Annotated in this window: 48 protein-coding genes and 1 other annotated feature (2 of these 49 only partly in view); of the genes, 38 read left to right on the top strand and 10 right to left on the bottom strand. The window is 46.7% G+C overall.

Going from position 1 to position 57,671, the window contains the following annotated elements:
• From OCV68_RS03430 to OCV68_RS03410, 5 genes are all read right to left on the bottom strand, one after another.
• A protein-coding gene (locus OCV68_RS03430; protein WP_262570749.1) for a UvrD-helicase domain-containing protein crosses the window boundary here: on the bottom strand, nt 1-110 show its 5' end (the start). The gene continues 3,517 nt to the left of window position 1, outside the view; 110 of the gene's 3,627 nt are visible here — the first part of the coding sequence; its start codon is at nt 108-110; its stop codon lies off the left edge, out of view.
• A gap of 4 nt (nt 111-114) precedes the next feature.
• Nucleotides 115-3,429 (bottom strand): PD-(D/E)XK nuclease family protein, encoded by a 3,315-nt coding sequence (locus OCV68_RS03425; protein ID WP_262570747.1) that lies wholly within the window; start codon nt 3,427-3,429, stop codon nt 115-117.
• Nucleotides 3,430-3,516: 87 nt separating this feature from the next.
• Nucleotides 3,517-5,184, bottom strand: coding sequence for a MutS-related protein (locus OCV68_RS03420; protein ID WP_262570745.1), 1,668 nt, complete (start codon nt 5,182-5,184; stop codon nt 3,517-3,519).
• A gap of 18 nt (nt 5,185-5,202) precedes the next feature.
• Entirely contained in the window at nt 5,203-5,745 is a 543-nt protein-coding gene (locus OCV68_RS03415) for a DNA-3-methyladenine glycosylase (RefSeq protein WP_262570744.1), read from the bottom strand.
• Entirely contained in the window at nt 5,735-6,439 is a 705-nt protein-coding gene (locus tag OCV68_RS03410) for a hypothetical protein (RefSeq protein ID WP_262570741.1), read from the bottom strand. Before OCV68_RS03410 ends, OCV68_RS03415 begins: the two co-directional genes overlap by 11 nt.
• A 177-nt stretch (nt 6,440-6,616) precedes the next feature.
• Here OCV68_RS03410 and OCV68_RS03405 point away from each other — a divergent pair, with 177 nt between their 5' ends.
• The 8 genes from OCV68_RS03405 (at nt 6,617) to OCV68_RS03370 (ending at nt 13,846) form a co-directional block, all read left to right on the top strand.
• Complete coding sequence (locus OCV68_RS03405) at nt 6,617-6,826, top strand: DUF1858 domain-containing protein (protein WP_022474296.1); 210 nt, start codon at nt 6,617-6,619, stop codon at nt 6,824-6,826.
• A gap of 106 nt (nt 6,827-6,932) precedes the next feature.
• On the top strand, nt 6,933-7,598 hold the full coding sequence (locus OCV68_RS03400; protein ID WP_262570737.1) for a class I SAM-dependent methyltransferase: 666 nt from the start codon (nt 6,933-6,935) through the stop codon (nt 7,596-7,598).
• The gene (locus OCV68_RS03395) at nt 7,595-8,377 is read left to right on the top strand and encodes a Nif3-like dinuclear metal center hexameric protein (RefSeq protein WP_262570735.1); all 783 of its coding nucleotides are present in this window, start codon (nt 7,595-7,597) and stop codon (nt 8,375-8,377) included. The genes OCV68_RS03400 and OCV68_RS03395 overlap by 4 nt, the downstream gene beginning before the upstream one ends.
• Nucleotides 8,378-8,393: 16 nt before the next feature.
• Entirely contained in the window at nt 8,394-9,221 is an 828-nt protein-coding gene (locus OCV68_RS03390) for a putative RNA methyltransferase (protein WP_022474299.1), read from the top strand.
• Between the two features lie 72 nt (nt 9,222-9,293).
• Entirely contained in the window at nt 9,294-11,036 is a 1,743-nt protein-coding gene (locus tag OCV68_RS03385; protein WP_262570732.1) for an Rqc2 family fibronectin-binding protein, read from the top strand.
• A 20-nt stretch (nt 11,037-11,056) separates the two neighbouring features.
• Complete coding sequence (locus OCV68_RS03380; protein ID WP_262570729.1) at nt 11,057-11,734, top strand: IseA DL-endopeptidase inhibitor family protein; 678 nt, start codon at nt 11,057-11,059, stop codon at nt 11,732-11,734.
• 103 nt (nt 11,735-11,837) lie between these two features.
• Nucleotides 11,838-12,971: an exonuclease SbcCD subunit D gene (locus OCV68_RS03375; protein ID WP_262570727.1), complete on the top strand. Its 1,134-nt coding sequence runs from the start codon at nt 11,838-11,840 to the stop codon at nt 12,969-12,971.
• 83 nt (nt 12,972-13,054) lie between these two features.
• Nucleotides 13,055-13,846 carry a helix-turn-helix domain-containing protein gene (locus tag OCV68_RS03370; protein ID WP_262570725.1) on the top strand — a complete coding sequence of 264 codons (792 nt, stop codon included), beginning with the start codon at nt 13,055-13,057 and terminating at the stop codon, nt 13,844-13,846.
• A gap of 49 nt (nt 13,847-13,895) precedes the next feature.
• Here the strand turns inward: OCV68_RS03370 and OCV68_RS03365 are convergent, their stop codons facing one another.
• The 4 genes from OCV68_RS03365 to OCV68_RS03350 all read right to left on the bottom strand — a co-directional run bounded on the left by OCV68_RS03365 (nt 13,896) and on the right by OCV68_RS03350 (nt 18,357).
• Nucleotides 13,896-15,047, bottom strand: coding sequence for a cellulase family glycosylhydrolase (locus OCV68_RS03365; protein WP_262570722.1), 1,152 nt, complete (start codon nt 15,045-15,047; stop codon nt 13,896-13,898).
• 18 nt (nt 15,048-15,065) lie between these two features.
• The gene (locus OCV68_RS03360) at nt 15,066-15,983 is read right to left on the bottom strand and encodes a SufB/SufD family protein (protein ID WP_262570721.1); all 918 of its coding nucleotides are present in this window, start codon (nt 15,981-15,983) and stop codon (nt 15,066-15,068) included.
• A complete protein-coding gene (locus tag OCV68_RS03355) occupies nt 15,980-16,717 on the bottom strand; it encodes an ABC transporter ATP-binding protein (RefSeq protein WP_262570718.1) in 738 nt (245 codons plus the stop codon). Before OCV68_RS03355 ends, OCV68_RS03360 begins: the two co-directional genes overlap by 4 nt.
• A 371-nt stretch (nt 16,718-17,088) precedes the next feature.
• A complete protein-coding gene (locus tag OCV68_RS03350; RefSeq protein ID WP_262570717.1) occupies nt 17,089-18,357 on the bottom strand; it encodes a hypothetical protein in 1,269 nt (422 codons plus the stop codon).
• A 351-nt stretch (nt 18,358-18,708) separates the two neighbouring features.
• Between OCV68_RS03350 and rplU the strand changes: the two genes are divergently transcribed.
• The 12 genes from rplU (at nt 18,709) to pflA (ending at nt 33,723) form a co-directional block, all read left to right on the top strand.
• Nucleotides 18,709-19,023 carry a 50S ribosomal protein L21 gene (gene rplU / locus OCV68_RS03345; RefSeq protein ID WP_022474803.1) on the top strand — a complete coding sequence of 105 codons (315 nt, stop codon included), beginning with the start codon at nt 18,709-18,711 and terminating at the stop codon, nt 19,021-19,023.
• Complete coding sequence (locus OCV68_RS03340) at nt 19,020-19,349, top strand: ribosomal-processing cysteine protease Prp (protein WP_022474802.1); 330 nt, start codon at nt 19,020-19,022, stop codon at nt 19,347-19,349. The genes rplU and OCV68_RS03340 overlap by 4 nt, the downstream gene beginning before the upstream one ends.
• Nucleotides 19,342-19,623 (top strand): 50S ribosomal protein L27, encoded by a 282-nt coding sequence (gene rpmA, locus OCV68_RS03335; protein ID WP_022474801.1) that lies wholly within the window; start codon nt 19,342-19,344, stop codon nt 19,621-19,623. The genes OCV68_RS03340 and rpmA overlap by 8 nt, the downstream gene beginning before the upstream one ends.
• A gap of 77 nt (nt 19,624-19,700) precedes the next feature.
• A complete protein-coding gene (locus OCV68_RS03330) occupies nt 19,701-20,270 on the top strand; it encodes a rhomboid family intramembrane serine protease (RefSeq protein WP_147621173.1) in 570 nt (189 codons plus the stop codon).
• 209 nt (nt 20,271-20,479) lie between these two features.
• On the top strand, nt 20,480-21,877 hold the full coding sequence (locus tag OCV68_RS03325) for a hypothetical protein (RefSeq protein ID WP_262570711.1): 1,398 nt from the start codon (nt 20,480-20,482) through the stop codon (nt 21,875-21,877).
• A 133-nt stretch (nt 21,878-22,010) separates the two neighbouring features.
• Nucleotides 22,011-23,669, top strand: a complete 1,659-nt coding sequence (locus OCV68_RS03320; RefSeq protein WP_262570708.1) for an alpha/beta hydrolase — start codon at nt 22,011-22,013, stop codon at nt 23,667-23,669.
• Nucleotides 23,670-23,753: 84 nt separating this feature from the next.
• On the top strand, nt 23,754-24,422 hold the full coding sequence (locus OCV68_RS03315; protein WP_262570706.1) for a DUF2461 domain-containing protein: 669 nt from the start codon (nt 23,754-23,756) through the stop codon (nt 24,420-24,422).
• A 231-nt stretch (nt 24,423-24,653) separates the two neighbouring features.
• Nucleotides 24,654-29,459, top strand: a complete 4,806-nt coding sequence (locus tag OCV68_RS03310; RefSeq protein ID WP_262570703.1) for a hypothetical protein — start codon at nt 24,654-24,656, stop codon at nt 29,457-29,459.
• A 60-nt stretch (nt 29,460-29,519) separates the two neighbouring features.
• Nucleotides 29,520-30,059: a GtrA family protein gene (locus tag OCV68_RS03305; protein WP_147621177.1), complete on the top strand. Its 540-nt coding sequence runs from the start codon at nt 29,520-29,522 to the stop codon at nt 30,057-30,059.
• A gap of 406 nt (nt 30,060-30,465) precedes the next feature.
• Nucleotides 30,466-32,547 carry a formate C-acetyltransferase gene (gene pflB, locus OCV68_RS03300; RefSeq protein WP_147621816.1) on the top strand — a complete coding sequence of 694 codons (2,082 nt, stop codon included), beginning with the start codon at nt 30,466-30,468 and terminating at the stop codon, nt 32,545-32,547.
• Between the two features lie 145 nt (nt 32,548-32,692).
• Nucleotides 32,693-32,935 carry an autonomous glycyl radical cofactor GrcA3 gene (gene grcA3, locus OCV68_RS03295; RefSeq protein ID WP_022475350.1) on the top strand — a complete coding sequence of 81 codons (243 nt, stop codon included), beginning with the start codon at nt 32,693-32,695 and terminating at the stop codon, nt 32,933-32,935.
• A gap of 17 nt (nt 32,936-32,952) precedes the next feature.
• Entirely contained in the window at nt 32,953-33,723 is a 771-nt protein-coding gene (gene pflA / locus OCV68_RS03290; protein ID WP_147621178.1) for a pyruvate formate-lyase-activating protein, read from the top strand.
• A gap of 44 nt (nt 33,724-33,767) precedes the next feature.
• On the opposite strand, the gene OCV68_RS03285 is transcribed toward pflA, so the two are convergent.
• Nucleotides 33,768-34,943, bottom strand: coding sequence for an NAD(P)-dependent malic enzyme (locus tag OCV68_RS03285; RefSeq protein ID WP_262570700.1), 1,176 nt, complete (start codon nt 34,941-34,943; stop codon nt 33,768-33,770).
• Between the two features lie 182 nt (nt 34,944-35,125).
• On the opposite strand from OCV68_RS03285, the gene OCV68_RS03280 reads away from it, so the two are divergent.
• The 18 genes from OCV68_RS03280 to OCV68_RS03195 all read left to right on the top strand — a co-directional run.
• Complete coding sequence (locus tag OCV68_RS03280; RefSeq protein ID WP_262570697.1) at nt 35,126-35,959, top strand: metallophosphoesterase; 834 nt, start codon at nt 35,126-35,128, stop codon at nt 35,957-35,959.
• Nucleotides 35,956-36,966, top strand: a complete 1,011-nt coding sequence (locus OCV68_RS03275; RefSeq protein ID WP_262570696.1) for an aromatic acid exporter family protein — start codon at nt 35,956-35,958, stop codon at nt 36,964-36,966. The genes OCV68_RS03280 and OCV68_RS03275 overlap by 4 nt, the downstream gene beginning before the upstream one ends.
• Nucleotides 36,967-37,040: 74 nt before the next feature.
• Nucleotides 37,041-37,185 (top strand) — a sequence feature (ribosomal protein L10 leader region).
• A 42-nt stretch (nt 37,186-37,227) separates the two neighbouring features.
• Nucleotides 37,228-37,740, top strand: coding sequence for a 50S ribosomal protein L10 (gene rplJ, locus OCV68_RS03270; RefSeq protein WP_022475344.1), 513 nt, complete (start codon nt 37,228-37,230; stop codon nt 37,738-37,740).
• A gap of 60 nt (nt 37,741-37,800) precedes the next feature.
• A complete protein-coding gene (gene rplL, locus OCV68_RS03265) occupies nt 37,801-38,175 on the top strand; it encodes a 50S ribosomal protein L7/L12 (RefSeq protein ID WP_147621182.1) in 375 nt (124 codons plus the stop codon).
• A gap of 454 nt (nt 38,176-38,629) precedes the next feature.
• Nucleotides 38,630-39,643 (top strand): hypothetical protein, encoded by a 1,014-nt coding sequence (locus OCV68_RS03260; RefSeq protein WP_262570694.1) that lies wholly within the window; start codon nt 38,630-38,632, stop codon nt 39,641-39,643.
• Nucleotides 39,644-39,788: 145 nt separating this feature from the next.
• On the top strand, nt 39,789-40,565 hold the full coding sequence (locus OCV68_RS03255; protein WP_262570692.1) for an EAL domain-containing protein: 777 nt from the start codon (nt 39,789-39,791) through the stop codon (nt 40,563-40,565).
• 68 nt (nt 40,566-40,633) lie between these two features.
• Nucleotides 40,634-41,419: a hypothetical protein gene (locus OCV68_RS03250; RefSeq protein ID WP_262570690.1), complete on the top strand. Its 786-nt coding sequence runs from the start codon at nt 40,634-40,636 to the stop codon at nt 41,417-41,419.
• A gap of 50 nt (nt 41,420-41,469) precedes the next feature.
• A complete protein-coding gene (locus OCV68_RS03245) occupies nt 41,470-42,123 on the top strand; it encodes a signal peptidase I (RefSeq protein WP_147621185.1) in 654 nt (217 codons plus the stop codon).
• Between the two features lie 92 nt (nt 42,124-42,215).
• Entirely contained in the window at nt 42,216-43,742 is a 1,527-nt protein-coding gene (locus OCV68_RS03240) for a hypothetical protein (RefSeq protein WP_262570686.1), read from the top strand.
• Between the two features lie 56 nt (nt 43,743-43,798).
• Nucleotides 43,799-45,778, top strand: coding sequence for a DUF2357 domain-containing protein (locus tag OCV68_RS03235; protein ID WP_262570684.1), 1,980 nt, complete (start codon nt 43,799-43,801; stop codon nt 45,776-45,778).
• Between the two features lie 15 nt (nt 45,779-45,793).
• The gene (locus OCV68_RS03230) at nt 45,794-46,450 is read left to right on the top strand and encodes a signal peptidase I (protein WP_262570681.1); all 657 of its coding nucleotides are present in this window, start codon (nt 45,794-45,796) and stop codon (nt 46,448-46,450) included.
• 24 nt (nt 46,451-46,474) lie between these two features.
• Nucleotides 46,475-46,909: a hypothetical protein gene (locus OCV68_RS03225; protein ID WP_022474811.1), complete on the top strand. Its 435-nt coding sequence runs from the start codon at nt 46,475-46,477 to the stop codon at nt 46,907-46,909.
• A gap of 20 nt (nt 46,910-46,929) precedes the next feature.
• Nucleotides 46,930-47,190, top strand: coding sequence for a hypothetical protein (locus tag OCV68_RS03220; protein ID WP_147621190.1), 261 nt, complete (start codon nt 46,930-46,932; stop codon nt 47,188-47,190).
• Nucleotides 47,191-47,226: 36 nt separating this feature from the next.
• Nucleotides 47,227-48,213, top strand: a complete 987-nt coding sequence (locus tag OCV68_RS03215) for a hypothetical protein (RefSeq protein ID WP_262570677.1) — start codon at nt 47,227-47,229, stop codon at nt 48,211-48,213.
• Between the two features lie 16 nt (nt 48,214-48,229).
• Complete coding sequence (locus tag OCV68_RS03210; RefSeq protein ID WP_262570675.1) at nt 48,230-48,889, top strand: hypothetical protein; 660 nt, start codon at nt 48,230-48,232, stop codon at nt 48,887-48,889.
• A 192-nt stretch (nt 48,890-49,081) separates the two neighbouring features.
• Nucleotides 49,082-50,035 carry a hypothetical protein gene (locus OCV68_RS03205; protein WP_262570673.1) on the top strand — a complete coding sequence of 318 codons (954 nt, stop codon included), beginning with the start codon at nt 49,082-49,084 and terminating at the stop codon, nt 50,033-50,035.
• Nucleotides 50,036-50,065: 30 nt separating this feature from the next.
• A complete protein-coding gene (locus OCV68_RS03200) occupies nt 50,066-54,898 on the top strand; it encodes a hypothetical protein (protein ID WP_262570671.1) in 4,833 nt (1,610 codons plus the stop codon).
• On the top strand, nt 54,840-57,671 hold the 5' portion of the coding sequence (locus OCV68_RS03195; protein WP_262570670.1) for a hypothetical protein. Its footprint extends 2,091 nt past the window's final position; the window shows 2,832 of its 4,923 coding nt (coding positions 1-2,832); it begins with the start codon at nt 54,840-54,842; its stop codon lies off the right edge, out of view. Before OCV68_RS03200 ends, OCV68_RS03195 begins: the two co-directional genes overlap by 59 nt.

Genomic DNA, 57,671 nt, shown 5'->3' with positions numbered 1-57,671 from the left:
TCTACCAGTACGGCAGTCTTTCCGCTTCCTGCCGCCGCCGATACAACTATCGCCCTGTCCTTTGCTTCAATAGCGTCAAGCTGTTCCTTTGTCCATGTTACTGACGGCATATTCTCACTCCTTTTCACCGTTTATTTCAAAGTCGATATCGGAAATATCCCTGGGTACGGGATCGGGATAATTGCCGCATATCTCCCTGTAGTCGCAGAAGCCGCAGGGTATGGTGCATTTGTACTTCTTGCTTTCCAGAGGGCTTGCGGGGAAATCTCCGCTGTAAACCGCCCTGCCCATGTCCTCTATCTGTTTTATGGCAAGCGCCTTTATCTTTTCCATGGTATCGCTGTTGATAACACTGCTCTTTGCGCTTACGGTTCCGTCCTTCTTGAATGTCACGGGAATGAACCTGCCCCGGCAGTCCTCCTCCATGGCGTTGATGATAAGGGGACTGTCAAGCACAGCTCCCTGCATTTTCATGGTGTCGTCGATGCACTTGGCGGCGCTCGCTTCGTCTGCCATGCGGTCATCTGCGGACTTGGGATATTTTACCGGAATGTACAGCGCACCTGCGGGAACACAGCCTCCGTATCTGCCGCCCTTTTCATCGGTGAGGGCAAAGAGATAGAAGAACATCTGCATATTTATTCCCAGTGCCAGCTGCTCTTTCATAAAGTCCTTTACGCCTGTTTTGTAGTCAAGGATACGAATGTATATAATGCCGTTTTCGTCCGTAAATTCATCAACACGGTCGGCAGTTCCCGTGAAATTTACTTTCAGCCCCTCGCCGCATTCGATGATAACGGGTGTGACCGTAGAATTTTTTACACTGCCCTTTACGCCTACGGGATATTCAAAATCAGAGGGTACAAAGCGTGATACCCTCTGCTCCTCCTGCATATGGGTAAGGGCGGTGAGCAGGGTGTCGTTCATGATGTCAAGGTAAAATCCGAAGCTTTTTTTCTTGGCAAATTTTCCGCTGAGATTTTTTGCAATGTAGCCGTCAACCGATTTTTTAATGCTGGCGGTGAGGTCATCGGTTGTCATGTTCAGAAATTTTTCCCCACGGTTTTCCTCAAAAATATCCTTCATGCACATGTGCATTATATTTCCCTGATTTATGGGGTTAAGGTCCATTTTCGGCAGGGGATAGAGCTTCAGTCCCGTTTTGCAGAAGTACATGAACGGGCATTTGCTGAAATCCTCAAACCGTGATGCCGAAAGCTCCAGCGTGTCGCCGTACAGCTTTTTCATAAGCTTTTTATCTGCGATCTTATGAGCCGTGGTAAGGTCTATCCTGTCTATGTAGCTGAATTTTTTTGCATAAAGTGGATCCTTGCAAAGCTCGGTCTTTACAGTGATGAAATCCGGGTCTGACGGGTCAAAATTCTGGGAAGCCGCCGCATATGCCGATTGTGGAGTGCGGCAGAAATACAGCATATCCAGGTCGGAAGTATTTATCCTTTGACAGTTCGGTATGCAGGCGGATATCTTTTCGATATACGGCGAGGGATACACGGAAGCACCCGAAATATCCGCCTCGGAGTATGATACAAAAAGCCTGTGAGACGGTGAGCAAAGCGCCTTGAATGCGTTGAAGCGTTCCTCTGCAAGGCGCTTTTTCATGCTGCCCGAAAGGTCATAGTCTGATTTTTTAAAGAACTCTCTTTCACGTTCGGAGAAAGTGGAGCTTTCCCCTGTGATAAAGGGGAAAATTCCGTCATTTGCGTGCATTACAAAAACTATCTTGGGGTTTGTGAGACGGGCAAGGTCTGACTGCTGTGCGATAACTCCGTCCAGTGCGTCGGGGGGAGCGGCAAGGGTTATTTTCTCGGCGGAGAGCATGAAAATATCACGGAAATCATTGAGAGATATTTTTTCCGTCAGCGCCTGTTCAAGGCTTGCAAATATCTCGTCCAGCTGGCTGCACAGCCACTGGTTCTCACGTATCTGAGCCGCAGACTCCGCTTCCGTTATGTACTTGCCTTCAAAGGAAAGCAGCTTTTCTTCTGCGCCTGTTTCGCCTATGAAGCTGCGGAGAGCGTCGCATATCTGCGCACCTGTTTTTCCCGAGCAGGCTTTTTTCAGGCTGTTTATGGGGGAAAGCAGGCGGAGCCTTATGTCTTCTGCCTTTTCATCGGGAAATTCGCTCTGCCACATGGAACCGTCAATGTCCCATGTGTAGCAGTAGTTTTCAATGTAGGCAATATCTTCTTCCGAAACCTGAGTAAGCCCTGTCTTTGCATATCTGAGCAGCACCTCGGTGGAGGGCTTTTTCTCCGCTGCCAGCTCCAGCGCCGCCGTTACCATAAGCATAAGGGGCTTGTGACCTGCGGGGCGCTTCTTGTCCGAATAATAGGGGATATTGTACCGTTCAAAATGAGGAGCCAGCACGGAAATATCGTCGTTCATGGCACGGCTGAGAACGGCGATATCGCTGTATCTGAGAGATCTGTCCGCAGCGGTCAGCTCACATATAGCGGCGCATATGTAGTCGCACTCGCCGTAGATATCGGGAGCAGTCACAAGAGTGATATTGCCGCCGTCACCGTTATAAGCCTTTGAGGGCAGCCGCAGAAGATTTTTTGAAAGCTCAAAAAGCTCTTCCGATTTGTATCGCCTGTTATCATCAAACTTTACCTTGTTTATCTTTTTGCCAAGTTCAGCGGCTATGGAGGAAAGTCCTGCACAGGTCTCGTTCACCGCTGTAAATGGGCCAAAACCGCCTTTGCCAATGTCGTCGGAAGTCATGCAGACAGTAAGCTCTGCACACTGGGAGAGCATTACACGTATCATGTTGTACTGGTCGCCTGTGAAGCTTTTGAACTCGTCCATAAACAGGCACATATCATTAAAATAGCCGTTCTGCTCCGCCATATCGGCAGCAAGTCGGGCATCAAGGAGAATATCCCTCATGCCGAGAGCTGCAAGCTCCGATGAATATTCCGAGTAGATGAGAAAAAGGTCGGTGAGTTTGTCACGCATATTGTCGGGAGCGGTTTTAAGTATCTCGCCCAGAACTTCGGGAGTAACGCCGCTGTGGATAAGCTCGCTGAGCATGGTAAGGGCGGTGTTTGCAAAGGAAGCCCTTTTTGCCTGCTTGTCAAAGAAAAGAAGTCCCTCACGCTCCGATATAAGGCGTATCACCTTGTACATAACGGCGGTTTTTACGGTGGAATCCGCACCCATGCCCTCGGGAGCCTTTGTGCAGCGGAAGATATCCGCAGCAAGGCGTGAGAACGACCACACCTCGGTGTTGCCTTTGTTGAACAGCGCACAGCCCAGATGATTGTAGAGCATATGCTCATATTCAAAGGTGAACTGATCGGGGACTATTACGCAGACCTTTCTGTCGTTCTCGGCGGCCTGCTTTATTTTGTCCATCATGGCATAGGATTTGCCTGTTCCCGTTCCACCATAAAAAAATGTCAGCATATTATACCTCGTTTCTGTCCGAATAATTCTATCCTATTATACCAAATTACCTGTCCGCATTTACGGACAGGTAATTGAAAATTGCTTTTATCTGCGGACTCTTTTTCTTACATTTTCAGCATTTATACCGAAAGAGCGGAAGATGTCAGCCGCATAGCTTTGTTTCAGGGGCATACCCTTTCTTATCCTGTACAGCCGCTTTCCGCTGGTCTCGTCAACATCTGCAACAATGCTCTGGGGAATGCTCCTGCAATCGGGGTCGGAGGATATCTCACCGCACTTGCCCGCAAGCTCGGTGATATGTGTGGCAAAAACGCCCCTTACGCCGATAATGCAGAATATCCTTACCAGTTCTTCGGCTATTTCAGCACATTCCTTGGGTGTGGTGCTCTGGATAGACTCGTTCATCAGCAGCAGGCTGTTTTCTTCCGCAAGGTCGCTGATTATTTTCAGATCCTTTATCTCTGTGGTAAATCGGCTGGCGTTTATGCCCGTTTCTTCTTCTTTGGGGAAGTGGGTGAATATAAAGTCGGCAGTGCTTATGACACATTCCTCCGCAGGCACGTAAAAGCCTGTCTGAGCAAGCAGGAAGCACAGTCCCAGACCACGTACAAAGGTGGTCTTTCCGCCGTTGTTTGCGCCTGTTAAAATGTAAAATCTGCCCTCGTCGTCCATGGTGATGCTGTTGCGCACAACAAGGTCGTCGCCCATGGCTTCGGTGTTGGCGGCAGCCGCCTTGAAGTAGAAACAGGGGTCAAAGAGATTTTTGATATCCGCATATCTTGCCTTGTCCGTAAACTTGGGACGGCACATTTTTATGCCTCTTGCATTGCAGGCTTCGATGACCCTTGCCATGCCATCGTATATCTCCAGCTGGTCTTCGAGCATGGAAACGTGCTCAAATGCAAGCCTGTCATATGACTTCAAAGCGGCGGACAGCCTGTTCATATATGCGCCAGTTATTTTTTCCATGGCGGCAAAAAGGGCCTTGTCGGCCTCGTTCACATAGCCGTCCTCATTGGGCTGATTTGTCCTCAGCTTGCCCATGATGTGGGTCTCGGAAAAGGCGCTGCTTTTGTAGAAAAGCCTGTCGAAAACGTTGGGCTTTTCGCCTGCGGGCTTGTCCGACCAGCCTGTTATCCCTGCGGATATGGGCTTCATTTCCTCATTGAAGTTGATGGCGATGTTAACGGAGCGTATTTTCTTTGAAAAGGCTTCTTTCAGCTCTGCAATGTCCTTTTTCATGCTGTTGTAGTCATTGGAAGCGTATCGTTCTTCCAGTGAATCAAACAGTCCCCTGAAAGCGGCTGAATGAATGTTTGAGCCTATCTCGCCGTAAAGAGCGTGAAGCTCCTCCATGCAGTCTATGTAACTGTCCAGCGCCTCGACACAGCTTCCCAGAGCGGAAAAGCTGTCGGGGGTGGAAGCGGAAATATTCTTGTGCTCACTGTCCAGCAGTGTGCGGATTATTCTGTGTACCGATGGGGAGAGCTTGGGATTGCCCATAACGTCTTCCAGAGCGTCAAGGCGGTAGTTCATGACTTCGGTATCGGTGCAAAGCTCCCTGAAAAGCTTCAGCACGTTCTGGGGATTTCTGCGGCTGATTATGCCCGCAACATTGTCCGTCATAAGGTCGTTCATATATGTGCAGGGGTATTTGTCGTTAAGCATTATCCTGCGGTTGTTAAGTTCCCTGCGCCTTGCAGCGTCGGGATAAAGCAGGTCGGGTATCTCTCTGAGTTCCTTGTTTTCCATACTGCCGCTTCCTTTCATTTATTTCTTTGATTTGACAGCCGATGTGTCGGCAAATCTCCATAAAATATCCCTGTATTCGGGGGTGGCATAGTCGATGCCCACACGTTTTAGCCTGATTATTTCGGGGCGGTATCCGTCATCTGCAATGCAGATCTTCGGGTTGCCGATAAACGATCCGCCGTTGAAGCTCTTGTCTATCTTCAGCGCCTTTGTGAGCTTTCCGGGGCCTGCATAGTCAAGGCACGCACGGAAAAGCACGCCCTGGGGCTGCTCCTTTTCGCCTGTGATAACGTTCATCAGCCAGTGGCAGCCGTAGCAAAGATATACGTATATAACTCCCGCTTCACGGTAAAGCAGCTCAGTTCTGGGAGTGCGGCCCTTTGATGCGTGACAGGCGGTGTCCTCTTCTCCACGGTATGACTCCGTTTCAGTGATGCGCAGGCGTATCTCGCCCTCGTCGGTGTTCCTGATAATAAGCTTGCCCACCAGATCCGGAGCCACATCAAGGCAGTCACGGTGAAAAAAGTCCTCACCCAAGGGAGTGGGAGTGTTATTCATCATCGCCGTTTCTGCCTCCCTTTGTAACGTTTATATTGCTTCTGTTAAGGAAAGCCTTGTGGGTACGTCTGTTCCTGAAGCGGTCGATATAGTTTTTGCCGAAGAAAATAGCAAAGGTCACAAATGCGGTAAGGACCGAAAGCTGAATGCCCAGACCTACGCTTGCCATGTCGTATAAATAATATTTGAATGCGTCACCGAAGGATACCAGCATAAAAACAATGTCGATAAGCGCCAGCCACTTTGCTTTGATGGGTACCACAAAGAACATCAGAAATTCCATTTCGGGATATAAATAGGCATACACAAGGAACAGTGAGAACAGCAGATAGCTGCTTGAAGCCGCTCCCGCAATGAAGCCAACGCCGATAAGCAGCAGCGTTCCCGTCAGAAAATACATTGTAAGATTGTGAGCGCCCCACGCCATTTCCGTTTCCTTGCCCGTGATGTAGTAGAAATAGACAGAGAAGATTATCCACACTACGCTGTTTGTCTGAGGGATAAAAAGAAATGTGAGCAGTCTCCATACCTGACCATCAAGAATAGCGGAGCGGCTGAAAGAAAGATAGCTGCTCATAAGTCCGTTCGTGAGCATATCTCCCACAAATACTATCGCCATGGAAGCGGCAATATAAGTCATAAGATTTTCAATCTCGAAGTTCCTGAAAAATCGTTTTACCTTGTAAGAAAAATTCATTGAGAAACATTCCTCCCATTATAGCAGTTTATTAAATAGAGTATATCACAATTATGCACATATTTCAAGGAAAAGTCTTGCAAAATTTAAAAAAATGGGTTATAATGATTATGTAATATAAATCATGCGCCTGCGGGCTTTGCGGCTCGGGGCAGAATGAATGAAAGGTTGTTTAATATGAGCTTTAAAGTAACTCCCGATACCATTATCGGCGATATTCTCGATCACGATATGGATACCGCTCCTTATTTCTTTGAGATCGGTATGCACTGCCTGGGCTGTCCCGCTTCCAGAGGCGAGTCTATTGCAGATGCCTGCGCAGTTCACGGCACTGATGTAAACGCTCTTGTTGAAAAGCTCAACGAGCATTTTGCACAGAAGGCATAAGGAAAAAATCTTATCATGCAGGAAACGGGAAACGGCACTGCCGCTTCCCGCTTTTTCTGAATGGGGTACGGCTCATAATACACAATATCTGTAAGGAAGAATACATATGAAACTTGATAAACGACTGCTTGTCTGCGCAGAGATGACAGAGGGCAGCTTTGTGTGCGATATAGGCACCGACCACGGCTATCTGCCTGCGTATCTGCTCAGATCGGAAAAATGCACAAAAGCCATTGCCGCAGATATCGGCGAGAAGCCACTTGCTGCCGCAAAGGCTACCTTTGAGAACGAGGGCATTGAGGGCGGGCAGCTGATATTGTCCGACGGACTGAAAAATATCCCTCTTGACGGCGTTACCGATATCGTCATTGCAGGAATGGGCGGCGAGCTTATCTCCAAAATAATTGATGCCGATGAAAGGTCACGCACCTGCGGGGCAAATTTTATTTTGCAGCCCATGACAAGAGCTTCCGTGCTTAGAAGATACCTTGCGGACAACGGCTTTGAGGTGACGGAGGAACGTGCCGTGTGGGACGGCGAATTTGCCTATTCCGTAATGAAGTGCCGATATACTGGAGTGACATATGAGATTTCAGATGTACGTGAGCAGACAGGTCTCACCGACGCATCATACGAGGACGGACGAAAGTACATCGAAAAGCAGCTTGAACGAATGAAAAAGGCTGCAGACGGCATGAGGAACAGCCGCCCTGCGGAAGCCGAAAAAATAGATATGACCATGGAGAAAATACGAAAGGAAAAAGGAATATGACAACAGTTGCCGATATTTACAGCGCCATAAACGAGCTTATCCCCTTTGACACAAAGGAAAGCTGGGATAACTGCGGTATGCTGGCAGGTGATCCCGATAAGGGCGTTACAAAAATTATCACTGCCCTTGATATCACAAACGATGTTATCGAAGAAGCAAAAGCGTCGGGAGCGGAGCTTATAGTGAGTCATCACCCTGTTATCTTTTCGCCGCTTAAATCGGTGACGGCATCGTCTCCCGTAGGCAGGCTGCTGTCAGGTGGAGTTTCAGCAATTTGCACCCATACCCCTTTTGATATGTCGCCTCTGGGAATGAACAAGGGGCTTTATGATATCCTTTCCGCACCTCTCGGACTGTCTGAGGATTCTATGTCTTTGGACGATATGGGAAACGGACTTTCCATAGGCAGGATATATGAGCTTAAAGCGCCCCTTACACCAAAGGAAGCGGCTGAAAGGGCAAAAGAGGCACTTGGCTGTACCTGCGTAAGATTTACAAACGGACGCATCATAAAGCACATTGCCATAAGCTCGGGAGCCGGCAACAGCTTTATACATCTTGCTGCACAAAAGGGAGCGGACGCTCTTCTTTCGGGGGATTTCAAGCACGACGGCTTTATCGACGCTGTTAATATGGACTTTACTGTCATTGACTGCGGTCATTTCCACACCGAGCGTATCTTCTGCGGACTTATGAAAAATATCCTTTCAAAAAGGTTCCCGGAGATAGATATTATTGAAGCAAAGAGCTGTGTTGACCCCGCAAATTACTGCTTGTAAGCGAAAGGACATTGATATGAACGGTTTTATCTGCCCTGTGTGCGGCAAAAGCCTTGAAATAAAAGAAAAAAGCTATGTGTGCGAAAACCGTCACAGCTTTGATATCTCCTCCAAGGGATATGTTAATCTGCTGCTTTCGGGTCAGATGAACGCAAAGCTCCCGGGAGACAACAAGATGATGGTGAACGCCAGGACGGAATTTCTGTCAAAGGGCTATTATTCCCATCTTGCGCAGGCCGTGTGCGATGCCGTGTGTGTGCATTTCCACGGCGGCGTTCTTCTTGATGCAGGCTGCGGCGAGGGCTATTATACGGAAGAGATATTTAAGGCAATAAGCGGGAATAAATACGGCTTTAAGCTGCTGGGCATTGATATCTCAAAATTTGCCTGCGCCCATGCGGCAAGGCGGCTGAAGGGTCAGCCTCAGTGCGAGGTGGCGGCGGCAAGCATTTTTCATCTTCCGCTGGCGGACGGCTCTGTGGATATGGCAGTGACTATGTTTGCACCGTTCTGTCGGGAAGAATTCTGCCGTGTGATAAAAAGCAGGGGATATCTTATAATGGCTATCCCTGCGGAGGATCATCTTATGAGCCTTAAAGCTGCGGTGTATGATAAGCCCTATAAAAATCAGACTGCCGATTATGAGGTGGAGGGCTTTGACTTCCTTGAAAGCAGGAAAATATCACGGAGCATTTTCATTGATAATCCAAAGGATATACAAAGCCTGTTTTCCATGACCCCTTATTACTACAAAACAGGCGAAGAGGGCCACAGACGGCTTGAAGCCCTTGAGTCTCTTGAGACGGAAGCATCATTCGAGGTGCTTATTTATAAAAGAAAATAAGTTTATGACATGACAGGCGGCATAATATGAGAATGAAAAGCACACTTGACGATAGGAAAGGAACTGATATAAATGGCTCTTGACGGAGCGTTTCTCCTGGCGGTAAAGCAGGAGCTTCAGCCTCTTGTGGGCGGAAGAATAGAAAAGGTCTATCAGCCCTCCAAGGAGGAGGCTGTTATTGCAATAAGAACGAGAACGGGAAGCAGCAGGGTGCTTATCTGCGCAGGTGCAAATTCAGCAAGGATACACATTACAAACAGGCAGATAGAAAACCCCAAGGTGCCTCCCATGTTCTGTATGCTGCTGAGAAAGCACCTTGGCAGCGGCAAGCTCATTGACATACGGCAGGACGGTCTGGAAAGAATACTTTTCCTTGATTTTGAGACCGTAAACGAGCTGGGCGATGTGGTCATAATCACCCTTGCAGTGGAAATAATGGGCAAATATTCCAACCTTATCGTTATAAACGAGAACGGAAAGATAATCGACAGCTTAAAGCGTGTTGATGATGCTATGAGCCGTGAAAGACTTGTGCTTCCCGGCATGACCTACACCGCTCCTCCCCGTGGGGACAGGCTCAACTTCCTTATCGCACCCGAAGAGGAGATGCGCATGAGGATAGCTGCGGCAAGCGGCAAATCAGCCGCAAAGTGCCTTATCGGCATTTTTGAGGGTATTTCCCCCATACTTGCAAGGGAGTGGCTTTTCCGTGCCTGCGGCTCCAACGATATCACTACCGACGAGCTGGACAGCGATACCCTTACAAAGCTTATCGCCGAAATAATGTCCACCCGTGACGATTATCTCAGCGGCAGGAGAAAATACACCATTCTTTCCGATAATGACGGCAATCTTAAAGATTTCTGCTTTATTGACATCACCCAGTACGGCGGACTGATGAAAGCCTCCTACTGCGAGACCGCAGGGGAAACGCTGGATAAATTCTATCACGACCGTGACAGCACAGCCCGCATGAAGCAGAGGTACGGCGACCTTTACCGCCTGCTTTCCAACACTGCCGACAGGATACGCAGAAGAACGGAAAATCAGCGGCAGGAGCTGAAAATATCCGAGGAAAGGGATATTTTGAAGCTCAAGGGCGACCTTATTTCCGCAAATCTTTATCAGCTCAAAAAGGGAATGAAGGACTTTACCTGCGTGAATTTCTACGATGAAAACGCCGGAGAGATTACCGTGGAGCTTGACCCATCGCTTACTCCCTCCCAGAATATGCAGAAGTATTACGGCGGCTACCGCAAGGCAGATACGGCGGAAAAGCGGCTGAAAGTACAGATAGCTCAGGGCGAAAGCGAGCTGAAATACATCGAAAGCGTGTCCGATGCACTTTCCCGTGCTTCCACGGAAAATGATGTTAACGAGCTGAGAGCCGAGCTTGCGGAGCAGGGTTATATCCGTATGCAGAGAGGCAAGCAGAAGCCCCCCAAGGCGGCTCCTCCCATATCATTTTCCTCTCCCGACGGCTATGAGATACTTGTGGGACGAAACAACAAGCAGAACGATGTTCTTACCCTTAAAACTGCTGAGAAAACTGATATCTGGCTCCACACCAAGGATATTACAGGCTCTCACGTTATAATCAGAGCAAGGGGCGAGCAGGTCCCCGATGAGACCATATACTACGCCGCACGAATTGCCGCCGCCTACAGCAGCGCAAGAAATTCGGCTCAGGTGCCCGTTGATTATGTTCCTGCAAAGCAGGTAAAAAAGCCTGCGGGAGCAAAGCCCGGAATGGTCATATTCACAGGCAACAGGACTCTTTACGTTACCCCTCTTGACCCAAATGCAGACAAATAATTTATAAAGGAAATGATAATATGAAAACATACAAAATGATAACATCAGCTGTGCTTGCGGCAATGCTCCTTTCGGGCTGCGGCACTCAGTCAGGCACGATCACGACTATTACCGCTCCCGCTTCCGAGACGGAAGGTGAAGCTTCTGCCATTGTGTCCGAGACCGCCGAAGAGACATCAGTTGAAGCGGAAACTGAGGCAGCAGCTGCGGAAGAAACCTCAGAAATGGAAGAAACCATATCAGAGCTTTTTGCAAGAAATATCGTCTGCTCGGTATATGCCTTTGGTTCGGGCGGACTGGCATGGGGCGGCGAGCCTGTCAGCGGTGACAATATCTACAAGGTATCCGATGAGCGCTTTTCAAGCTACAGCGACTTTGAAAGCTTTATCAGAAGCACCTACTGCAAGGATACGGCTGATATGCTGCTGTATAACTATCCCTATGAGGGCACGCAGCTTTACGTAGATGTTGACGGAATGCTCTGCATAGATTCAAATCTTTCGGGATCAAAGGGCTATTATGTTGACTGGACGGACACAAAAATAACCATTGACAGCCTTACGGACGACAGATGTGAATTTACCGCAGCAGGCAGCATTACCGAGCCTGCCGATGTGCCCGTGGCAGAGGAATACAAGGTGAGCTGTACCGCTGTCTATGAGAACGGAAGCTGGCTGCTTACAGACTTTATGGCATAAGTGAACCTCTGAAAACCTCCTTCACGGCAAATTTTCTATGACTGACATCATCTGCTCGTGTCCCGTTTTTTAGAGGACCCCATAATTTGAAAGGATAATCAAAATGAAGATACTCCACACCTCCGACCTGCATATCGGCATTTCGCTGTTCGGCGAGGATATGCTCCCATATCAGGAGAAGATAGGGGAGAGCCTTTGCGCTGCCGCCGTTGAATGCGGTGCGGACTGCATGATCATTGCGGGCGATGTGTATGACAGCGCCGTTGTTGCGGGCGAAGCGGTAAAATGCTGGGACAGGCTGTGCGAAAAGCTTTTTTCGGGCGGCAGGGATATCCCCGTGATAATCATTGCGGGAAACCATGATTCCGCTCCAAGGCTGTCGGTAAATTCGGGATTGCTGGAAAACTGCGGGCTGTATATCCGTGGCAGCTTTCGTGACTATATGAAGCCGATCTCCGTAGGCGATGCGGATATCTACTGCATACCGTGGTTCAACATTGCCGAGGTGCGTGAGCTTTTTTCCGACAGGGAGATAAAGACCTGCACCGACGCTTTTCTTGCCATGACCGACGATATAAAAAGTTCATGGGACAAATCAAAAAAGCACATCATCGTTGCCCACTGCTTTGTTACGGGAGCGGCAATATCCGACAGCGAAAGGGCTTCCAAGGGTGCGGAGATATCCGCAGGAGGAGCGCAGATGGTGTCGGCAGATGTGTTTGCGGGTTTTGATTACATAGCTCTGGGGCATCTTCACCGTGCCCAGACAATAAAATGCTCAGCTGATGAAAACACGGCAGTGCGCTACAGCGGAACTCCCATTCCATACAGCTTTTCCGAGGCAGGACAGGCAAAGACATATACTGTTTTTGATACGGAGGTCGGCATTTCAGAGCTTGCCGCTCCAAGCTCGCTCTCTCTCATTACCGTAAAGGGCAGCTATGACGAAGTAATGGCGGCGGAAGTTCCAGAGGACGCATATGTGAGGGTTATCCTTACCGACCGTTCATCGTCAGCAGGACTTTACGAGAATATCCGTGACAGATTCCCACGTATGCTCCGTCTGGAATGTGCAAGAAAGGTATCCGCATCGGCAGATGACAGCGACAGCCGAATTTCCGAAATGTCCGTTTCGGAAGCGGAACTGGCGGAAAAATATCTGCGTGACTGCTTCGGCAGAGAGATAACCGAGCGTCAGCTGGGCTGGCTTGAAGAGGCTATGAAAGAAGAGGAATGATATAATTACTCAAAAAATCAAGCAGACATTCTTTTTATAGATTATAATTAAGATGTGATCACAGACAGAAAGGAAATGAACATATGAACAATTTGCAGCTGCTGGCGCAGGCGCTTTCGTATATGGAAGAGCATATGTCCGAAAGTCTCAGGACGGAAGATATCGCCGCAGGCTGCTATTGCTCAAAGTCCTCTCTGGAAAAGCTTTTCCGAAACGTCAACAACATATCTGTGCATGATTATATCGTGCGGAGAAAAATGGTCATCGCCGCAAAGGAGCTTCAGGCGGGCAGCGCAAATATACTGGAGCTTGCACTGTCGCTGGGATATAACTCCAACGAGGCGTTTACCAGAGCGTTCAGACGGGTGTGGAACTGCAATCCATCGGAATACAGCACAAAATACCGATTTTCGGGGCTGTACCCCAGACTGTCCTCCACGCCCTTGGAAGGAGAGTTTTCTATGAAAAAGAATGTAGATATCAGCGAGCTTTACGACCTTTTTACCCAGCGCCGCAGCTGCTGCTTTGTGTGCTGCGATATCAAGGGGCTTATCCCCATAAACGACATTTCACGAAAAGCAGGCGACCTTGCCATAATCGAGTCCATGAAGCGCATTTCCGAAGCGGCAGGGGAGAATGACTTGGTTTTCCGCATAGGCGGAGACGAATTCGTGCTTCTTACCGATTCGGCGGACACGGCTTATGCCGAAAGCATTGCAAAGAAAATATCGGACAAAAACGGCATCGGATTTGATTTTGAGGGGCGTATGATACCCCTTGACCTGCACGTTTCCGTAACAAAATGCGAGGAGCCTGTTATAAAGTACAACGAGCTTTTTGCAAAGCTCCACAGCTCTATCGACCACAATAAATAATAACAGCCCTCGCCTGCATATGCGGACGGGGGCTGACTTGTTTTACGGATTATTCGGCAGCGGTCTCGGCTGCTGCTTTTTTGCCAATGGGATAGACCTTGTCGGGAATGTAATCATACATTGCGTTGGTAGCGGTCCGGGTCAGGTCGTAGCGGTACCAGCTGTAATCCTCTTCAACGGGATCCATCCATACCATAACACCGTTCCAGCCGTTATCATATGCTGCCTTGTATTCCTCGGTAAGTGTCATCTTGCTTTCCTTTTCATCATCGTTGGAAGCTTCTCCAAGGAGTGTGGGCTTTGTGCCGTCAAGACCGAAGTCTGTGGGTGAGCCTGAGTAGGGGAAGCCGAAGTAGGGCTTTTCCCACATATAGAAATGGGGGCTGTAGAAGTCCACATAAGCCTTGTCATTGCCTGTAACTTCTTTAAGGTGCTCGTCGGAAACGATGTTGCCCTCGTACTTGTCGGAGTTGTATCTTACCATGCCGAAGCCGACAGTTACAAGAGTATCGGAGTTTTCGTGGATAGTTGCGGCGCACTTTCCGAAGAAGTATGAAAGGCCGTTCCAGTCAAGCTGACCACACTCTGCGTTCTCATGCACCCAGTCAGGCTCGTTCATAAGGTCAATGGCGAAAAGATACTCGTTGGAGCCGTATCTCTTGCAGAACTCGGCAACATATGTATCTGCATATGCATCGGTAAGCTCCTTTGATGAAACAAGGTTTCTCCACTTGTCATAGCCTGCGTTCGGCTCTTTGAAGTGGTCGAAGGAGGTGAGGGTAGCCATAACGTAAACGCCGTGCTTTTCAGCCATTTCAAAAAGCTTGTCAAGGTCAGTCCAGTGGCCTTCCCTTATTTCCTTTATCTCGCCTGTGGTCTTGAGGCGGATAATGCTCTCGCCTGCGCAGTTTATCCATATTCTTGTGCAGTTGATGTTATCCTCCGCAAGCTGAGCAAAGGCACCGTCCCAGAATTCTGCGTCCATGTTTCCCGTGAAGTCGTTCCAGTTGTGCCATGGTGTGTTGCAGCCGTTTATCCACAGCTCCTTGCCGTCCACCATGAACTTTGTTCCGTCAACAGTGACACGGGCGGAAGCAGTCTCTTCGGGAGCCGCTTCTTCTGCCTTGCCGCAGGACGAGAACGAAAAGAGCATGACCATTGACATTGCTGCAGCAGCGGCTCTTTTTGCAAATGCGTTCATTTTACAAAACTCCTCCTATTATTTCAGGAAGCCATCGATGATCTTTCTTTCAGCTTCCTCTTCTGTAAGACCAAGTGTGCAGAGCTTGATTATCTGCTCGCCTGCGATTTTTCCGATAGCCGCTTCATGGATAAGCGAAGCGTCTATGCAGGCAGCGTTCAGTGCGGGAGATGCGTTTACACGGCCGTTCTCCGCAAGGATAGCGTCACATTCGGAGTGACCTGTGCAGCGGCAGTTGCCCTCGATGACCGAGATATATTCCTGATAGGAATTTCCCCTTGCAACGGAGCGGGAAACAAGGTCAGCCGCACTTCCGTCACCGTCAAGTGAAACGTTGAATACAGACTTTGCCCTTTCGTCGCCGTCGGTGAGAAGCCTTTCTCTTATTACAAGCTTTGCGCCAGCACCGAGCTTTGCGTTGGTGGTTCGTGATGTGCTTGTAACGCCGCCCAGCTGAGAGGTGTCCATCTCCATATAAGCATTTTCGTCAAGAGTTGCATCGGTAACGGGGTCAATGCGCTTAGCGCCTGCGCCCTTTCCTGTGCCTATGTGCTTTTCCTTGTAAAGCACCTTTGCGTTCTTGCCAACAAAGAAACGGTGGATACCGTTGTGGCGGGCTTCCTCTTCATCATCGGAATGAACGCCGCAGCCTGCCACAATAATGACATCTGCGCCCTCTTCAACAAAAAAGTCGTTATATACCAGATCATCAACTCCGCCGTGAGTTACACAGGCAGGGATATAAACAGTCTCCTGCTGTGCCTTGGAGCTGATAAAAATGTTGATTCCCGGGTTATCGGTCTTTGATTCTATTCTGATATTTTCCGAGGACTGACGGCCTGCACAGCCGCTGTTCTCACGGATATTGTATGCGCCCTTGAATTTGCCGTCCCAGTCGGAGACGATCTCCAGAAGCTTTTCGGTTATATCGTTCATGCTCTGACCTCCCTTTTAGCCTTGTCCATGGGACAGCGTTCTGTCTTTTCATCTGCAAGCAGAGTGGGCAGGACATCGTCCTTTTTGCCGCAGGTGCGAACCTTTCCGCCTGCAATGACAACGATGTTGTCCGCAATTTCCATGATCCTTTCCTGGTGGGAGATGACCAGCAGCGAGCGGCTGCCCTCTGCTTTAAGGCGCTCGAAAGCCTCGATAAGATTGGAGAAGCTCCACAGGTCGATGCCTGCCTCAGGCTCATCAAAAACCAGCATGGAAGCGTTCTTTCTTGCAAGAACGGTGGCTATCTCTATGCGCTTGCTCTCGCCGCCCGAAAGGCTGGAGTCAGCCTCTCTGTTGATATATTCCCTTGAGCAAAGACCTACCTCGCCCAGCAGGGAACATACCTTGTCCCTTGGAAGCTTTTCCTCGGCGGAAAGCTCCAGCAGGTCAAGAACCGTAAGACCCTTGAAGCGGACAGGCTGCTGAAATGCGTATGCGATGCCCTTTTTGGCACGGTCGGTGATGCTGAGTTCGGTGATGTCCTCACCGTTGAGAAGTATTTTGCCCTCAGAGGGAGCGTACAGACCTGCGATGACCTTTGCCAGCGATGTCTTTCCGCCTCCGTTGGGACCTGTTACAACAGTCAGCTGACCGTCGGGGATAGAAAGGCTAATGCCTTTTAATATTTCGCCGCCGTCGGGAAGCTGCCAGTGGATATTTTGAAGCTCCAGCATATTTTTCCTCTTTTCTGTCTATTCGGTGCAGATGCAATATCTACTGTTTGAATAGGTTTAATATAAATTGTTGTGGAAAATCACATTTTTCACGCTGTTATATTATACTATATACATATATTTTTGTCAAGCAAAGAAAAATTATGCGGATATGAAAAAAGCTCAGCTAAAAGTATAAGTCAGCTGATCTTTTGAAATGTTAGAACCTGTCTTCATAAGAAATGTGTGCGGATTTTCGAGCATAATTTTGTTGCAGAGTAGGCAAAAATCCGCAGGCGGGCTTTCGCCCGGCAAGGATTTTTAACGCAGTCTGCGGCAAAATTTGCCGAAAAGACGTGCGCATATGCTTGTGAAGACGGGTTCTTATGATGTCAGGTCGCCTGAACTTTGTCTCCGGGCTTTTCCTCGCCCTTGGGAGGATCCATCCAGCCGGTGTGATCGCTGAGGACAGCCAGCTTGTCGCTGTCGCACAGGCGGTCCCACTTATTCCATTCGAGCACCTCAAAAACATCACCCTTTGCGTCGCATTTCATTACAGCCCGCATAAGTGAACAGTTGGAGGGTACACGGATAAGCAAATATTTTGCGCTGCGTTTGGACATTATAACATACTCGTACAGCCTTGAACCACGAAGCACACGGGTAAAGGTGTAATCCTGACTAATGATCTCGTTCTTTAATCTCTCCGATTTTTTCTTTGCCGATGAGTTGAACATAAGCTTTATGGAGTTCATTGTGCGGTTCATCTCATAGTTCTTGTGAAGATGTTCGTCGCCATATTTAATAGTGTCCTCCACATCGTCCTCACGGAAAGCAAATACACGCTCATCAAGCTCCATTATGCGCCTTGCCACAACAGCGTTCCAGTAACCTCTGAAATAAAGTCCACGTTTGGGGTGCTTGTCGCCTGTTACCAGAAAAAGACCGTTATCGACGATGATACGATATGTTTCCGAGCCTGCCTGACCCTCTGCTTCTTTTATCTTCGCCTTTTCGGCAGTGTCCTTTGCGCTGATGCCTGCCAGCCTGCATATCAGCATGATGATTCCCACAATGAAGTTTATTATGATAAACAGGGGAATGAAAGTGCACCAGATATTTGCAACAGCCACCATCAGCAGCAGTAACAATATCTTTACGATGCCCGCACGGGTCTCACCCACATGGCCGTAGGTGGTGCCGTATTTGTCCGTATAAACATAGTTTTCGTTTATGAAGAAATCGTTGATGGATTTTGCAGGGTCAATGTGCCTGTACAGCGAGCAGGGGAGAGTTATGCCGAATATGAGGCACAAGATGCTTTCGATAAATACTATAAAAGAGTACAGCTCCAGCACCTTTGCGGTGTTTTCGCTTACCTGAATGCAGAATATCTTTGCGACAGGTATGGGGACTTCCTTGCCGCTGTCCTCGCCGAACCATTCCTTGCCCAGCAGCACTGAGGCTTCCTCGGGAGTGGGATCAGTTCCCTCAGGGAAATAGTCCATGGCATTTCCCACGGTGATGATGCTGTCGGGGTATTTTTCACTGTAGTTGTCAAAGCTGCTGTCAAATTTAAGGAGCTTTGCGCAGAGCATGACCAGTAGGATAGATACAACGAGCACTATCGTTTCAAGGAGAGCTGAGAATAACGGCTTCATTTTTACGACCAACCTTTATAAGTTTTTTGAACAGGAAAAATTTTTATACAAAATTATGATAACACAGTCACGTAAATAATGCAATATGTTATGAGAAATAAATTTGCGGCGCAATGGCTTTGTTGACATGGGTACAATTATAGTATATAATATAACTTGGTTTGATTGACAGTGGGCAGCGGAATGAAAAATCCCGCAAAAAAATAAATAAAGTGCAAAAAAGCCCTTGACAAAACAAATTCGGCGTGGTATAATTTTTCTTGCCGCATGTAACAGGCTATGGAAGCAGTGCGCCCATTGGCAGCTCGCCTGGTGCAGCGAGTTTTTATAGGAAAAGGCAGGTGCCGTAAAATGTACGCTATTATCGAAACAGGCGGAAAGCAGTATCAGGTCAAGGAAGGCGACGAGATCTTCGTTGAGAAGCTCGCAGTTAACGCTGATGACACAGTTACTTTTGACAAGGTAATTGCTGTAAACAACGACAGCGCTCTTACAGTTGGCGCTCCCTACGTTGCAGGTGCATCCGTAGAGGCTAAGGTTATCAAGAATGGTAAGTCCAAGAAGATAACTGTTTTCACCTACAAGGCTAAGGAAGGATCCACTCACAAGAAGCAGGGTCACAGACAGCCTTACACTAAGGTAAGAATCGACGCTATCAAGGCATGATAAAGGCTGTTTTTTATAAGAAAAACGGCGGTTTATCGGGCTTTTCACTATCAGGTCATGCAGGCTGGGGCGAAAGTGGGAGCGACGTTGTGTGCGCATCTGTTTCCTCGGCGGCAGAGCTTGTGTGCAATACCGTTACCGACTTCTTTAACGATGAAGCGGAGGTATCAGTGCTTGAAAATAAGCTTGCTCTGAAATTGAAAAGCGGCAGCGAGAATTCCCGCAGACTGCTTGAGTCGTTTTACGCTCATCTCGGTCTGATATCCGAGGAGTTTCCCGGCTGTATCAGGATTATTATTGAAAGGGAGGCTACCAATCATGATTAGAATTTCCATGCAGTTTTTTGCACATAAAAAAGGTATGGGTTCCACTAAGAACGGTCGTGACAGCGAATCCAAGAGACTTGGAGTTAAGAGAGCTGACGGTCAGTTCGTAACCGCAGGCAACATCATCGTTCGCCAGAGAGGTACTCATATTCATCCCGGCGCAGGCGTTCAGATCGGTTCTGACGATACTATCTTCGCTGTTGTTGACGGCAAGGTAAAGTTCGAGCGCGTTGGCAAGGACCGCAAGAAGGTTAGCGTTTACGCTGCTGAATAATTTCTGCGATTTTGAAGAGTCGCTTTTGCAGTTTCTGTGAAAGCGGCTCTTTTTTTACAACCGAAAGGGGATAGGCAATGAAATTTCCTAAGATAACATACAATTCTCCCGTAACACTTACATTTGCACTGCTGGCGCTGGGGGCAACTCTGCTTATTCAGTTTATCGGTCAGAGTGCCGCTGTGAGGTTCTTTTCGGTTTACCGTGCTCCGCTGACCGACCCGCTTTTTTATCTGCGAATGTTCACCCATGTGCTGGGCCATTCGGATATGTCCCACTTTATGGGCAATTTCACCGTAATACTGCTGGTAGGACCTATGCTGGAAGAAAAATACGGCGGAAAGCGCCTGCTGATAATGATAATCTTCACAGCGTTCATTACGGGACTTATCAACGTTATCTTCTTCCCCGGGATGGCTCTTCTGGGGGCAAGCGGAATTGCGTTTATGATGATACTTCTCAGTTCCTTTGCCAACAGCGGCAGCGGCGAGATACCTCTCACACTTATCTGCGTGGCTGTGCTTTATCTGGGAACGGAAGTGCTGAACGGTCTGTTTGCTCACGATAACATCTCCCAGATGGCACATATCATCGGAGGAGTGTGCGGCTGTGCCTTTGGCTGGCTCATCTGCAATAAAAAGGCGTAATATATTGTCGAAAATAATAAAAATCAAGCTTATTATAGTGCTGACTTTGAATAAAATAACGGAATAATTGCGCGCCTGATTTAAATTTTTTAAAATCTATAGACATTTATCCGGCAGTGTGGTATAATTAAATGTAATTATCCTGTGGGAGATTGCCCGGCATACGGTGCATTGTCCCTCAAAGTCAACGAAAGGATAGGTTAGTTCAAATGGCAAGATTTAATATAAAGAAAATTACCGCAGTTGCTGCGGCTGCCGCTGTTATGTCCTCTATGACAGCCTGCGGCGAAAATACCACATGGGGCGCTACCATTGACGGCAGCGATATCCCTGCGGGTATCTTCATCTATTACCTTCAGTCCGCTTACTACAGCGCACAGTCCAAGCTCAATGAGGAAAATTCCGCATCAAGCGATGCAGTAGCTTCCGCTGACGGCACAACAACTACCGCTGCCGTTTTCAGCTCTCAGATCGACGGCAAGGATGCTAAGACATGGATATATGACGAGGCTACCAAGTCCATGCAGGAATATGCGGCTATCGAAGCAAAGTTCACCGAGCTGGGTCTTACCATTACAGCCGATGAAAAGGACGCTGCAAAGGTTTACTGCGACCAGACCTGGGACTATGCTGGCGAGTATTACACCAAAATGGGTATCAGCGAAAAGTCCTTTACCTCCCTTTATCTCAATTCTCAGAAGAGGGACAAGGTGTTCAAGACCATCTACTCCGAGGGCGGCGAATATGCTGTTTCCGATGACGAGATAAAGACATATCTTGACGAAAACTATGCAATGATAAACTACATTGCTATGGAGCTGAAGGACGGTTCGGGCAATCTGCTCAAGTCCGACGGCAAGGCTGAGATTATGTCCATGGCTGAGAGCTATGTTGAGCGCTACAAGAACGGCGAGGATTTCGATGCTCTTAACGCCGAATATACCGCATATTATGACAATCTCAAGGCAGAAGCCGAGGCTGCTGCCGCAGAAGAAGCTGCCAATGCAGCCGCTGACGAAGCAGAGACCGAGACTTCTACCGCTGAGGTAACTCCTTCCGATGCAGAGGCTGCTCTGGAGGATAATGCCGACGAGATCACCGATTCTGCCGAGACCGCAGAAGATGCAACAGAAGCTTCCACTGATGACACTGCCGAAGCTGATGAGACCGCTGATACCGCAGAGGAAACAGCCGAAGTCGACAGCACTACAACAGAGGAAGCTGCCGAGACAACAGAAACTTCCGCCGATGCTTCCGCAGAGGAGACTACCGATTCAGGCGAGCAGATCTCTTCCAACAAGACCGTTATTGAAAAGAGCGGCACAACTCCCGATTCCGCAGTTGTTTCCAAGGTGTTTGACGAGATGCAGAAGGGTGATATCCAGATCATCGAATCCTCCGACAGCGAAAAATATTACATTGTCCTCAAGATGGACGTTCTCGAAACTGACGAGTACTTCCTCAGTGCAAAGGATTCACTCCTTTACGAGATGAAGTCCGAGGATTTTGATGCTCTCATCACTCAGTGGACCGAGGCTCAGAACGTTGTAAAAAATCAGGACGCTTATAAGAGATACGACCCCAAGAAGCTTTTTGACCAGAACTGATATTGCATATAAAACTTATCCCGTGACCCGAAAGGGCTGCGGGATTTTTTGTTTCTTCCTATTGCATTTTGCATTAAAAAGTGTATAATAGAATATGAGTATTAGTGTAAGCTAACCAAAGGAGGATAAACATATGAAATTCTATCGCTTTGGCAATGAAGATAAACCTGTTATAATGCTGCTTCCCGGAACCTGCTGCCACTGGAAAACATTTTCGGCTGTGATACCCTTGCTGAAAGATACTTTTCAGGTAGTTTGCATTTCATACGACGGCTTTGACGAAAATGAGCCTGATGCAATTTTCCCCACAATGACCGAGGAAACTAAAAAGATAGAAAGCTATATCAAAGCAAAATTCGGCGGACGTATATTTGCCGCTTACGGCTGCTCGCTGGGCGGAAGCTTTGTGGGGCTGCTTATCGGACGTGAAAAAATACATATCGATCACGGCTTTATAGGCTCTTCCGATCTTGACCAGGCAGGTATAGTGGGCGCACGTATCCAGTCAGCCATAGTCAAGCCTGTGCTCGGTAAGGCTGCCCATGACGGCAAGCTGCCCGAGTGGATGACAAATATGATGCTCAAAAAGGCAGAGGACCCCAAAGAGGCTGAAAAGAATATCAAGACCTTTGAGAAGCTGTTCGCAAGCATAAGCTTTGCATCGGAAAAGAGCATTTACAACCAGTTCTACTCCGATCTGGTAACTCCCCTTAAAGACAATATCCGTGTGGGGGGCACGACTGTTCATATCTTCTACGCTCTGAAAATGGGTGAGAAGTATTTTGACCGATACAACAAGCATTTTCCCGATGCCGATATCGTGGCGAGGGACTACAGCCATGAGCAACTTTTAATGAGCTATCCCGAGCAGTGGGCACAGGATATAAAGCGCTGCTGCGGACTGCCCTTTGATGAGGAAAAGGCTCTGCCTGAGTCATTGTCCTACAGACGTGGCAAGAAGCGCTTTTTCGACAGCCATCACTATGAGGAGGCAGTTGTAAAGGGCTGCAATTTCAAATATATGGACTGCGGAAAAGGGGACAAGACCATTGTTTTTCTTGTAGGCGGACTTGGCACCTCCGAGGCGGTGTATCCGTATGTAAGCGCTCTGGAGGGCAGATACAGGTTCATCACCTTTGACTATCCCTTTGAGTGCATGGATATGAAGTCATTGTGCGAGGCGATAATCGACCTGCTGGATTATCTTGATGTGGATAAGGCGGTTTGGATGGGAGCTTCATTCGGCGGGTACATGGCTCAGCTCCTTGCGTCCGAGTTTCCCGAAAGGACAGAGGCAATGTGCCTGTTCTCCACAGCGGCGCTTTCCGAAAGAACTGTCGGTGCACTGAGAAGCAAGTACAAGAACGCTGCTCCCATTGTCCTCAAGGCTATGGAAACCGTTCCTTACAGCATTGTAAGATCCTTTGAAATGAAGCAGAGCATGGGGCATATTGAGGGGGCTTCTGCGGAAGAGGCTTATTATATGCGTGATATGTTCAACGATATCTACAGCGGCTATACATCTGAGTTTGATGTTCATATGACCCGCCTTGTGGCTGATGTTATAAACCGGCAGCCCTGCACAGCGGATAAATTCGCATACCTTGACGGAAGAGTGCTGCTGGTACTCCCCGAGGACGATGGCATCTTTGACCGTGATATGCAGAATGACCTTATGGAAATGATGCCCTCACCTATGATCGGCCGTGTAAGCGGAGGTCATGCAGCTACCCTGATGCGTGTGGGCGATTATATAAAGTATGTTGACGAGTTTATGGAGAAGCTTGACTGATACTGTTTTCAGAAATGTTCTTGATTTTTTCACATCAAAGGGATATCATATGAATATATACTAACGGAAAACGGAGGATATGATATGCCATTTTCACCTCAGACCATAGATTTTCTCACCATGAACCGCCTGAATGACAGTAAGTTATGGTTCAACGAGCATAAGGACGACTACCGCAGATTTGTTGCGGAGCCGTTCAGGGAGTTCACCGAAAAGCTGCTGCCCGAAATGCAGAAAATAGACCCGCTCATCAACAGCGTGCGCATTTCAAGGATATACCGTGACGCAAGATATTCACGGGGAAAGTCGGTTTTCAGGGAGAATATGTGGTGTACTTTCGGCCGTACAAGGGAGCTTTATTACTCCCTGCCATGCTTTTATTTTGATATCTCGGCAAACGGCTTTGAGTACGGCTGCGGATTTTACGAGCCTGCCCGTGAGACCATGGATGCAATGCGTGAGATGATAAAAGGGGACAGTCCGCTTTATATCGCTGCTGCTGACGCTTTTTCTTCCCAAAGTGTTTTTGAGCTTTACGGAGATGTGTATAAGCGAAATCATTTCCCCGACCAGAGCGAGGAAAAATGCCTGTGGCTCAATCGGAAGAATATAGGTATGACAGCTCTCAGCACCGACTGGTATATGCTGTTCAGCGACCGCCTTGCCGATAAGATAGCGGCAGATATCAGGCAAGTGATACCTGTTTACGATATGCTGCTTGCTGCCTGTGAGGCAGGCGCGAAAAAAGAGTGAAAAATGCGCTTCCCTGCGTGTGGGAAGCGCATTTTTTATGAACATTGTTTTTATGACGACTTGTTACGTTATGCAAAAGTACCAAAAGCAAGCGGAAATATTTTTGTATAAAATACTCTAATAATTCGTTGACAGACGGTTTGTTTTTTGGTATAATGATTACAATTATAGGAAAAGTATGCCTGTATGCGCGTACTTTTTTGGCAAAATACAAAGGGAGGAATCATTGCTGTGGAAACAATCAATTACAATCGCTTTAAAGAGTCCTGTGAAGAATTCAAGAGTGCGTTCAGTGACAGCTTTTTCAGCAGCGGAAGGCTTTTCTGCCACCCTCTGCTCGATGGTGTGATCTATACGCCCTGTTCCCCTGAGGAGGCTAAAAGCAACAGTATGGATATCTGCCGCATGGCCGATATGCTGCTTATGTCCGCTGACGGAAAGGAATATCTTCCCTTCAAGATAGCAGAGGCAAGAAAGATAGCTGCCGAGAATGGAACTGTCTATATCTCAAACCTGCTTTTTAAAGAGACATTCATGGCTTATGACTGGATGATAGACGGCAAGCATGATACTCTTATTATCAGCGAGGAGCATATGAGAAAAGAGGGCAAGAACTATGCCCCCGTTACCCCGCTGACAAACGTTGTTCAGCCGTTCAAGAAGTTTACCAACCATTTTCTTTACAAGAAGGGCACTCTTGAAGAGCCTGCCGTTCTTGGCGATAAGGAGATAAAGGACAGACTTGACGCTCATTTAAAGGACGCTCTTTCCTCTTATGTGGGAACAGAGTATGTGGGCGAGCCTCAGTTTGATCTGTTTGACGGCAAGATAACCATGGACACCAACGAGTCAAGGTGCATGGAGCTTGACAAGGGCATAAAGCTTGCCGATGAATTTGAAAAGAGCATGGAACCCAATGTTTCCGCATTCAAGAGCGGCGGCATTGACTTTGACATGAAAAAATACATGGCGGCATTTTTTATGGCTGAGTCAGAAAAGTGCGGCGTAAAGACTGAGGAAAAGGACTTTGCTTCCTGCGAGACCACCGAGGATATGGGCAAGGCTCTCAGAAAGCTTGTTTCCGAAAAGAACGGCTACGGCTTCAAATATACCGAGCCTGATGCCGAAAAGGCTGAAAAGCTGCTCAGGGCTGCAGAGCTTGGCTCTCCCGAGGGCGTAAAGGCTCAGGTATCCGAGCTGCTGAAGATCCGTCCCGCATTTGCAAGCGTGTTCAATCTGGCAAGAGCAGCGTCTCCTGCCGATGCTGAGAATATCGAGACTATTTCCGATTACTGGTGCTCCTCAGCACTTTCGGCTGCCGAGCTGGGCGAGTATCTGGCAAAGGCATATGTTCCCGCTGACTGCCGCTCTGCTGACGGCAAGCTTTGCTGCGGCGGTGCAAAGGCTTCCGTTATTTTGGAGGACCTTAAAAATGCGGCTGCCAAGTATAAGCTGAAAAACGTTCCCGCTGCCGATGAGCTTGCTGCATACTGCGAAGAGTTCGAGAAGCAGTCACGCACATACAACGGCACCGTTTTTGCCACCAAGGAAGAAATGGAAAAGGCTGTCAAGAATGAAAAGGAGCTGGCTGACCTTTGCGCAGACCTTTCCGCTCTTGATGAAGCTGAGCTGAAAAAGCTCCGTACATATATCTACGACATGAAGCTTGACAAGAAGACCACAGGCAAGTACCTGCTCAAGATCAAGCTTGCTCTCAACGACTGCGAGAAAAATCAGCTTAAGCTTCTCTGCACAGGCGTTTCTCTCAAAAATTACGACGAGCTGGCTGCTCTCAAGAAGAAGATCAAGGAGGGCGGCTTTGACGAAGTTGTGGCAGCTCCTTACCTTGCCGAGATCAATGACGGTATGCTCAGCGCACAGCTCCGTGAGCTTACCGATATGTTCAAGACCATTCCCGATGCTGCCGCTGCCGACAAGCTGGAAAAGGATCTGGCTTCCGACAGGTTTGACAAGATGTTCAAGAGGCACTTCACTGCAAAGATTGCTTCCGCAAGGGACGGCTTTGCGAGAACTCAGATAAGCGAGATATGCAAGGATATCGAGACTGCTGCCGAGAAGGCTCTGGAGGATATTTCCAAGAAGCTTGATGAAGTAAAGTGCGGCGATGCGCTTAAAGCACCTTTCAGAAAGCAGATATCCCAGCGCTTTGAAGTTCTTGAAAAGCAGGCTGCCGACAAGGAATTTGAGGGCATTGCAACTGCCGACAAGGCTAAGCTTGACAAGATGAGAGAAGTCATCAAGTCGGGCAGATTCAAGGCTGCGCTTACCGACAAGTACGCTGCTGACATTGAGAAGAGAGCCGTTGAGCTTGAAAATGCAGAGTTTGTAAAGAAGTGCGAGACCATTCCTCAGATGGACGCAAAGGCTCTGGCAGAGATCATCGTTCAGCTGGAAAGTGAAAAGTATCCCGAGGATATCGTCAAGAAGTATATGCCCATGACTGCCGAAAGAGAAAAGGCACTCAAAAAGGAAGAACTTGCTCAGATGTGCAAGGATATCGCTTCCATGGACTTTGCAAAGCTCGATGCTCTTGAAGCAAAGCTGAAGGACGAAAAGTATGCTCCCGATATGACCGCAGGCTACTTTGATTCCATAAAGGCAAGAAGAAAGGCTCTTTACAATGCCGAAGCAGACGGTCTCTGCAAGAACATCGGCAATATGCAGAAGCCTGAGCTTGCACAGCTCACCGAAAAGCTCAAAAACGAAAAGTATGATCCCGAATATACCAAGAAGTATTTTGACGAGATCGACAAGCGCTTCAACAAGATCGAGACCGACAAGCTTGACAGTATGTGCAAGAATATCGAAAAGCTCAAAAAGCCCGAGCTTGAAAAGCTCACTGCCGATATCAGCGCACTGGGACTGCGCAAGGAGAATGCCGCTCCTTATCTGGAAAAGATAAGAAAGCAGGAGATATCCCTCATCAAGTCCCAGCTTGAAAGTCTCTGCAAGAATATCCCCAATACTCCAAGAAAGGAACTTTCCAAGCTCAGAGAAGCCCTTACAGGCGACGATTTTGACAAGGAGCTTACCGCAAAATATATCGAGCAGATCGACAAGCGAACTGCCGAGCTTATCAAGAAGGAGCTTGCAGACCTTTGCAGCAACATTGCAGGTTCGCCCAAGGATAAGCTTATAAAGATGAAGCTCACCATCAGCGAAACTCCCGAATATGCCGAGGCTGGCAAGCCTTATGTTGAGCAGATCGAGAGCCGTCTCAAAGCTATTGACAAGGCTGAGTTTGATAAGCAGATGGCTTCCATCGACAAGCTTGACCGTGAAGCTCTTGAAAAGTTTGAGGAAGACCTTGAAAACCGCAAGCCTTCTCTTGATCCCAAGCTCTATGAGGCATCTGCCGCTAAGTGCAGGGAGAGGGGAGAGAAGCTTGAAAAGGCTGAGCTTGACAAGCTGACCGAAAATATCAAGAATGAAGATGTAAAGAAGCTCAACGAGATAAAGGATAAGATCCTCGAGGGTGACTTTACTCCCGAATATACATTCCCGTACATCAAGCGCCTTGACGATGAGATCAATGACCGTCACGTCAAGTATTTCACAAAGCTTACCGAAAATATCAACGGTATGTCCCGTGCAGAGCTTATCGTTCTCCTTGAAAAGATCAACAAGAATGAGGCACACTGCCCCGATGATATGCTCCAGCGCTACATCGGCAAGGTAAACTCCAAGATAAGAGAGGCAGACAGCAATATCCTTGCCCAGAAGTGCAGAAACCTTGGCACAACTACCGAGCATCAGAGCTTCGAACTTATCAAGGACATTAACGAGATGGATATCGACCCCGAGACCAAGAAGCGTTTCATCACTCAGGTTGAGCTGCACATCACTCACCTTAAGACTATTGAGCGTGACGGATACGTTGAAAAGCTCAAAACTCTCATGGCCGACAACAGTGTGACCGAGGCTCAGTTCTATGTTTCCGGCATTTCCAAGGCATTTGAAAGCTCCTTTATCAAAATACAGAACACATATGCAAGCACAGAGCAGTTTGAACTTCCTCTGCTGATACATATGGTGACAATGGGCGTTCCCGAGGACTCCTTCCTGCTCACCCTTGACCAGCTCTATTATCAGGGCAAGAACGGTCTGGGACATATCCCTGTAGATCAGATCGAGCGCTTTGAGATGAAGAAGTCACTGTTTGCAGCTACTCTCCATGTTGTTGAGAAGAGCGGCAAATCCAGCGAGCTTCCCTGCGGAATCAAGAAGAATCTCGATAACCCTGTTAAGATGCTCAACGGAATACTGGGCGTTATCCAGAAGGATAAGGCTGCCGCAAAGCTGAGAGAAGCTGAGGACATCAAGGCTGCCGAGGAAGCAAAGCTCAAAGAGCTTGAAGAAGAGCGCCTTGCTATCGAGGCTGCAAGAGCTAAGGCAGAAGCTGCCGAAAAGGCTCCCACACCCGTGCCTGCGCCTGTCCCTGCGCCTGTTCCTGCACCTGCTGCCGCTGCTGAAAAGGCTCCTGCCGCAAAGCCTGTTGATGCAGAAATTGAAAAGATAAAGCCCATCAAGCCTATTGAAGTGGTCGTATCCGCTGCTCATACCGAGGCACCCAAGCCCGTAGCCGCAGCGCCTGCAAAGCCTGTTGAAGCTCCCAAGGCTGCACCTGCTGCTCCTATTAAGCCCGCTGAGGCACCTAAGCCTGTGGAAGCGCCTAAGCCCGCTGCACCTGTTAAGCCTGCAGAGGCTCCCAAGGCTGCACCTGCGGCTCCTGCTAAACCCGTTGAGGCACCCAAGCCTGTGGAAGCGCCTAAGCCGGCACCTGCACTCGCAGCTGTTAAGCCTGTGGAGGTACCTAAGCCTGCCGAGGCTCCTAAGGCTGTCGCTCCTGTTCCCGCAAAGCCTGCGGAAGCACCCAAGCCCGCTCCTGCGCCTGCTGCATCTGCACCCGTTGAGGCTCACAAGCCCAAGATCAGATTCTGCGACCAGTGCGGCGCAAAGATCACCAGCGAAACTGCAAAGTTCTGCGCTGAGTGCGGCAACAAGCTTATAAAGTAATCTCTGATCAGAACCGTCGGTCAACCGGCGGTTCTGTCTTTTGAAGTGAAAGGACCTTTTATGACAAGAAAAACCTTCCGAAAGATATTTTCCATACTGCCAAAGCCTCTGTGCGAACTGTGCATGAAGTTTGAAAATGTGATAATATATGTGTTTTACGGCGTGCTCACAACGCTTATAAACTATGTCTCACATTTTGGACTTAGGCTTGCGTTAACTGATTTTTCGGGCGTGGATACCCACAGCTTTTCGGCGGTCATGGCAGCAATGGAAAATTCGGCGGTATCATCTGCGGGGGCGGCTACATTCTCATGGGTGGTTTCGATGCTTTTTGCGTTTTTCACCAATAAATTCTTCGTGTTTGAGGCACACGACACCACCGCGAAAGCATATGTGAAGGAGCTGCTTTCATTTGCAGGAGGAAGACTTTTCTCATACGGCTGCGAGGTTATTATAATGTTCGCATTCGTCGATGTTATGCGCTTCAACGAGCTGGTGGTAAAGCTCCTGTGCGGCATACTTGTTATGATACTTAACTACTTTCTCAGCAAGCTTATCGTGTTCAGAAAGAAGAGCGCCGATGGGGACAAAACTGCCTGAAAATGCTCATTTTATGCGAAAAACAGGATACTATGACTGAAAATCATGCTATATGCCCCCGTATATAGGGGGGCATATCATTTTTGTAATGTTAAATGCCAAATTAACATAAAAAAACACTTGACAAATCAGGACGTATATTGTATTATATAAGTAATAAGAAGTATTGCAGCCGTCTTGACCGTGCAGGGCAACAAACCTTGCGGTTTTTTATGCGCAGTGAATAACCACTCAAACGGTATAGTTTGTTGGAATGTGCATAAGTAATGCGGATTTTACAGAAATTTTCTGTAAAATTTACATAGCGTGACGGAGCAACTGCGTATTTCATCTCACAGCACTACAAGGCTTTGTGCTGCATAAAGCGGCGCAAAAGATTGAAGGAGGAAAATATACTATGAGTCAAATGCCACAGGAATGGGAAGGTTTCGTAGGCGGTCACTGGACCAAGGAAATCAATGTCCGTGAGTTCATCCAGAAGAACTACACACCTTATTACGGCGATGAAAGCTTCCTCGCCGGCCCTACAGAAGCTACCAAGAAGCTCTGGGCTGACGTTATGGAGCTTGCAAAGAAGGAAAGAGAAGCAGGCGGCGTTCTCGATATGGATACAAAGGTTGTATCTTCTCTTACCTCTCACGCAGCAGGTTATATTGATAAGGATCTGGAGCAGATCGTTGGTCTCCAGACAGACAAGCCCTTCAAGAGAGCTCTTATGCCTTACGGCGGTCTGAGAATGGCTGAGAAGGCTTGCTCCGACAACGGCTACACCATTGATCCTGAGATCAAGCACATCTTCACCGAATACAGAAAGACCCACAACGCAGGCGTATTCGATGTTTACACCCCTGAAATGAGAAAGGCAAGAACTGCCCATATCCTTACCGGTCTTCCCGATGCTTACGGAAGAGGAAGAATCATCGGCGACTACAGACGTGTTGCTCTGTACGGCGTTGACAGACTTATCGAAGACAAGCAGGAGCAGAAGGCTTTCTACACCTGTCCTATGACTGAGGAAAAGATCCGTGCAAGAGAAGAGATCGCTGAGCAGATCAGAGCACTTGAAAACCTCAAGAAGATGGCTGAGATCTACGGCTGCGATATCTCCAAGCCCGCTACAACAGCTAAGGAAGCTGTTCAGGCACTTTACTTCGGCTACCTTGGCGCTGTAAAGGATCAGAACGGTGCTGCTATGTCCCTCGGACGTACATCCACATTCCTCGATATCTATTTCGAAAGAGACTTCAAGAGAGGCATCCTCACCGAGGAGCAGGCTCAGGAGCTCATCGACCACTTCATCATGAAGCTCCGTCTCGTTCGTTTTGCAAGAACTCCCGAGTACAACTCCCTCTTCTCCGGAGATCCTCAGTGGGTAACTGAGTCCCTCGGCGGTATGGGCGTTGACGGCAGATCTATGGTAACAAAGAACTCCTTCCGTTACCTCCACACTCTCGAAAACCTTGGCACAGCTCCCGAGCCTAACATGACCGTTCTCTGGTCCACAAGACTCCCTGAGCCTTGGAAGGAGTACTGCGCAAAGATCTCCATCAATACATCTTCTATCCAGTATGAGAATGATGACCTCATGAGAGTTATTCACGGCGATGACTACGCTATCGCTTGCTGCGTATCTTCCATGGTTGTTGGTAAGGAAATGCAGTTCTTCGGCGCAAGAGCTAACCTCGCTAAGTGCCTCCTCTACGCTATAAACGGCGGTGTTGATGAGATCAGCGGCGTTCAGGTTGCTACCAAGTTCAGACCTATCACTTCCGAGTACCTCGATTACGACGATGTAATGGAGAAGTACGACGACATGATGACATGGCTCGCAGAGCTCTATGTAAATACTCTTAACATTATCCACTACATGCACGATAAGTACTGCTACGAAAGCCTCCAGATGGCTCTCCACGACAGAGAAGTAAAGAGATACTTTGCAACAGGTATCGCCGGCATCTCCGTTGTAGCTGACTCCCTCTCTGCTATCAAGTATGCTAAGGTTAAGACCATCAGAAACGAGCAGGGTATCGTTGTTGACTACCAGATTGAGGGCGACTTCCCCAAGTATGGTAACAATGATGACCGTGTTGATGAGATCGCTGAGGATATCCTCAACAGATTCATGAACAAGATCCGTCAGCAGCACACTTACAGACATGGTATTCCTACAACCTCTATCCTTACCATTACTTCCAACGTTGTATATGGTAAGAAGACTGGTTCTACACCTGATGGACGTAAGCTCGGTGTGCCTCTTGCTCCCGGTGCTAACCCCATGAGCGGCAGAGATACTCACGGTGCTTCCGCATCTCTCTCTTCCGTATCCAAGCTCCAGTTCTCCAACGCTCAGGATGGTATCTCTAATACCTTCTCCATCATTCCTGATGCACTTGGTAAGGACACAGGCGTATTTGTCGGCGACCTCGATATCGATGCTCTCTGCCCCAAGTGCGCTAATATTCCCAACACAAGCGATAACGACAGATAATCGCTTCCAAAGAATTATTTTGGCTGACGGTCTTTATAGGCCGTCAGCATAAAATAAACCCCACAGTGTGTTTCTTATAGCCATATAAAAATACACTCATTCGGTATAATACAAATCCACCTTTATTTTGAAAGGAGTTTTTACTATGGCAGCAAATGAACAGCAGATCAAAAACCTGGTAGGTCTTCTTGACGGTTATGCAGTTAAGGGCGGCCACCACCTCAACGTTAACGTATTCACACGTGATACTCTTCTCGATGCTCAGAAGCACCCCGAGAACTATCCTCAGCTCACTATCCGTGTTTCCGGATATGCAGTAAACTTCATCAAGCTTACCAAGGAGCAGCAGGACGACGTTATCTCCAGAACATTCCACGCAGCTCTTTAATAGAAAGTATTCTGTAGATGATAGGTTACATTCATTCAACAGAATCCTTCGGAACAGTCGACGGACCCGGTATTAGGTTCGTCGTCTTTTTCCAGGGATGTCCTATGAGATGCCTTTACTGCCATAACCCCGACACATGGCAGTTCCACAGCGAAAAGCACCCTGATATCGGCAAGCCTGTTACCGTTGATGAGATCCTTGCCATGTACGATGGTGTCAAGGAATTCCTCAAGGGCGGCGGAATCACCTGCACAGGCGGCGAGCCAATGGCTCAGCTTCCTTTCCTTACCGAGCTTTTTGAAAAGGCTCATGAGAGGGGAATAAGCACCTGTCTCGATACCTCGGGAATAACATTCAATCCCGAAAATACTGCCGATGTTGACCGTCTGCTTGATGTTACCGATGTTATCATGCTTGATATAAAGCATATCAATGACGAGGAGCACAAAAAGCTCACAGGTCACAGTAACAAGAATATTCTTGCTTTCGCTGAGTATGCAAGCAGCAAAAAGAAGCAGCTCTGGATACGTCACGTAGTAGTTCCCGGGATCACTTACAATGAGAAGTATCTCCACGAACTGGGCATGTTTATCTCAAAGCTGAAATCCGTCAAGGCGCTCGATGTTCTTCCTTACCACGACATGGGCAAGGTAAAATATCAGAATCTTGGCATTGATTATCCTCTTAAAGATGTTGAGCCTCTTCCTAAGGCAGAAGCCGCAAAGGCCCGTGATATCATTATGCAGGGTATCAAGGACGGTCTTGCCGCTGAATACAGCAAAAATTAAAAGCCATTGTCCAATACGGACAATGGCTTTTGTGTTATATATTCTTACTTGATTCTTGCAACTCCCGTTTCAATGGCAGCCTTTCTTACAGCTTCCGCAACTCTCTGAGCCATCTGGTGGTCAAGAGCATCGGGAATGATGTATTCGCTGCACAGCTTGTCTGCAGGAACTGACTCCGCAATGGCACGGGCTGCGGCAATGTTCATTTCATCGTTTATGCGGGAGGCACGCACATCAAGAGCACCTCTGAAAATGCCGGGGAAAGCAAGCACGTTGTTTATCTGGTTGGGATAATCGCTTCTGCCTGTTCCCACAACGGCTGCGCCCGCTTTCTTGGCAAGCTCGGGAAGAATTTCGGGGTCAGGGTTTGCCATGGGGAAGAGGATAGGCTGGGGAGCCATGCTCTTTACCATTTCCTCGGTAACACAGTTAGGTGCGGAAACTCCGATAAACAGGTCAGCGCCCTTAATGACCTCGGCAAGAGTACCCTTTTCGCAGTTCTGGTTTGTGATGTTGGCAATAAGCTCCTTTTCATGGTTCTGACCGTCCCTGCCCTTGTAAATAGCGCCGTGGCGGTCGCACATAATAACATTTTTCAGACCCATTGCAATAAGCAGCTTGACTATGGCAATGCCGGCAGCACCTGCTCCGCTGGTGACAGCCTTGATGTTCTCGATTTTCCTGTTGGTGAGCTTGAGAGCATTGATGACAGCCGCAAGAGTTACAACGGCAGTTCCGTGCTGGTCATCGTGGAATACGGGGATATCGCATTCCTCCTGGAGACGTCTCTCAATCTCAAAGCAGCGGGGAGCAGAGATGTCCTCCAGATTTATTCCGCCAAATGAGCCTGAGATAAGGCGTACAGTTTTGATGATCTCCTCAGTGTCCTTGGAAGCCACGCAGATGGGAATGGCATCAACATCGCCGAATTCCTTGAACAGTGCGCTCTTGCCCTCCATAACAGGCATAGCGGCGAGAGGGCCGATGTCGCCCAGTCCCAGAACGGCAGTTCCGTCTGTGATGACTGCCACCAGATTGGAGCGGCGTGTGTATTCATAGCTCAGGTCGGGATCTTTTTCAATAGCAAGGCAGGGAGCCGCAACGCCCGGGGTGTATGCGATAGAAAGGTCGTCCCTTGTTTTAAGGGGAACACGGCTGATGACTTCTATCTTGCCCTTCCACTGGCTGTGTTTTTTCAGTGCTTCTTCCGAATAGTTCATATTACATTTCCTTTCTGTATATTCATATGTTTATACACTCTTATAAATAATATGCGTATATTTGTTTAATTTTAGTATATACTGCCATCATTGCTTTGTCAAGTTAAAATCCCTTAGCGGCTCATTGACACGCCGCTTATATTGCGCTATAATATTCATATCACAAACTTCGGAGGAATAAGATGACGAAAAAGGACAAGCCGACAAAGAAATACATCTTCCTGAAAATACTTGGAGCGCTTGCGGCAGTGGTTTTTATACTATCCGCTGTAAGCTTTCCCCTGAGAACAGTCCGCTATACACTTGTGAGTCGCAAGGTCACCAAAAAAGTGCGCATCGTTCAGATATCCGACCTGCACAGTTGTTCATACGGCAAGAATATGAAAAGTCTCATCAATGCAGTAGATGCGGCTGAGCCTGATATTATCGTGCTCACAGGTGATATTTTCGACAACAGGACGGATAATAAAAATTCCGACACATTGCTTAAAGCTATTGCGAAAAAATATCCCTGCTACTACGTTTCGGGTAATCATGAGTACTGGGGGAATATGTGGGAAACTTTCAGCAGGCGTGCGGAGAGCTTCGGCGTTACCGTGCTTCAGGGTGAAAATGTTGATATTGACGGCATTGTGATATGCGGAGCGTCGGCAAAGTCTGATATCGGCGACAGCGTGAAGGTGTGTGCCGACAATGCCGATACAAATAGCTTCAATGTCCTCCTTGCCCATTTCCCCGAGAAGATTGACTTTTACCGTTCGTTCGGCAAATTTGACCTGGTGCTTTCGGGTCATGCTCATGGCGGACAGTGGCGGCTCCCTCCGTTTATGAACGGCCTTTATGCACCGGGACAGGGACTTTTCCCGAAATATGCAGGCGGAAGATATGATTTTGATGACACGACGTTTATCGTCAGCAGGGGACTGAGCCGTACTATTGAAAGAATACCCCGCATATTCAACAACCCTGAGCTTGTTGTTATCGACATTTTGCCCGAAGGTGAGGACGGAGAATGACTCAAAGGATAAACTGGCTGAAAATAGCCAAAACAGCCGTGGGAGCAGCCATTGCAGCGGCCATAGCATACGGTCTGGGGCTGAACTACGCCGTTTCAGCGGGGATAATCTGCCTGCTGACGGTCTGCGATACCCGCAAGGAAACGGTGATGGTCACGCTCAAGCGCCTGATGGCTTTTGCGGCGGTAACGCTGCTGTGCACTGCCGTGTTCTCGGTGGCAGGGTTCAGTATCCCTGCTCTGGGAGTGGTTCTGGCGGTATTTCTCGCATTCTGCAGCGGGCTTGATATGAATGAGGCAGCCGCCATGAACAGCGTTATTGCGACTCACTATTTCGCCTCGGCGGACTGCTCTCCCCAGATAATGCAGAATGAGCTGACGCTTTTTGTTATCGGCGCAGGGATCGGCGTTCTGATGAACATTTTTGTGCCCACGGGCATCGGCAGGATACGCAGTATCCAAAAGGATACCGATGAAAAGATCAGGCAGATAATCTCCCGAATGTCCGTGTATATCCTGGCGGAGGATAAAAGCGGCTACACAGGCTCATGCTTTGACGAAACTTCACGGCTGCTGGCAGACCTGAAAAACTGTTCCCTCAGATACATCGGAAACTCCTTTGCTGAGGAGAAGGATTATTTCCTGAAATATGTTGAGATGCGCATAAGCCAGTGCGGCGTTCTTATGGGCATATACAAGGATATTATGGCGCTGAACCCCATACATGAGTACGGCAAGCCCATATCGGACTTCCTTGCGAAAATGAGCGGGGAGTTCCATGAGATAAACGATGCCGCAGGGCTGCTGGAGGATATTGACGGTCTGTTTGCCCATTATTCTGCCGAGAAGCTGCCCGCAGACCGCAGCGAGTTTGAATCCCGTGCGCTGATGTACCATATAATATGGGACCTGAAACGCTTCGTGACCCTGAAAGCGGATTTTGCGGCAGAGCTTTCCGAAAACGAAAAGAAAAGATACTGGAACATCGTGCATGAGAAAAAAATTTAAAAAATTCAAAAAATTCAAAAAAGCCCTTGACAAGCACTGAAAAGTATGATATTATATTAAAGTCGTTAAAAACGATGAAGAGCTATCATATTCTAAAGACAGCAGGTGACTATGCAAAGCAATTTGCAGAAATCGTAAATCCTGCCGAGGAAAGATTGCTGTACATTATAAATGTATGCCCTTTCCTGTCATTTGAAGGAAAGGTTTTTCTTTTTATGAATGGGTAGCATAATTTTCAACTTTTTACGGAGGTGAAATTTTATGCCAAGCGCACAGGTTCTCGAATCCAAGAAGGCAAGAGCTGCTGTTGTAACTGATCTTATCAAGAATTCTTCAGCAGGTGTTCTTGTTGACTACAGAGGTATTACCGTTGAGGAAGATACTCAGCTCAGAAAGGAGCTCAGAGAAGCAGGTGTAACTTACTTTGTTGAAAAGAACACAATGCTCCGTATCGCACTCAAGGAAGCAGGTCTTGATGATCTTTGCAGCGTACTCGAGGGTACAACCGCAATCGCAGTTTGCGACCACGATCAGACCGCTCCCGCAAGAATCCTCGGTAAGTTTGCTGAAGCACACGACGATAAGTTTACCCTCAAGGCAGGCTACGTTGACGGCGTTATCTATGACGCTAAGGGTGTTGAGGCTCTTTCCAAGATTCCTTCCAAGGAGACACTGCTTGCTCAGCTGGTTGGCTCTCTCCAGGGTCCCATGCAGAAGCTTGCTGCTACACTCAAGGCTCTCGCCGACAAGAAGGCAGAGGAAGAGGCTGCTTGATCATAACGATCGTATGGCTGCCTGAAAAAATTAAATCAAAATATAAAGGAGATTATTATCATGGCTTCTGAGAAAGTTACAAATATTTTAGAAGAAATCAAGGTTCTTTCCGTTCTTGAGCTTGCTGAGCTCGTAGAGACTATCCAGGAAGAATTCGGCGTAACAGCTGTTGTTGCAGCTGCAGGTCCTGCAGCAGGTGCTGGCGCAGCTGCTGAGGCTGAGAAGACTGAGTTTGACGTTGTTCTCGCTTCCTTCGGTGAGAAGAAGATGGACGTTATCAAGGCTGTTAAGGATGCTTGCGGTCTTTCCCTTAAGGAAGCTAAGGAAGCTGTTGAGGCTGCTCCTAAGACTCTTAAGGAAGCTGCTCCCAAGGCTGAGGCTGAAGAGCTCAAGGCTAAGCTCGAAGCTGCCGGCGCTACTGTTGAACTCAAGTAATCTGGGTTATAACATAAGCTTTTCAAAGGCTGCTGCACATTTGTGCGGCAGCCTTTTTCGTTTGTCAGCCGTTAGGGCATTCATACTAATCACCAATAAAACTATAGACAAAAAATCATCGCATAATCCATATACGCAAGATTATGCTCGATTTTTTGTATAGTTTTTAATTGGCTCTTAGTATCAGTTTATCAAATTTTTTTGACATAACGTGTCTGTTTGCAAGGATATGCTGATATAACGAAACTGATTGCTTAATTGAACACTTTCACAATATAAAACATACTAAAAATACACAAAACAATACGTTAAGATTGCATAAAATGTCTATATTTGTTAAAGGCTTTTTTTTGATATGGAACGACAGATGTTGTATACTGAAATTAGGTAAATTAAGAAAACAATGCCTATGGCTTATTTTGCTTAATATAATTTTGTGAAAGGCTGATAAAATATGAAAACTCGTTCTAACGAAAACAACAAGAATTCTGCTGCCAAGAAGATTATCCCTGCAGTGGGTATGCTTGCATTATCCGCCACAATGCTTTCTACTTCTACATACGCATGGTTCACCATGAACAAGGAAGTTGAGATGACAGGTCTTAATATGACTGCAACTGTTGGTGAAGGTATGGAGATTTCGCTGGCTTCTGTTACAGGAAATAATGCTTTGGCTTTTGACGGTCAAAATTTCGAGAATAATCATCCAAAGGATGTTGATACTGAACTTGGATGGGGAAGTGCAGTTGTAGTAGATGAATATTACGAAAGCATTGGTGCGATCAAGCCTGCTTCTTCAGTTGACGGAAAAAAATTATATGATGCTAAAGATGCAACCAACGGCGGCAGAACAGCTACTGAGTTTACAGAAGTGGATACTGAGGCAGAATTGAAGCAGAGAACCTCAAAATTGAGTGAACCAATAAAGTCGGATGGAGCATCGGGATACTATGTTGATATTCCTGTTCATCTCAGAACAAACAAAAAGGCACCAGGAGCTGAGGCTACAGGAGATATTTACTATAAGATGACTATTTCATCATATGACCCTGAAAATCCTAATGATGCAGGTTCCACTGATCTGTATAAGGCAGTAAGAGTTGCCTTTTTGGACTATGACAGCACCAGCACACTTAGTTCTAAAATCTATGGCATAGATAGTGCTTATTATGATTCCACAAATGCTGTAAGCGGAGAGTCAGCAAAAACAGCTTCTAACATTACAACGGATGGTGTGTATGCAACAGATGCTTACAAAACAGGTGCATATAAGGATTCAATGATGGATCTTCCTCTTGCAGCAACAGGAGAAAACTATGGACACCTTGATTTTGTAGTTCGTGTATGGCTTGAGGGCGAGAGCGCTTCTTGCATTAACGACAACGCAGGACAGAGCTGGAACATTGACCTTGCTTTCTCTTTAGGAGAATTTGATACTGCCACAACTTCAGAAGGAGTCGGAGCTTAATTTAACAATTTAAAGTGAGGGTAATGCTGTACAGAAATGTATGGTATTACCTTTGCGTTGTTTATAGGGATAATAAGATTTTTTCGTTTTACGCTTGCTTTGTGTCGAAATTTGTACATTTTAGCCGAAAACTGAGGTGAGAAATATGTCTGATATAAATACTACGGTTGACGGCGTGCGTGCCATAGAAATGCGCTACCGTGCCATATGGTCATCTGCCGAAAAACTTCCTGCTTTTTATCAGAGCAGCATAAGGCTTAATTCTCCCGATAAGGGCGTGCTTCTGCCTGAGCAGTTCATGCCTGTTATTGAGGTTGATGACAGATGTATTTCCATATTCAGGCTTGCACTTCTCCAGACGGTGAAAGCTGCCGAAAAATTTAATGACCGTGGACTTGATTTTGACTGGGTCTCGGTTTTTATTCCCCAAATGCTTTTAGGCAAGAGCAACTGTGTTAAGACAGTCAGGGATTTTACGGCAAAAATAGAGGCTATCCCGCAGGGGATATGCTTTGAGCTGCCCGAATCCGTTCTTGCCGACAGCGGCAGCTGCGAGTCCATAAAGCAGCTCAGAAAAGCAGGATATCATATAATGCTTACAGGTGTTGACAGCGAAAGGTTTCCGCTTTTCAGGCTTGCCGAGCTGGAGCCTGAATATGTTATGCTGAATGAAAGCATCACCCGCAGGCTGGGCAAGGATTATGACACCGATTCCTGCATAAGCACCCTTACCTCGTTTATCAGCGTTCTTGGAGCAGAGACCATTGCAGCGGGAGTTTCTTCTGCGGAAGAGGCAAATGAGCTTAGTGAGCTTGGCTGCTCGTATTTCACAGGCAGTGAAAACGGAATGTTTTCGGGCAAATTTGTACCAGACAGGTTTATCCGCAGGAAAAATCAGGTATCGGACAATTCATCGCAATAACATCATGAGCATTACAGGATGAGATTTTCGGCAATTTAAATATTACTGTATAGAATGGAGTTCTGATCTTGACTAAAGATGAAATAAAAACGGTGGATAATGCTGAACCTGCCGATACATATACCGAGACCGAGCAGGACGGCAGGAACAGGGCTGCCGATATTCTCACCCTGCGGCGAACTGCGGCGGAGGCGAGACGTCATAATGTCGTAGTCCGTGTAATAAGTGTTCTTCTGGTGGTTCTGATAGCTCTTGTGGCTATTGCATATGCGGTGTCCTATTTTTATGACAGGTTCGGAAGCTTTACCGTTACCGTCAATAAATACGATATGGTAAATCAGGGACTTACTCTTTCGGAAACACCCGAGTATGAAAAATCGATAGCTACTCTTAATGCGGATATTGTTTATGATATGACGAACATAAGCGGAGAAGATCTGCCTTTGAATATCGACAAAATAAACGGCACTCACAACGGCGATAACTACATTGCTTACACATTTTATCTTATAAATTCGGGAAACGATACCGTGGCTTACAGCGGCGAAATGACCATGGAGAACATCACCAACGGCGTTGACGAGGCTGTAAGGATAGCTGTTTATGAAAACGGTGAAAAGACTGTTTACGGCAAGACCAAATCCGACGGAACAGGCAAGGAAAGCGACTGCGATAAGGAGTTTCAGTCTTCAACAGTGGTAATGAGCACCAAAAACGATAAATTCAGTCTAGGTGCAAAGGATAAATACACCGTTGTTATATGGCTTGAGGGCAACGACCCTGACTGCCTGGATAACATTATCGGCGGAACGATGAAACTCAGCATGAAATTCAAAATTATAGAAAATACCTGATAAACAGCATAATATCCAAACATAATGAAGTGAAAGGAAATGCTCGTAAAATGAAAAAAATACTGAACAATATTATAACGGTGATAGCGTGGATTATCCTGGCTTTCGCTCTTATCGTAACGATACTTGTGTTCTCGTCCGACAGGAACAACGGTGTTGCAAGCCTTTTCGGATATGTTCCCCTTACTGTTGAGTCAGATTCGATGCTTCCCACCTTTGCAAAGGACGATTTCATTATTGACAGGGAAATAGATGATGTCTATACGCTTGAAGAGGGCGATGTTATCACATTCTGGACTCTTATCAACGGTCAGAGGGTAAAGAACACCCACAGAATAATCGCTGTCAATAACACAGGTGACAATATCAGCTTTACCACCAAGGGTGATAATAACGACATCAAGGACAGCCTTAATGTTTATCCCGTTGATATTATCGGCAAGTGGACAGGCACCAAGATAAACGGCTTTGGAAAGGTAATGAGCTTTTTAAGGACAAAGACAGGCTTCTTTATCTGCATAATCATTCCTATGGCGATATTTTTCCTTTTTGAGCTTTATAAGCTTATGGCAGTTATTGTTGAGGTCAAGACTGCCGCAAAGCCCGAGATAGACGAGGAAGAGATAAAGAAAAGGGCGATCGAGGAATATCTTGCTGAGCAGAAGAAAAAAGAAGCTCAGTCTGATGAAAAAAATGACGAATGATACGTTCTTTCGTATAAGTTTGGAGTAAGCATATGAATGACTTCTTGAAATGGTTTTTCGTTTTCATATCCGAAATCCTCAAAGGCTTTGGAATGATATTCAAAGGTCTTTGGGAGGGTTTGAAGCAGATATTCAACATATCGGAATATGCAAAGATATTCAAGGACTATTCAGGCAACTTTAACGCGCTGGAATGGGTCTTTGCTGTTTTGTCGCTTATAATAGTGGCTGCTATTTTTGCGCTGATAATATTCCTGATAGTTATGCTCATAAGGAAATATGTCCGTTTCAGGCATTCTATAGTGGGTGATGAGGACGTTATAGAGGAGCTGGGTGTGCTCCAGCGTCAGGTCATAAAGCTTACAAAGGAAAAAGACGAGATCATGGCTATGAAGGTAGCTCAGATAGGTGTTCCTGCGGGAGCTGCAGCACTTCCCTCAGGCGGATATGGCCTTTCTCAGAGCTTGGAATACAGTCAGGGCGAAGCACCTGCGGAGTCCGAACAGCCTGCTGCCGTTAACGGCGTAATACAGACCTCCGATGTGAGATTTTCCAAGCTTATTGAAGTTGATAACTACTACAAAAACTATATCGCTCCCGATTATGACAACAGTATCACTCTGGCGGCTATATGCGAAAATTACAGAAATTTTGCCTGCTCACGTATGCACCTTTATTACGACATAAGAACGGTAAGACTGTTCATAGCGGGCATGGCTTCAACAAAGCTTATCATTTTACAGGGTATTTCCGGTACAGGTAAAACTTCGCTTCCATACTCATTCGGCAAGTTCCTGCAGAATGACACCACGATAGCATCTGTTCAGCCCTCATGGAGAGACCGTACAGAGCTTTTCGGATATTTCAACGAGTTTACCAAGAACTTTAACGAAACGGAAGTATTGAAGAGAATATACTCCAGCTCATATAATGATGATGTTAACTTTATCCTGCTGGACGAAATGAACATCGCACGAGTTGAGTATTACTTTGCGGAAATGCTGTCAATCCTTGAAATGCCAAATTCCGATGAGTGGAAGCTGGACCTTGTTCCCAATGTTTGGAGCACCGACCCCGAGCATCTTGACCACGGAATGCTGAGAATACCTCAGAACATATGGTACGTCGGTACGGCAAACAACGATGACTCCACATTTGCTATCTCCGATAAGGTATATGACCGTGCCCAGCCCATAAATCTGGATTCCAAGGGTATTGCTTTTGAGGCACCCGATACGCCTCCAATGAACCTGAGCTTTTCACATCTGGATTCGCTGTTCAGTGAAGCTTTTCAGATGTATCCCCTCAGTCAGGACATACTGAAAAAGATACAGCAGCTTGACCTTTGGGTAATCGAAAGACTGCGAGTTGCTTTCGGTAACCGTATCATCAAGCAGATGAATTTGTTTGTGCCCGTATATGTTGCCTGCGGAGGAGACGAGCTTGACGGCGTGGATTATGTTCTTGCCACAAAGATTTTCAGAAAGTTTGAGTCCCTTAATCTTGCATTGCTCCGTGATGAGCTGAGAGACCTTTGCATATATCTCCAGAAGCTCTTCGGCAGAAATTCCATGAAGGAATCAATAGCATATCTGGAAAGGCTCCGGAAGTTGTTCTGACAGCTGTAAAGTAAATATTATCTGCGGATAACGGCGCAGTGAAAGGAGGAGAGAAAGTGAACGAAGCCTACAGTGAATGGTTTGAAAAATTCAAGGACTGCACAGATCAGCTTGACAGTGACAGACTATATGAAAGCTTCCGCACATCACTTTCTCACAGCCGAAGCACCATTGCGCTCAACCGCAGGATATTGGAAAAGGACATTGACGTAAGCTGGGTGGAGGCGATAGAAACAGGACTTGTCTCTATCGACAATGTTATCAGAAATCCGAGCAAGACTATTATCAATGTGGAGGAAGTCGTTCCCATTGCGCTTTCCAAGAAGATAACGGTGGATTCTGTAAAGCATCTTGCCCAGCACACCGACCTTATCCAGAGCGTTGACCCCGAAACAGGAAAGATAACCCCCTCCAAGGTGCTGAATATACATAAGGAAGAAAGCTATCTTACCTATGAGAATAAATTTGTAAACACTCTTATAGACAGGCTTTTTATTTTCGTAAACAAGCGGTATGAAAAGCTTAAAGCCGTATCCTCCAGCGAAGAAGTATTTGCTATGGAGTACAACACGGCTTTTGAATCGGGCAGCGGCAGAAAAATGAAAATGACGCTGAACATCGAGACCTCCGACTCACTTGAAGCTGCCGATGAAAACGGCTCTACCCTATGGGACAGAGTTGAAAAAATACGCAGGATAGTTGAAAGCTACAAGTCATCGCCTTTCTGCCAGCAGATGGGACAGAACTATATCCGTCCGCCTGTTATGAGAACGAATGCGATTATGAAAAACGTTGACCACAAGGCGTGCCTTGTGCTATGGCAGTTCATTGAGGGGTATGACAAAACAGGCTATGAGATAAATGTTTCCGATTCGGCACAGAAGCCCGATAAGGAGTATGTGGAAAATCTTTATGACCTTTCGGCACTTAATCTCCTGCTTTTCAGGTCGTTTACTCAGGACAGCGAAGCTGAGGTGCTTAAAACCCAGAAGAGCAAGGCTGCCGCACCCCGTGTGCTGAGAAAATTTGACAAGGTGAGCTATGATGAGCATGAGCTTGTCATTGACGGTGACAGGCTGACCGATGATGCCGATTTGGTTCAGGATAACATTTCCGAAAGCGAAAAAATACTTGCCGAGATCGACAAGATAATAAAGATAGAGACCGAATACTACAAAGCGGAAGAACAGAAGCGGCTGGAAGCCGAGGAAAAGGAGCGCAGAAGACAGGAAGAGGAAAGACGTATTGAAGAAGAACGCAGGCTTGCCAGAGAAAAGGCTGAACGTGAGGAGCAGGAGCGGCTTGAAAAAGCCCGCCTTGAAGCTCTCAGGCTGGAAAAGAAACGCATTGAGCGTGAAGAACAGGAACGTCTTGAACGTGAGCGCATAGAGCGTGAACGTGCCGAGCTGGAAGAGCAGAAGCGCCTTGATGCCGAGCGTGATGAGCTTGAAAAGATGATAAATGCCGAGATGGACAAGCTTGAATCCGAAAAGCAGAGCCAGAAGGAAGAGGAAGAACGTCTCAGGCACGAGCGTGAGGAGAGGGAAAAGCTCAGAGCGGAAAAGCTTAAAGAAATGCGTGCATATCTTGAGCAGAAAAGCTTTGACGAGATATATCCCGAGTATTCAAAAAATCCTGTCCATATTATCAGGCGCAGCCTGCGCAGGCTCTTATCCCTTATAAGGCAGGACGGCGCTGTTATCAGAGAGGGCGATTCGGACGATCCGAAGCTTATCGAGCGTATAGCTGCCGAGGCTGCCGCCAAGGCTCAGGCTCAGCGTGATGAAAAGGAAATGGCTGAGATGCAGGTGCTTTACGAAAAGTATGCGCCGAATTTCAGGCAGAGAACAAAGCAGCGCTTCAAGGCACTGTTTGCCAAAAAGCGCAAAAAGGTTTATGTTATGCCTGCACAGATGCCTGTTCAGCGTTCTCCCAAGGAGCAGAGGGCTTATGACAGGCAGATGAAGGAGCTTTTCAGAAAATATCACGTAAGCTTTATAACAAAGCTTGTCAGAAAGATTAAGAAAGAATACTAAGAAAGGCAGCTTCCTATGGCAAAGAGCAAATCAGGCGCAAATGTGATAAAGCCGGCAGGTCAGTTTATTGCATGGGCAGTGCTGATAATCATAACGATGCTGACGGCATACATAATGATATCAAATATGCAGAACAAGCCTGCGGTGCTTTTCGGTAGGAGTATTGTCAAGGCCGTCAGCGGAAGCATGGAGCCGTCCATTCACAGCGGCGACTATATCATGATAGAAAAGACAGACAGCTCGGAGCTTAAAGCAGGGGATATAATCTGTTTTTATTCTCATGACAGCGCAATATACGGTATGCTCAACACCCACAGGATAGTGAGGATACTTGATGACGGCAGCTTTGTTACAAAGGGAGACGCCAACAGCGCTGAGGATCCTTCCACTGTGACATCTGACACTATTGTTGGAAAATACACGGGTAAGGTCAGATTTCTCAGGTGGCTCAATTCCTTTGCATCGGCAAAAAAGCTGATACTTGCAGCCGTGGTCATAGTAATGTCCGCAACTGCCGTGTATGAGGTCATTACTATTGCAAAGGTCTCAGCCGAATGCAGGGCAAACAGGAAAAATAATGATGATGCAGTGCGTGAGGCTATCGAAAAGGAAAAGCAAAAGCTTTATGAACAGGGCTACGAGCCTGAAAACACTGACGATAAAAAGGAGTGAGGACATCTGAATCAGGAAAAAATCATGAAAGCCAAAATGATAACGGCTATTCTTGTGGCTGTGGCCTCGCTTCTGGCTGTGTTTGTTTTTGCAGGGCTTTATTTTAATGAGCGCCAGAGGATTCGCACCGATTACATTGCGCAGTTTGAGGAAAACCTTTTGCAGGCAGCCAAAGAGATCGACACCTACAGCGAAAAGGGAACGGACTATGACCTGCATTACAGCATGGCGGTATCCGACCTCGGAGCAGCAAGGGCAATGATATTCTGTGTTAGCGATTACACCGAAAAGCAGAAAATTATAAACGAGATACACTACTGTTTCATAAAGTACCCCGAACAGATGAGAGATAAGCTTCCCGAAGCTTCACAGGCGTTTCACGATGTTGCCGATCACCTTGACAAGGGTTATGACGAATTAAGGGCGATAATCGAGTCTGTGGACAAGCTCGGAAATTAAAATACAGAGGAGAGCGCATTATGTTTGAACAGAAAAAGTACAAGCAGGAAATAAAAAGATGCAGAGCGACCATAGAAGAGATCGAGAGAAAGCGTTCACGTTCCCAGTCAGCTCTTGTTCAGGCTATTCTTTTGCAGGAGGAACCTAACGAAGCGGACGTTGAATGGTTCAACAAATACACGGGCGAAATATCCGCCTGCCGTAATCATATGGCTGAAATGCAGAAAAAGCTTGATGCCTATATGGCTGAAAAGCAGGATAAGAAAAAGAAGAAAAAATAATCAGTACCAATATATGCGGGAAAGGAGCGGTCTGCTGTGGCAAAGGACGGCAAGAATATATCGGGCAGTGCAAAGCCTATAATATTTATGCTTTGTGCGGCAGGCGCACTTATCATGCTTCTGGCTGCTTTCTATTCTTTCGGCTGGTTCACCAACAACAAGGAGACCTCCGGGGATATGGCGGCGCTGAAGGCCACAGATGCGGATTTTGAGCTTGCAGCTGTGGGGGAAAGCGGCATATATGATGATTACCTTACCGCAGCTGACGGTATAAGCCGTAGCAATATCAGCACAGGCAGTCTGTTCGGCAGGATATCTCCCGTTTCCACAGGCAGCGGCAGAGCTTCTGTAAAATGGGTCATGAGCGACGACAGCAATTTCGGCAACTCATCTAAATCCGGAACAGGCATACAGCCGGGAAGCTCTGGAATGCTCACATTTTATGTTATTCCCAACCGTGACCTTGAGCAGCTTGACCTTACTTTTTCACTTGATACCGTTCTTTACACGTCGGCTGCACAGCCCAATAAGGACAATACCGACTGCATAATAGATGCAGGGGAGCCTGAGGCTGAGCTTGTGAAGGGTCATATCCTTTTTTTCAGGAGTTATGATGAAAAAACAGGGCTTTATTCTGATATGATAACAGATACGTTTGATTTTTCCCGGCAGAATGTAAAAACGGATACGGCATACAGGCAGGATATCTACTGGGTGTGGCCATACATGGCAGCTCAGCTTATACTTCCGCAGGATGACATCGGCTTTGTCGGAAACGATCACAGCAAGCTTATCTCAGATGAGGACACGGCAGCATTAAAAAAAGACATGGCAAAGAACCCCGGCAGATATTTTGCCGATTCCGATGGGGATATTTCCATATCCGAGGACGAGCTTAACAGCATTACGGGTGTCAACAGCGATCAATACATCACGGTCAATGCCTATTGGAACGAAGCAGACCAGAAGATAGGCAAAAAAGTAGGATATATCGAGCTGCAGGTATCAAATACCGAGCAGTGATTGTGGAGAGGTTCAGATGAAAGGCAAAGGAAAACGGCTGCTTATTGCATTGGCAATGACAGCGCTGATATTCGCAGGTTCGGCAACGGCATACGCATGGTTCACATACCAGCGCAGGCTGACTACCATAACAAAGATAAATGCCCCCACTGCTCTTATTATCGGAGCGGGTCAGAAAGAAAGCTCGCAGAACATTGATATCGGAGAAATAAATGTTGAGGACGAGGCAGGAAAAAAGGACTTTGTGTTCAGCGTTTATTCAGATGAATCTGTGTCAAATTACAAGCTGCAGATAGCGCATACCACAAATATCGACTTTACCTATACTGTTTTCCCGGCGCAGGAGCAGCAGGTGAGCGGAGACGTCGAATATGTTGATGAGGACGGCACTGCACATTATTATAGCAAAAGCGGCAGTGCTGCTTCGGGCAAGTATCTCAATCTTGGCAGCGACGGAAAAAAAGCTGACGACAGTCTCCACAAGGAGTCATACGACAGCTATAAAAAAGTGCAGGAGAATGCAGAGCCTCTTTACTGGCAGAGCGATGAGATACAGCCTGAAAACAACAGCGGTCAGGGGTTTGTAGATTATTATATCCTCGAGATAAGCTGGAATGATGATGTGCGAAATGACAAAGAGACTGATATGGTGTATCTGACAGCGGGTATTGTATAAGAACCCGTCTTCACAAGCATATGCGCACGTCTTTTCGGCAAATTTTGCCGCAGACTGCGTTAAAAATCCTTGCCGGGCGAAAGCCCGCCTGCGGATTTTTGCCTACTCTGCAACAAAATTATGCTCGAAAATCCGCACACATTTCTTATGAAGACAGGTTCTAAAAATCCGAGTAATACCGGTGATATAAATATGAAAACTAATGTAAAAAACAAAAAGCATATTGGCATAGCAGTCCTGATCTCTGTCATAGTTCTGACAGTTATCAGCGCTGCGGTAAGTGCGGTTTATATAAATCAGAATATAGTCAAAAAAGTTGTTTCCACCAAGGGCGCAGGCGGAACCCCGTTTTCTTCAAATTACCTTCTTCTTGTTCCCAAGGAAACTTCTGTGTTCGCCATGAAGACCATCTACTGCTCAGAGGGAGCGGACACGGCACAGTTTGTTATAAATGTGTGCAACTATGTGCAGAATGATCCCTCAAATGTAAATGAAAATGACATCAGCTACACTCTGACCCTTACTTTGATGGATCTTGACGGTTCGGTATATTCAAAGGATACAGAGGGACTGTCCGTTACCGACAATGACGGCACCGCCCACAGCTTCTCGTCAGGAGTATGTACGATATCGGGTCAGCTTCTTGAAAAAAATCAGAGGAGCGTAAATACCTATACGATAATCGTTCCAAAGCAGATGGTTGGAGCTGTTCAAATGAGCGCTGTGGCGGAGCCTTCCGACAGCAGTTCATACAGTGCCGCAAACGGCAATAAGCTGGGAAGAACATTTACTTTTGCGGAATACAATGCCTCTGCCACCACATGGACAGGCAGCTTTTCCGAGACTGATGCCGATGGTTATGATGCTTTCAACTACATCATACGTGGACAGGGCAAGGGTACTGTTATACTGACATGGGACGCTTCTCAGCTTGAAATAAACAAGATTTTCCTTGACAGCAACGGTTTGCAGAGAAATGTCACATCAAGCGGAAATATGAAGTCACTCAGCTTTGACGTGGATTCTACTGACGGCCTGAACCGCTATGACATACAGTTCTACAAGACCGAGAACGGCGTTTATACCGATATGGAGACGATAAACGGATACGTGACCGTTAATTTCAGCGAAGCCGATTCGCAGTAAAGTTTTTAAGCGTTTGATAGGAGCAATCTTATGAAATACAGATCAAAAAGCAGATTTACAGCCTTGTTAACTGCGATAGCGATGATCGCAAGCAATTTCACCGCAAGCAGTCCTGTTTCAAGGTATGTATTAAATGAAATAAATGTAAGTGCTGCCGATGGAGCAGAGGGGGAGACTACAACTGCCCCTCAGGAGACGACTGTTACCGCAGTGACGGGTGAAGCTGACGTTCCCGATGATACGGAGCAGTCGGACAGTTCATCTGAAACTGCTGTGACCGAGGTATCGCAGGATGACAGCACTAACACAGCAGACGATACGGACGGAACTTCTGTGCCCTCTGATGACACGACTGTGCCTGACGGCACAGAAGACGATGCAGCCGAAGATGACGGTGACAATACCGATGATACACCTGTTTCCGACAATGTTATCACCATAAACACCTCCGAGCAGTTTGTGGAGTATTCAAAAAATTATGAGGCAGACCCTGCAAAATATCAGAATATTGATGTTTTCATTGCTATTACATCGGGTAATCTTGATAATCTGGTTGGTTTTGTAAGCATCGGAACTGCCCAGTATCCTTTTGCGGCAAATATTAAGGTAACAAGCGATTCCGAATTCAAGCTGACCCTTGACCAGCCGCTTTTTGCTTACATATATGACTCGGCAAATATAAATACCGATGTTATAATTTCAAGGTCACTTCCTGTAAGTGGAGATGTGTCCGATTCAGCGCTGTTTGCGGAGCACGTTATACATGATACTGAAAAAAATACCACTGCACAGTGGAGTGTAAGCTTGATGAACGCAGAGGCAGCCTTCTCCTCAGTGATAGGAACACTGGGAGAGAATGTAAATGCTAAGCTTACCATAACCAACAATGCAGATTCCGTTTCCGTATCGGGCAGCGGCAGCGCAGGTCTTGCCTGCGGCAGAATGGAGAAAAATTCATCGCTGACTGTGATAACTTCGGGTAGTGCTTCTTACAATGTTTCCTCCTCAAGCGGAAACGCAGGCGGAATGATCGGCACCATGGCAGATGGCAGTGCATTTACCCTGAACAATGAATTCGCCTTAACGGGAGAAGTAACTGCAGCAGGATATGCAGGCGGTCTGGTGGGCTATGCGGAAAATGCGTCTGTTTCTTTTGAGGGTACCGCAATGGTATCGGGAACGGTCAGCGGAGCTTTGGCTACAGGCGGCGTTTTCGGATATTATAAAAGTTCGGAAGCTGAAAACAGCTTTGATATCTCAAGATATGCTGTCAGCTGCACCCTTAACAGAGAAAACTCCGGCGGACTTTTCGGAAAGCTTGAAAACAGCGGAAATATGACTATAAACAAAAGTGACACCGAAGCCGCTGATATAAGCGTTAACAGAACATCTTCCGACAAGCAGACCTTTGGCGGACTTATAGGCACATATCTTTCGGACAATACAAGCAACTCACTTACCGTAAGCGGGATCTCTGTGTCTGCCGATAATTCGGCAGGCGGTGCGGAATATTTCGGAGGACTTATAGGCAAGGCAGATGACGATTCATATATCAGGCTGGAAAATGTAAGCGTTTCTGCATCAGGCTGCAAAAATGTAACAAGCTTTGGCGGAATTGCAGGCTATGCGGACAAGGCTTTTATTGATGCCGAAAATGTAACGGTGAATACTAACGGCGATTTTATTGGCGGCGGTATTATCGGAAATATGAACGGCGGCGTTCTGCGCCTTGGAGGCACTACTGACCTTACAGGTACAAAGGCAGCAGGCGGCGGACAGATAATAGGTACAAGGGGAGCTGCGCTTATTTATGCTCAAAACGGCTGGCAGCTCAACAGGGGAGAGGCTGCGTCTTTTGATGATATAGGCACATGGGGCGAGGTGCTCAGACTCAGTTCTTCACTTCGTGAGGATAATATCTTTAATATCAACGAGACTGAGCATACCGTTACCGTAAAAAGAGCAGGAACCACAGTGGGCAGCCTTGCCGAATTTGCCGTTCTGGCGCTGAATATGCAGCTGAACAGCGGAATTTCTTCCGACAGCACGCTTCTTTTTGAAAGCACATCAACAACGAGCACAAGCCTTTTAAGCTCGGATATTACATTAAACTGCAATATAGACCTCTCGGGCACAGGTATAACAGGTCTTACCCGTGACGACGGTGAGAATGATGCCTATACAGGAACCTTTAACGGCAGCGGTCATACTATCACCCTTGCTGTAGGCGAGCCTTACGGCTATCGCAGCAATACAGCTCTTGCAGCAGGTGACGCATCCGATGGAAACGGCAGAATATACCGCCATTATTACAGCGGTTTGTTTGCAAAGACAGAAAATATTACTTTCAATAACTTAATTGTTGACGGTATTATCAATGTAAAATATACCGATAATGCAAGGTACTATATCGGCGGACTATCAGCATTGCACAGCGGAAACATTACCGTTCAGGATCTGACTGTACAGGAAAATATAAATGTGTCAGGCAATACAGGCAATTATTGTTTTGTGGGCGGTATTGCAGGACAAGCAGCAGAAAATTCATCTCCTGCCATTGTTATCAGCGGAAGCACCATATCACCCGAGATAAACTGCAGCGGCAATGCGAGTTTTATCTGCGGCGGTGCGTTTGCTGAAATTGGTCAGAATGACAAGTTTTCTGTAACGGCTGATAATGTTAAGCTTGGAGCTGCTGTGACAAACAGCAGTACAGCAGGCAGTAAAAAGGTCGGGGGATTTATAGGCAATATAAGCAGCAATAATGGAGCAGCCTTTGACAGAACCATTTCCCTGACAAATATTACAATAGACAGCGAAAATGTGACCTCTGCATATGGCGGAGCTTTACTGGGCGAATCATGGAACAACTGTGAGGTGTCTGTCGGTTCTGAGACCGAAAAGGGTATCACCGTAAAAAGCGCAGAGGTCACTCAGAATGGAAACGGTGACTTTGCGGGCTTTGTAACCAATGCTACAGGCTGCTGGAAGGTATATGACGTAAATATTGAAGGAATAACTGTAAGCGGCGCTTCGGCTGCTTCCTTTGGTATGCTTGTAAATAAGGGCGTTTACAAATATGATAGTATTACAACGGCGCTTTATCTTGAGACAGAAAGCGAAAATGCCTATAAAATCGGCAGTGCCGTTATCAGTATCGGTTTAAATACCATTTATGATGAGATCATAGCTACCTGCTCGGGCAGCTTTGATGATGAAGATGCTGTTCTTTGGAATGATACGTGTGCTGTTGTTTCAATACACACAAGCGGCGGAGCTGTAACAATGGACGGTGCAGGCTGTAATACCTATCAGAATCAGACATCTGTAAAAAAGGCAAATCCCTATTCCAGATACTATTATGATCTTGATGTTATCAGAGGTAAGAATGTTTCTGAGCGTACCGATGCCGAAAAGCTTATGCTGTGGAGCGTAAATCTGTATGCTTACAGCAATATCAAGCAGTATTTCAATGATGCTTTTAATAAGACTTCTATCCCCGCAGGCAATTATGATATGACGGGTTATTCCTACTATCCCGTAGATATGCCGTCAGGTATGAATATTGCGGACGGAGCAGTCTTCACATTCTGCAATGATAAGATAGTAAACAGTGAAAAGCCTGCCGTCGGCGAAAGGTCGCAGCATTATCTTATGCACTGCGGACTTTTCAGAAATTCTGACGGAAACATAACAGCGGGCAATATCACATTTTCGGGCACTGTCGGTGCAGATACCGACTACAGCGGAGCTATGTTCTGCGGAACTGTTATGGGCTCGGTAAACAGCACAGCAAAAGCTGTCCTGAATGGCATTGTTCTTGACGGCATAAGAGTAAACAGCACCGAGAGCACAGCTCCATTGCTTATAAATAAAATAGACAGCTATACTGCCCTTGAACTCAGCAATGTAAGCACTACCGAGAAATACAGGACAGAAAATATCTCTGCTGCCGCTTCAAGCCTTATTGGCGATGTGGGCAGCAGCGACGGAAACTCCAAGGATATCAAGCTCACATTCAGCGGACTTACTCTGGACGGCAGAAAAGCAGCGGTATCCGACACTGCAGTAAATGCAGCTCTCAGCAAAGCATATAATACCGATATGTCAATTTTCAGCAAGGCAATTCTGCTCAACAGCTTCAGATTTAAAGCAGGAAGCAACTGCTCGGGTACATATAATTTCAGGCGTGATGAGGACTGGGACGAAGATTCTGCCAAGCATAACGTTGCATATGGTATGGAAATATCAGGCTCCAAGGAATACAAGGATATGCAGAAAATGTATTTCAAGAGCGATTCCTACACCGATCCCACAGGCGAAGATGCTGAATATGATTTCAGAGGTTTTCTGCCCTATGTTGCGGCATCTTACAGCGAAAAAAATTATCATGAGATAAAGGTCAATCAGACCGCTCTGGCAGAGCTGGACACAGGCTGCGGAACCTACAATGACCCATACATAATAAGTCAGGGAAAGCAGCTGGAGCTTCTTGACAAGATACTCAGCAACAACCTTGGCGACAGCGAGGACGGCGCAGTTGTAAACTATCAGGAGAACAGCTATTCAGCATGGTGCAATGAGAAAAACAGCCATAAGGTTCTGTTATGGGATGCCGAAAGCAGCTGCTTTAGATCTGAGGACGGCACAACAAGTATTAAGCTTGCCGACATGCAGAAGACGCTTGCATCGGCTTACTATATGCTTGGCAATGATGTAACCATAACCTCGGCTGACTTTGTGGGAATAGGAAAAAATGTGCCGTTTAAGGGAGCGGTATTCGGCAATGGTCATGCCATAACCAATGAAACTGTCCAGCCTCTTATTTATCAGAGCACAGGTGCGGTCAACCGCCAATTTTAAAGGAAAGTTTTCCGCAGCTGCTGACAGCAAGTATGAAACTGACGGCAACGGCACAACTGCATTTTACGGCGGAGTTATCGGCATAGTAAACGGCGGCGACAACATTATTGATAATGTAAGCGTTGAATTTACAAATGCGGGAACTATTGACATTAAATCGGGTACTAATTACGGCAACAAGGCTGTTGGCGGATACATCGGCGTTATCAGATACGGCGGAGTTATTTTCCGCAATATTGACAATGCTTCACATTCGGGAATTACCGCCGGCATGAATAACATATTCGGCAGCAACGCTCTGCTTTACTGTAATCCCATTATCGGAAGAGTTATTGACGGCTTTGCTGTGACCGAGACTTCTGCATTCAACGGAGCAGAAGATAGGGTCACTATGAAGAACGGCACAAAGAACTATTCCATTGCGGATATCAGCACGGCTGCCGATAAAATAAGCTTTGAAAGTAATGACACAAACTCAGGCACAATAAAGATCAGCGATTCCCAGCAGCTTTTTATTCTGGGCTGTATCTCTATGAGCGGTGCGGGAAGCGCAGATTCAAGCGGATATTCCAAGTTTAGCTACGGTGAGAATAAAATGGTCCGTCATGCACTGTACAGCGATATAGGTACAGATGACTCTGAGGGTAACACGTCTGATTATGCTGTTGCAAAGACTGACGCTTATGTGAAAAACACAGTTCCGTACATCATATACAAATACACAAATGCAATTAGCGGCTCATATCCTGCAAGGAACCTGACAAACCACAATTTTGCATTTGATATCGACCTTGCCAAGAACACATATGAACTTCCCGACGGCTTCCGTGGTATCGGTTCGCTCAACAGCTCCGATGCTGATATGGCAATGCACATCAACAGCCTGAACGGAAACGGTTCGACTGTTAAGCTGAATATGAGCTTTTACAGGTACGGAAAAGATTATGATCAGTATTATAACGATATTAACATCAATAATACAACTTTCGTTGATTGTAAAACCGGATTGGGCTTGTTCAACAATCTTATTCAATCAAGTGATAATGAAAACAATACAATTTCAAATCTTATCATCAGCGGTCATGTCGATTATGAGTATTATAAAGATCACAGTGGAAAGAAAAATATTATTTATGAGAATAATAGTTCTTTCAGCTGTGTAGGTGCTTTGGCGGGTGTAGGCAGTAATTTGCGACTTGATAAGATACAGCTGGAGGAGCTTAGTGTTAATTCGTGTTTTGTTTCAGGAGGAATAGTCGGCTTTGCAAAGAAATTTGTTCAAATTAAAGACTTGAAATCAGACGATCTGAACGTTAGTGCCAATTTCTTTTCAGGCGGAATAATTGGAATTGCAGGAAATTGCAATGTGAAGATCGATGGCAGTTCCGATTCAGAAGGATTGATCAGGGGCTCAATTACTTCAGGATCAATAAGTCTGGTCGGTGATACAAGCCGTGGTGAAGGAGCATCATTATATGGTGTTGGTATTGGTGCTGCCACTGTTATCGGAGCTTTCCTAAATACCAATAATACGGTGTTAACAAGTTTATCGGTGACAAACATCAACATAGAAGATCTGGACATCAGTGCACCTCTAATAGGAAGAGCAATGTTAGGCGGTATTGTTGGCTGCTGCGGAAATACTACTGCAAAAAATATTCAAAGCCAAATACAGAATGTTGATATTAAAAATGTGGATATCAATAAAGAGGTCAAGAGATTTGCTTTTAACGGAGGGATCATTGGACTGGTCAAGGAGGGTGTAAAGAAATGTGAAATAAGCAATGTGAAGATAATCGGTGATAAGAATAATAAAAATACCATAACCGGTTACAGGCACAGTGGCGGTATTATAGGGTTGACTTCAAGTGATACAATAATTGACAACTGTTTGATTGAGAATTACGAAATAGTCACAGACGAATACGGAGAAGATGTAGGAGGTATAGTTGGAAAAATAAATGATAATAAAAGTACTTTGATTGTAAAAAACAGCAAGATCTCGGATTGTGTAATAAAAATCAATGATAATAACAGTAAGAACAGTGATGGCACTTATTCAGGTGGAATTGTCGGAAAAATGGCTAAAAATTCTTGCTTATATGGCTATAATATTTCTTTGGATAATGTTCAGTTTAAAAATAATGAAAATAAAAAAGCAGGAGCAGGTGAGATATGCGGCTATATGCAGAACAATACCAAGGTGAAAGTGGTTGGCATCAGCGCAAGAAAAGGTGAGAGCGGAATTCCCGCTAATATAATAAGCAAAAAAGACAACATAAATACTGCTCCATCGCTCTGTATCTACGCTGACTATAACGGCAGCTGCCTTGATGAGCCGGCTGCAAATAAAGAGGCTTCAACTATCAGCAGCGACAGCAATGTTGACGACATGGGAGCATATCCCTATGTAACGGTAAATCCCAAGAATGTTATTGACAAGACTGCCGACAGTCCTAAGTTCCTTACAGGCGACGGTGCTGACAAATCGGCGGTTGAGGCTATCATAGCCGATATCAGTAAGGGTATAGGTTACATAAATGCTGCCGATGAGTACAATGATGTCTTCCAAAAGTATGAGGGGAAGCTTACAACCTTCAATGAGAAAACAGGTGCGTCAGTTCCAGATGATTTTTCGGTGCTGCTCATAAATGAGTCCAACTACAGAAAAATCACCGAAATGCTCAACAGCTTTATACATATCCTTACAAATGATACATCTATCAGCAGCTATGCTCAGACAGGCAGCAGTGTTTTTAGTGTTGACATAATG

It is taken from the genome of Huintestinicola butyrica (assembly GCF_025567215.1).
GTDB classification, from domain to species: domain Bacteria; phylum Bacillota; class Clostridia; order Oscillospirales; family Ruminococcaceae; genus Huintestinicola; species Huintestinicola butyrica.
The sequence above is the reverse complement of the archived record's forward strand: the minus strand, read 5'-3'. Positions and strand labels throughout refer to the sequence as shown.

Excerpts from the sequence above, each read along its gene's own strand:
- OCV68_RS03365 (WP_262570722.1), bottom strand. The coding sequence starts at position 15,047 with ATGAACGCATTTGCAAAAAGAGCCGCTGCTGCAGCAATGTCAATGGTC.
- OCV68_RS03330 (WP_147621173.1), top strand. The coding sequence starts at position 19,701 with ATGAAATTTCCTAAGATAACATACAATTCTCCCGTAACACTTACATTT.
- OCV68_RS03375 (WP_262570727.1), top strand. The coding sequence starts at position 11,838 with ATGAAGATACTCCACACCTCCGACCTGCATATCGGCATTTCGCTGTTC.
- OCV68_RS03275 (WP_262570696.1), top strand. The coding sequence starts at position 35,956 with ATGACTCAAAGGATAAACTGGCTGAAAATAGCCAAAACAGCCGTGGGA.
- OCV68_RS03340 (WP_022474802.1), top strand. The coding sequence starts at position 19,020 with ATGATAAAGGCTGTTTTTTATAAGAAAAACGGCGGTTTATCGGGCTTT.
- OCV68_RS03200 (WP_262570671.1), top strand. The coding sequence starts at position 50,066 with ATGAAATACAGATCAAAAAGCAGATTTACAGCCTTGTTAACTGCGATA.
- OCV68_RS03350 (WP_262570717.1), bottom strand. The coding sequence starts at position 18,357 with ATGAAGCCGTTATTCTCAGCTCTCCTTGAAACGATAGTGCTCGTTGTA.
- OCV68_RS03210 (WP_262570675.1), top strand. The coding sequence starts at position 48,230 with ATGAAAGGCAAAGGAAAACGGCTGCTTATTGCATTGGCAATGACAGCG.
- OCV68_RS03415 (WP_262570744.1), bottom strand. The coding sequence starts at position 5,745 with ATGATGAATAACACTCCCACTCCCTTGGGTGAGGACTTTTTTCACCGT.
- rplU (WP_022474803.1), top strand. The coding sequence starts at position 18,709 with ATGTACGCTATTATCGAAACAGGCGGAAAGCAGTATCAGGTCAAGGAA.
- OCV68_RS03205 (WP_262570673.1), top strand. The coding sequence starts at position 49,082 with ATGAAAACTAATGTAAAAAACAAAAAGCATATTGGCATAGCAGTCCTG.
- OCV68_RS03255 (WP_262570692.1), top strand. The coding sequence starts at position 39,789 with ATGTCTGATATAAATACTACGGTTGACGGCGTGCGTGCCATAGAAATG.
- rplL (WP_147621182.1), top strand. The coding sequence starts at position 37,801 with ATGGCTTCTGAGAAAGTTACAAATATTTTAGAAGAAATCAAGGTTCTT.
- OCV68_RS03320 (WP_262570708.1), top strand. The coding sequence starts at position 22,011 with ATGAAATTCTATCGCTTTGGCAATGAAGATAAACCTGTTATAATGCTG.
- OCV68_RS03420 (WP_262570745.1), bottom strand. The coding sequence starts at position 5,184 with ATGGAAAACAAGGAACTCAGAGAGATACCCGACCTGCTTTATCCCGAC.
- OCV68_RS03360 (WP_262570721.1), bottom strand. The coding sequence starts at position 15,983 with ATGAACGATATAACCGAAAAGCTTCTGGAGATCGTCTCCGACTGGGAC.
- rplJ (WP_022475344.1), top strand. The coding sequence starts at position 37,228 with ATGCCAAGCGCACAGGTTCTCGAATCCAAGAAGGCAAGAGCTGCTGTT.
- OCV68_RS03385 (WP_262570732.1), top strand. The coding sequence starts at position 9,294 with ATGGCTCTTGACGGAGCGTTTCTCCTGGCGGTAAAGCAGGAGCTTCAG.
- OCV68_RS03370 (WP_262570725.1), top strand. The coding sequence starts at position 13,055 with ATGAACAATTTGCAGCTGCTGGCGCAGGCGCTTTCGTATATGGAAGAG.
- OCV68_RS03245 (WP_147621185.1), top strand. The coding sequence starts at position 41,470 with ATGAAAAAAATACTGAACAATATTATAACGGTGATAGCGTGGATTATC.
- OCV68_RS03425 (WP_262570747.1), bottom strand. The coding sequence starts at position 3,429 with ATGCTGACATTTTTTTATGGTGGAACGGGAACAGGCAAATCCTATGCC.
- OCV68_RS03355 (WP_262570718.1), bottom strand. The coding sequence starts at position 16,717 with ATGCTGGAGCTTCAAAATATCCACTGGCAGCTTCCCGACGGCGGCGAA.
- OCV68_RS03225 (WP_022474811.1), top strand. The coding sequence starts at position 46,475 with ATGAAAGCCAAAATGATAACGGCTATTCTTGTGGCTGTGGCCTCGCTT.
- OCV68_RS03395 (WP_262570735.1), top strand. The coding sequence starts at position 7,595 with ATGACAACAGTTGCCGATATTTACAGCGCCATAAACGAGCTTATCCCC.
- grcA3 (WP_022475350.1), top strand. The coding sequence starts at position 32,693 with ATGGCAGCAAATGAACAGCAGATCAAAAACCTGGTAGGTCTTCTTGAC.
- OCV68_RS03280 (WP_262570697.1), top strand. The coding sequence starts at position 35,126 with ATGACGAAAAAGGACAAGCCGACAAAGAAATACATCTTCCTGAAAATA.
- OCV68_RS03410 (WP_262570741.1), bottom strand. The coding sequence starts at position 6,439 with ATGAATTTTTCTTACAAGGTAAAACGATTTTTCAGGAACTTCGAGATT.
- OCV68_RS03285 (WP_262570700.1), bottom strand. The coding sequence starts at position 34,943 with ATGAACTATTCGGAAGAAGCACTGAAAAAACACAGCCAGTGGAAGGGC.
- OCV68_RS03260 (WP_262570694.1), top strand. The coding sequence starts at position 38,630 with ATGAAAACTCGTTCTAACGAAAACAACAAGAATTCTGCTGCCAAGAAG.
- OCV68_RS03390 (WP_022474299.1), top strand. The coding sequence starts at position 8,394 with ATGAACGGTTTTATCTGCCCTGTGTGCGGCAAAAGCCTTGAAATAAAA.
- pflA (WP_147621178.1), top strand. The coding sequence starts at position 32,953 with ATGATAGGTTACATTCATTCAACAGAATCCTTCGGAACAGTCGACGGA.
- OCV68_RS03220 (WP_147621190.1), top strand. The coding sequence starts at position 46,930 with ATGTTTGAACAGAAAAAGTACAAGCAGGAAATAAAAAGATGCAGAGCG.
- pflB (WP_147621816.1), top strand. The coding sequence starts at position 30,466 with ATGCCACAGGAATGGGAAGGTTTCGTAGGCGGTCACTGGACCAAGGAA.
- rpmA (WP_022474801.1), top strand. The coding sequence starts at position 19,342 with ATGATTAGAATTTCCATGCAGTTTTTTGCACATAAAAAAGGTATGGGT.
- OCV68_RS03405 (WP_022474296.1), top strand. The coding sequence starts at position 6,617 with ATGAGCTTTAAAGTAACTCCCGATACCATTATCGGCGATATTCTCGAT.
- OCV68_RS03400 (WP_262570737.1), top strand. The coding sequence starts at position 6,933 with ATGAAACTTGATAAACGACTGCTTGTCTGCGCAGAGATGACAGAGGGC.
- OCV68_RS03315 (WP_262570706.1), top strand. The coding sequence starts at position 23,754 with ATGCCATTTTCACCTCAGACCATAGATTTTCTCACCATGAACCGCCTG.
- OCV68_RS03380 (WP_262570729.1), top strand. The coding sequence starts at position 11,057 with ATGAAAACATACAAAATGATAACATCAGCTGTGCTTGCGGCAATGCTC.
- OCV68_RS03325 (WP_262570711.1), top strand. The coding sequence starts at position 20,480 with ATGGCAAGATTTAATATAAAGAAAATTACCGCAGTTGCTGCGGCTGCC.
- OCV68_RS03240 (WP_262570686.1), top strand. The coding sequence starts at position 42,216 with ATGATATTCAAAGGTCTTTGGGAGGGTTTGAAGCAGATATTCAACATA.
- OCV68_RS03305 (WP_147621177.1), top strand. The coding sequence starts at position 29,520 with ATGACAAGAAAAACCTTCCGAAAGATATTTTCCATACTGCCAAAGCCT.
- OCV68_RS03230 (WP_262570681.1), top strand. The coding sequence starts at position 45,794 with ATGGCAAAGAGCAAATCAGGCGCAAATGTGATAAAGCCGGCAGGTCAG.